Raw genomic sequence first — 57671 nt, forward strand, 5'->3', positions numbered from 1 at the left:
CTTGCTACCAAGCGATCGAAAAGACCTAGTGCCGAACGGTCGCCCGCGCCGGGCTCTCGGCACCTAAGGTGACAGACCGCTAAGAGATAAGTGCCGAGCCATGCTCGGCAGAGGCCCTGCCGGCCAAGCGTCTGTAGGAGCGGCGTAAGCCGCGAAGCCCAAGATCCGGCAGATTGCGGACCAGTTGGTGATCACAATGGTGCCGGTTTCGCGGCTTACGCCGCTCCCACATCGTTCTTGCATGTGGATGGATGGCCTGGAAAGCCTCTGCCGAGCATGGCTCGGCACTACACCGGCCTTACCGGGAAAGCTCCTGCCGAGCATGGCTCGGCACTACACAGGCATTGCCTGGAAGGCCCTTGCCGAGCATGGCTCGGCACTACCGCTTGCCCCTTTTGCCTGTGGCGAAGGGGCTTGGGCGATCAATCTTCGAAATCGGTCTCTGCTGCCGGGGCTGCATCGGCTACCGGGCGCGGGCTGCGCTTGGCGGTCTTGCTGAGCACTTCGACGTAGAACTGGGTGTTGCCAGCGGCTACCAGCGCGTCGATTGCGCGGAACAGCTCGTCATACGCCACCGGCTTGGCCGAGGCTTCGTCCACGCCCAGCTTGCTGTCGAAACCCCAGGAATCGGCGCCGGCCGGCAGTGCCTTGCCGCGCTCACGTTTGGTGTACTTGCGGATGTCGTGCTTGCTGGCTTCCAGCAGGCGGTCGGGGTGCTTGCCTTCGATGGCGAGGCTATAGGTCTTCTTCACGGGAATCTCGTTGCTGCGCCAGCCCGGTTGGGCCGGCAGGGAATGGCACCATTATCGGTGCAAACGGCTTGACCGTGGTTCAACCGCGTCGGGCGACCAGCAGCCAGTTGTTGAATGGGGTATTGCCGTACAGCGGGGTGAGCCTGACGGTCAGGCCGCATTGTTGCAGTAAAGCGCGCAAAGAGTCGGCATCGGGGTAGTGGCGGGGCCTGAACTGCATCCAGCCGATCAGGTTGGCCGCGCGGTCGCCGATGCGCGAGATTCGGCCACGGCGGGTTTCGTCGGCCAGAGCCATGCGCATCACCAGCCGGCCGTCATCCTCAAGCATTGCCGCCACATTGCGCAGCAGGGATCGCTGGGCGTCGTCGGGCAGATATTGCAATACGTCGAGAATGGCGACGCTGCCGCGATGGGCGGGCAGGGTGGTAGCCAGATCCATGACGTCGAAGGTGCTGGCGCTGAGCGCCGAGCGCTTGGCGACATTGTTTGCCCGCCGAATCTTGGCGGTGTCGTTGTCGACGCCCCGGTAGGGCATGGATTGCCCGTCGTGGCGCAGTGCATGCGCCAGCAGGCCCAGGCCGCAGCCCATGTCCAGCAGCGGTGCGCTGCTGCCGCTTAGTGCTTCGAGCACGCCGGGATAGAGCGGGTCGCTGCGCAGTTTGCCCAGCGTGTAGTAATAGTCCCAGCGGTTGCCCCAGGGCTGTATTGGAGCAAATGCGCTGGCGATGGCCTTGGCGGCATCAGCCGAAAAGGCTTGATGGCCGGCATGCTCCGTCACGTGGCAGGGGTTGCCTGCAGCAGTTCCGCAGCTACCGGCAAGGCGGTTTCCATCCAGCGCTGGTACATGGCGGCCGAAGGGTGCAGACCATCATCGGCCAGCATTTCCACCGTTTCTCCGCCGTCGCGGCTGGTCGGGGTGATGTCGACGAAGGCCACGCTGTAGTCGCCGCAGCAGGCGTGCGCGGCGGCGTTGAAATCGTCGATCTCGCGGGCGACTTGCGCCGCATCGCGGCCGTTCTGCTGCGCGTACGGGGTGAAGCCCCAGTCCGGCGTGGACAGCACCAGCACCCGTCGCGGGTCTTCGCCGGCCAGGGCAATCGCGCGCTGCAGCAGTTGCTCGAACTGCTGCCGGTACTCAGCCAACGGCCGCCCGCGGTATTGGTTGTTGACCCCGATCAACAGGCTCACCAGTGCGTATGGCCCTTGCGGGGCTTCGGCGTCGATGGCAGCAGCCAGCTCGTCGGTGGTCCAGCCGGTGGTGGCGATGACCTGCGGGTCGTCCAGCACGATGCCTTGTGCGCGTAGCGCGGCGGCGAGCTGGAACGGCCAGGTATCGGCTTGGGCCACGCCTTCACCGATGGTGTAGGAGTCGCCCAGCGCCAGGTAAGACGTGGAGGTGGCTGCGGTTTCGCTGATCAAGACCAATCAGCCCACCGCGCTGCGCGGCTTGAGCTGCACGACCTTGGTGACTGCCTCGGCGCGCCGGCTGAGCAGCTTGTCGATGCGGCCGAACACCTCGCGCATCACGCTGGCCTCGGGCAACAGGGTCACGCGGAAGTGGTTGCGGTAGGGCACGTTGAAGCTGGAGCCCGGCACCACCAGAACGCCTTCTTCTTCCATCAGCTGCAGGGCGAAGTCGTGGTCGTCGAAGCCTTGTGCGGCCGGGCCGACGACTGCCGGGAAGGCGTATAGCGCACCCGACGGCACCACCAGCGACAGATGCTCGCTGGCCTCGCAGGCCTCGATCACCGCGCGGCGGGTTTCGTACAGGCGGCCACCGGGGCTGCACAGTTCGGAAATGGTATCCGGGCCGTTGACCGCGGCTTCGATGGCGTACTGGCCGGGCACGTTGGCACACAGGCGCAGCGCACTGAGCAGGTCGAGTGCGGCGCGGAACTCGCCCAGCTGCTCGCCGGCACCGGACAGCAGCATCCAGCCCACGCGCCAACCGCAGGCACGGTGCACCTTGCTCAGGCCGCTGAAGGTCAGGCAGGGGTGATCGCCGGCCAGCGGTGCGACCGGCTGGAACTGCGTGCCGTCGTACAGGATCTGGTCGTAGATTTCGTCCACCAGCAGCAACAGGTTGTGCTTGCGGGCAATGGCGACGATTTTTTCCAGCAGCTCGCGCGGGTAGCTGGCGCCGACTGGGTTGTTCGGGTTGATCAGCACGATGGCGCGGGTACGCGAGGACACCAGTGCTTCCATCTCCACCGGATCGGGCAGGAAGCCGTTTTCCGGACGGCAGCGGTAATACACCGGGCGACCATCGTTGAGGATGGTGGCAGCCGACCACAGCGGGTAATCCGGCGAGGGCACCAGCACTTCGTCGCCCGGGTTGAGCAGGGCGCGCAGCGACAGGTCGATCAGCTCGGACACGCCATTGCCAAGGAACACGCGGTCAGCCACGGCATCGGGCGCACCACGGCGCGCGTAGGCGGCGGCGATGGCTTCACGCGCTACCGGCAGACCCTGCTGATGGGTGTAGGGATCCGTGCGGCCCATGTCATCGGCGATGGCGTGCTGCAGGTGTGCAGGCGCGCGGAATCCGAATGCACCGGGATTACCGATATTGAGCTTGATGAGCTTGCGGCCCTGGGCCTCCAACTCCCGCGCTCGTCGGGCCAGTTCACCACGGATTTCGTAGCGGACTTCAGACAGGCGTTCACGGGTGGCTAGCGGTTTGACAGGGCTTGACATTTTCTCAGGGCCATCAAGGGCATGGACTTCGCATGGTAGCTGAATTGTTGCGCTGCGGGGCGGGGGTTTGCGGGCCGGCCGCAGGGGGCCTGGATTGGGGATTGGTTGCAGGTAAAAGCAAGCGTTCAAGCAAGGGCAACGGCGCCCCTCTCCAACCCTCCCCTTGCCTTGCGGCAAAGGGAGGGAGCCAAGCCTTGCCCCCTCCCTTGCGCGCAGCGCAGGGGAGGGCTGGGGAGGGGTGTTCTTGATCTGCCTTGGCTCCAGCCCCAGCCTTCCAGTCCCAGCCCAGATCCAGGCTCAACTGAACCGCCATTCCCGGCGCCAAGCCCCACCCCGGTAGAATCACCCAATGACTGATTCCATCGACTTCGATTCGCTGCGCCATATCGGCTGGCCCTGGCCCGGTGCTCCCGAGGACCCGCAATGGCAGGAGGCCTTTGCCGCCCACCCGCAGGCCCGCCCAGGGCGGGTGATCGAGCAGCACCGTTCCGGCTATGTGGTCGCCGATGCGCCCGATAACAGCCTCAAGACCGAGTCGCCGCCGGAATGGCAGCGCCCGCGTTTCCCCAGCCATGAGCGTGCGGCGGTAGGTGACTGGGTGCTGCTGGACGGCAAGCGCATCGTTGCGCTGCTGCCGCGGCATACCTCGATCAAGCGCGGTGCCGCCGGTGAGCATTATCACCAGCAGGTGATCGCGGCCAATATCGATACGGTATTCATCGTCTGCGGCCTGGATGCCGACTTCAATCCGCGCCGCATCGAGCGCTATCTGCTGCTGGTTGGCGGCGGCGGTGCGTCACCGGTGGTGGTGCTGACCAAGGCCGACCAGACCGAATACAGCGAAGACGCGCTGGCGGTGCTGGAAGATCTGGCCGCGCAGCAGATTCCGCTGCTGGCGATCAACGGCAAGGACCCGGAAAGCGTCTCTGCCCTGCTGCCTTGGCTGGGCCCTGGCAATACGGTGGTGCTGGTGGGTTCCTCCGGTGCCGGCAAATCCACCTTGACCAACACGCTGTTGGGCGAGGACCGGATGAAGACCAACGAAGTGCGCAGCAACGATTCGCGCGGTCGTCATACCACCACCCATCGCGCGCTGATGTCGCTGCCCTACGGCGCCTGCCTGATCGATACACCCGGCATGCGTGAGCTCAAGCCGACCGGTGAGGAAACCCTGTCCGAAGGTGGCTTCGCCGATATCGAAGAGCTGACCACGCAATGCAAGTTCCGCAACTGCTCGCATCACAGTGAGCCGGGATGTGCGGTACAGGAAGCCATCGAGCGCGGTGACATCGATGAAAGCCGGCTGGAGAGTTACCTCAAGCTGCGCGAAGAAGTGGCGTTGGCTGCAGCCAAACTTGCCCAGCGTCAGGCCGAGCAGGCCACCGAACGCAAACATACCGGGCGCGGTGCGCAGTGGCGGCCGATAAACAAGGGCAAGCGGCGCTGAAGCCGCTTGCTGCTTCGGCTCCCTCCCTTTTGCGCCGCAAAGGGGAGGGTTGGGGAGGGGTAAGCTATTCGTGCATTGATGCGGTCGCGGCTTCGCGGCTTATGCCGCTGCTTCGGCTCCCTCCCTTTTGCGCAGCAAAGGGGAGGGTTGGGGAGGGGTAGGCTGTTCGCGTCGCTGATGCGGTCGTGGCTTCGCGGCTTACGCCGCTGCTTCGGCTCCCTCCCTTTTGCGCAGCAAAGGGGAGGGTTGGGGAGGGGTAGGCTGTTCGCGACGCTGATGCGGTCGTGGCTTCGCGGCTTACGCCGCTCCTACAACAAGCGCGATGGCTGCGTTTTATTACCTGATTTGAACGAGGTAGGCATGGACACGGTTGATACCCACAACGATCCAGCCATCAACCATCACGCCGCGCTGGATGCGCGGATGGTGGCGGCGGTGAAAGGCATCCGTCTGCTGAGCCTGACGAGCTGGCCGGCCAATACGCAGGCCCCGTTCCTGGAAAGCGTGGCGCGCGGCAACCCGCTGCTGCCGCAGGTGGACTATCCCAAGCTCGACTTCAGCGAAACGCGGCGCGAGTTGGCCGCAGTGATGGAAGCGGTGGACGCGAGCCATCCGCTGGGTAGCTACATCCAGGATTCGGCGCGCAGCTGGGATCTTGCTGCCAGCCTGTTGGAAGGCCTGGGCACGCGCGCGGTGGATGACTATTCCACCCAGTTGTTCGGTGTGCCCGAGCAGCCGATGCCGGGCAATGGCCCGACCACACGCGATGCGGCGCGGCATTTCATCCAGATCGCGCAGGAGCTGGACCACGAATTGCTGGCACCGGAGGAGCAGGTGCCGGTATCGGCCACTGCCTTGCAGCTGATGCTGCAGAGCGACCTGGATGAGTTCTTCGCCGGCCGCATGATCACCGTGGAGCTGGACCCGGAACTGATTGCCAAGGCTGCGGCCGGCGCAACCCGCATCCGCCTGCGCACCCGCGCCACCTTCAGCGCCTACGACCGCGCGCAGCTCTACCACCACGAAGCGTTGGTGCATTCGCTGACCGCGCTCAACGGCCGCGATCAAGTGATATTGCCCAGTCTGGCGCTGTCTTCGCCGCGTATCACCGCGACCCAGGAGGGCCTTGCTACGTTTGCCGAGCAGATCACCGGCAGCATCGACATCCAGCGGCTCAAGCGCATCAGCCTGCGTATCGAGGCGATCGCGATGGCGCGCGATGGCGCCGATTTCATCGAGGTCTTCAACTACTTCCGTGGCGCTGGGCAGACTGCCGAGGAGAGTTTTTCCTCCGCACAGCGCGTGTTCCGTGGGGTTCCCACCAGCGGCGGCGCGGCCTTCACCAAGGACACCGTGTACCTGCGCGGGCTGGTGTCGGTGCACACCTTCTTCCGGCAGATGCTGCGCGATGAACAGCTGCAGACCTGTCGTTGGCTGTTTGCCGGCAAGATGACGCTGGAAGACGCACAGACGCTGACGCCGTTGTTTGAAGCCGGGGTGCTGGCACCGCCGCGTTGGTTGCCGCAGTGGATCAACCGCGCCAATGGCCTTGCCGGCGCATTGGCGTTCTCGCTGTTCGCCAACCGCATCCGCATGGATCAGATCAGCGAAAGCTGAGTTGGCTCAGGGCGTGCCCAGCAACTGCTGTACCGCGCGTTCGCCACTACCCATCGCCAGCGTCCAGCCGAGCATGCCGTGGCCGATGTTGCAGGCCAGACCATCGCCGAGGTTCTTGATGATCGGTGAGGTCCATGGGGTAACCGGACGCAGACCGGCCCAACTGCTTTCGATGTGCTCGTAGTCGGCTGCCTCAGGCAGCGAGGCGCGTGCCTGTGCGATCAGTGTTGCCAGCCGCGCCGGCTCGGGCGCGGGATTCCAGTCGTTGAGGTCGGCCAGGCCGGCAACGCGGATACGCTTGCCCAAACGGCAGAACACCAGCTTGCGCTTGGTGTCGGTGATGCTGGCCTTGGGTGCATTTGCGCCCAACGGTGCGGTGAAGGAATAGCCCTTGATCGCCATCACCGGCATGCGTAAGCGCAGCGACTTGAGTAGCGCCGAGCTGTCGATGCCTGCGCAAACCACCACACGTTGTGCCTGCAGCTTGCGGCCGTCGCCGGCCTGCAACTGCCAGTGACCATCGGCACGGCGCAATGACTCCGTATCGAAGCCGAACAATGCCTGCACGCCGTACTGCTGCTGCAATACCTGCAGCAGGCCTTGGCTGAAGCGGTAGGGGTCGCCGGCTTCCTCCTCGGGTGAGTAAACCCCGCCGGCCAACCACGGTGCGTCGCTGAGTGCCGGTTCGATGGCGGTCGCTTCGGCCGCGTTGACCAAGCGTTGCTGCACGCCGTAGCCGCGCTTGAGCGCGATCATCGCGGCGGCTCCCTGCACGCCATCGACGGACGGGTACAGGTGCAGCTTGCCGGAGACCTCGTGGTCGAAATCGATGGGGTGTTGTTGCAGCAAGGCCTGCATGGCCTGGCGCGATTCCAGCGCCAGTTCCAGTGTGGCCAAGGTGTTGCGCTGCAGTCCGGCCGTGTTGGCCTGACGCAGGAAAGCCAGCCCCCAGCGCAGGAAATCCGGATCAGCCGACCAGCGTGTGCGGAAAGGCCCGTTGCGGCCGAACGCCATTTCCGGCAGTTGTGCCCAGGTCGCCGGGCCGGCCATCGCGTCGGTATAGGCGTAGCTGAGCTGTGCGCCATTGGCGAACGAGGTGCCTAATGCCGGGCCGGCGTTGCGGTCGAGCAACAGCACCGAGCAGCCGCGCTTTGCGGCGGCATACGCGGTGGCCAGCCCCACCACGCCAGCGCCGATGATGACGAGGTCATGACTGGAAAAAACGTGGGGTGCAGCGTTGGATGTCATCAGCGGAACGGTGCTACTGGGCAGGTGAGAGCCCATTGTCGCGCCAACCCGCGCACAAGGCACGGGTATGGCGCACGGAACCGACTGCTTAGTGCGGCCAGAAGTTGAGGAAGCCGGTGATGATCAGCGCATTGATGAAGTCGATGAAGAATGCGCCGACCAATGGTGCCACCAGGAAGGCGCGCGGCGCCGGCCCGTAACGCTGTGCCAACCGCCGCATCACGGCCATCGCGTTGGCGGTGGTGCCGAGCATGAAGCCGATGAAGCCGCCAGCCATCACTGCCGCGTCGTAGTCACGGCCCATCAACCAGTAGATCGGTGCCGCGAACAGCGCAACCACCGATACCTGGATGATCAGGTTGACCAGCAGCGGCAGACCCATGCCAGCCAATTCCCACAGCTTGAGATCCATCAGCGCGATGGCCAGGAACAAGGCCAGGCTGATGTTGCCGATCAGATCGGTGGTTGGCACCGACAGCTTGATCCAGCCGGTGTAATCGTCGACGTTGCGGATGATGGCGCCCACCAGCATCGCGCCGATATAGGTCGGCAGGGTCAGGCCCATGCCTTCGAAGCCCTTGCCCACCCACACGCCGAGCCACATCGCCATCAACAGCACGACGATGCTCTTGAGTGCATCGAACTCGCGCGCGGATTCGCTGGGGTAGCGCACGGTTACCGCTTCGTCCTCACCGAGCTGCGCGCCGGTGGCTTTCTGGCTGGGATGAGGCACCTTGAAGCGCTGCATGAGCACGGTGATCACCGGGCCGCCAACCAGACCGCCGCAGATGATGCCGGCCATTGCCGCCGTCACCGCCAGGCTTTCCGCGCCGACCAGACCGGCCTGCTCGAAATGCCCGGCAAAGGCCAGGCCAGTGGCCGGGCCGCCGGTCAGCGTTGCCGAGCCGGCCAGCACGCCGAACATCGGATTCAGGCCGAACATCTTGGCCACACTGATGCCGATCAGGTTCTGCAGCACCGCAAAGATGCTGCCGATCAGCAGGAACAACATCACCTGCTTGCCGCTGACCCGCAGCAGCCGCACGCTGGCATTGATGCCCAGCGTGGTGAAGAAGGCCACCATCAGTGGAGTCTTGAGGGTGGTGTCGAGAGTGAACAGGGTGGTCTGCTGACCATGCGCCCACCACACGGCCAATGCCACCAGCAGGCCGCCAACCACCGGTTCAGGCAGGTTGTAGCGGCGGAAAAACGGGATGGCACGGCACAATGCGTAGCCGGCGAACAGGGTCAAGCCCGCGAAGGCGACCGTCTGTACGGCGTCAAGTTGAATCATAGGGGTGGGGACCTTACACCAGCAAAGGGCGAACTTTGTCGTTCCTTACGCACAATAGCAACCGGGCCTATTGGCACTGGACCGGCATAAGGGCCAGATCGGTGCATGCAGAGGTGTAGTGCCGAGCCATACTCGGCAAGGCTTTGTCAGCACTGTAGTGCCGAGCCATGCTCGGCTGAAGCTTTACCGGTAATGCCGCAGCACTGTAGTGCCGAGCCATGCTCGGCAGAGGCTCTCCCGGTAAAGCCCCTGCCGAGCATGGCTCGGCACTACAGTTAGGGCTGCCCGGTAAAGCCCCTGCCGAGCATGGCTCGGCACTACAGTCAGGGGTGTCCGGTAAGGCTCTGCCGGGTATTCCTGCTTGGCTCAGTCGCGCTGCGGGCGCTTGTAGGCCACGCAATCCACTTCCACCTTGCAGTCCACCACCATGCGGCTTTCCACGCAGGCGCGGGCCGGCGGGTTGTCGCCGAAGTAATGCTTGAACACGCCGTTGAAGGCGTAGAAGTCGCGGGCGTCGTCCAGCCACACGCCGCAGCGCACCACATGCTCGGGGCCGTAGCCGGCCTCGGCCAGGATCTCCAACACGTTGCCGATGACCACGTGCGACTGCTCGGTCACCGTGCCGGCGACCAGTTCGCCGTTGCGCATCGGTACCTGCCCGGACACGAACAGCCAGCCGTCGGCTTCGACTGCGCGCGAGAACGGCATGTGCTGCTTGCCTTGGCCAACGCCGCCTTCGGCGCCATAGCGTTTGATGTCACTCATCGGTATTCCTTTATATGGGTACAGCGGTTGCAACTCAGGCTGCCGGGGCAGCCTCGGGGCAGACAAAACGGCCAGCGCGGGCAACGACCTGCTTGCCGTCGTAACTCAGGCAGCCGTTGACCCAGACCGCGCTGATGCCTTCGGCGGCGCGGATCGGGTCGTGGAAACTGGCGGTGTCGCGTACCCGGGCCGGATCGAACAGCACCAGGTCGGCGCACCAGCCGGCACGGATGAAGCCGCGCGCGCCCATCGCGAAGCGCGACGCAGGCAGACCCGTCATCTTGTGCACGGCGGTATGCAGCGGGAACAACTGCTCATCGCGGGCGTAATGGCCAAGCACGCGCGGGAAAGTCCCCCATAGTCGCGGATGCGGACGCGGATCGCGTGGCAAACCATCCGAGCCGATCATGGTCAACGGATGGGCGAGGATCTGGCGGACGTCGGCCTCGTCCATGCCGTGGTAGACCGCGCCGGCCGGTTGCAGGCGGATCGCAGCATCCATCAGCGACACATTCCAGTCGGCAGCGATCGCAGCCAACAGGCGCCCCCCCTGGCTGGGTTCGGGCTCGGACCAGGTGATCAGGATGTCGAAGGCATCGGTGACCTGTTTCAGGTCCAGGGTCGAGGCGCTGGCGGCGTACGGGTAGCAATCGCAGGCGACATCCTGGGTAGCCGAGGCGGCATGCAGGCTGGCCAGCACTTCGCCACTGCGGCCCCAGTTGTCGATGCCGGCGCACTTCAGGTGCGAGACGCGCACCGCGGCCTGCGGTGCACGTGCGGCGTGGAAGGCTTCTTCCATTGCATCGAGGATGCCGCCGAATTCGTCGCGCAGGTGCGTGGCATACAGACCGTTGCGCGGTAGTTCCGTGGCCAGCGCATCCACTTCCGAAGACGGGGCGCTGAAAGCCGATGCGTAGGCCAGGCCGCTGCTCAGCCCCAATGCACCTTGAGCGAGGCTGTCGCGCAGCTGTGCCCGCATCGCGCTGATTTCAGCGTCGCTGGCGGCGCGGTCAAGCCGGTCCATATGGTTCTGGCGCAGGGCAGTGTGGCCGACCAGCGCAGCCACGTTCACGGCGGGGCCGGCGAGTTCCACCGCCTTGCGGTAGCTGGTGAAATCCGCGTAGCGGAAATCCTCGGCGTCGCCCAGCAGGTTCATCGGGTCCGGTACCTGATCGCGGATCTGCACCGGGCTGGCGCTGATGCCGCAATTGCCGACTACAACGGTGGTCACGCCCTGCGACAATTTGCTGAGCATGTCCGGGTTGCGGATCACTTCAAGGTCGTCATGGGTATGCACGTCGATGAAGCCCGGCGCCAAGGCCAGGCCCTGTGCGTCAACCACATTTGCTGCCGCCGCGTCGCCAAGTTGGCCGACCGCGACGATACGCCCGGCATTGATGGCCACATCACCCTGCACGCCAGCCTGGTCGCTGCCATCGAATATCAGGGCATTGCGTATCAAGAAATCATGCATGGATCAGTCACCCAGCGGCAGGCGCGAATCACCGCCGCGATGGCGGTCCAGCGCCAGCTTGATGCGGCGCAGGTGCTCGTGGTTGGCGTTGGCATCGCTGAGTGCGGTGGTGGTGGCGAGCACGTCGATCGCCAGCATCATCGCGTAGCGCGACGCGGAGGGTTTGAACACGAAATCCGTTTCCTCGATCTGGATCGGCAGCAGCCAGTCGCTGCGCTCGGCCAGGGCGGTGCCAGCCTGGGTGATGGCACCGATGCGGGCGCCGTAGGTACGGGCGATGTCGGCGGCGGCGACGATTTCCGGGGTGATGCCGCTGACCGACAACACCAGCACCAGATCTTCCGGGCCCAGCGTGGCGCCGATGATCTTCATCATCAATGAGTCGCTGCAGGCCGAGACCGGGCGGCCGAAGCGTACCAGGCGGCTCTGCAGTTCCTGTGCGAAAACGGTGGAGCAACCGCCCAGGCCGAAGATGTGGATCATCCGCGCCTTGCACAGCGCATCGGCCAGGCCCTGCACCACGTCTTCTTTCAGGTTGGCGATGTTGTGGCGCAGGCTTTCCTGGATGTCATCGCAGATCTGCGCGTACAGGGCGGACACCGGCGGCGCATTCTGCTGCTCCAGGAAGCGCTTGCCCACCGCGCTGGCAGAGGCCAGACGTGCACGCAGTTCGCGCACGTGTTCGCAGCCCAGTGCCTTGGCGAAGCGCGAGATGGCGGCGGCGCTGACTTCGGCGCGTTCGGCCAACTCGCTGACCCCGTACTGCGCGGCGGCATCCACGTCGGCGAGGATGGCTGCGGCAATGCGCGCTTCCACCGGGCTGAACTCGTGCTGGCGCTGGCGCAGCTCATAGACGATATCGAACGTATTCTGCGACATGTTCAGAGCACCATGGAAAGGGCCATCACCAAGGACAGGGCGATGACGGAAATAAGGGTTTCGAGCACCGTCCAGGTCTTGAAGGTCTGGGCGACAGTCATGTTGAAGTATTCCTTCACCAGCCAGAAGCCACCGTCATTGACATGTGACAGCACCACCGAGCCGGCGCCGGTGGCCAACACCAGCAATTCAGGGTGGGCGTAGCCCATGGCAGCAGCAATCGGCGCGACGATGCCAGAGGCAGTGGTCATCGCCACGGTTGCCGAGCCGGTGGCGATGCGCATCAGCGCAGCCATGGTCCAGCCCATCAGCAGCGGCGACAGCTCGAAACGCTGCGACAGGCCGATGATCTCGGCGGCGACGCCGGTGTGCACGAGGATGCCGTTGAGGCCGCCGCCAGCACCGACCAGCAAGGTGATCGCTGCGGTAGGTGCCAGGCATTCCTGGGTGAACTTGAGGATCTGCTCACGGCTGAAGCCACGCAGCAGGCCCAGGGTGATGAAGCTCATCAAGGTCGCCAGCAGCAGCGCCACCACCGAGTGGCCGATGAAGCGCAGGCCATGGTTGAGCGTCGAGCCGGGTGTTGCGATCTGGTCGGCCCAGCCGCCGAGCAGCATCAGAACTACCGGCAGCAACAAGGTTGCCAGGGTGATGCCGAAGCTGGGCAGCTGCTCGTCGGGAATGCGGCTGTGGCCTTCGTCCAACAGCGCCGCTTCCATCGGATTGTGCGCGGGCAGCTTGACCCGTGGCGCAACAAACTTGGCGAATACGGGGCCGGCCAGGGCTGCCGTCGGCAAACCGACCAGCAGTGAATAGAACACGGTGCGGCCGACATCGGCGCCATAGGCATTCACCGCCAGCATCGCCGCCGGATGTGGCGGTACCAGGCCGTGCACCACCGACAGACCAGCCACCATCGGCAGGCCGACCAGCAGTAGCGGCACGCCGGTGCGACGGGCGACATTGAGTACGATCGGGATCAGCAGCACGAAGCCGACTTCGAAGAAGATCGGCAAGCCCACGCAGAAGGCGATCAGCATCATCGCCCAGTGCACATTCTTGGTGCCGAAGCGGGCGATCAAGGTGCGCGCGATGCGCTCGGCGCCACCGGACTCGGCCATCATCTTGCCGAGCATGGTGCCCAGCGCGACGATCAGCGCGATATGCCCAAGCGTCTTGCCGACGCCTTGTTCATAGGCCGGCAGGATCTCCGGCGCCGGCATGCCGGCAAACAGCGCCAAGCCCACCGATACCAGGGTGACACTGATGAAAGGGTTGAGTCGGAAGCGGGCGATCAGCACGATAAGTGCAAGGATCGACAATGCGGCGTAGATCAACAGCAGATTACCGTCGGTCATGCGTACAGGCTCGATGGAAGCGGTTAGAACTGCGTGGAAACAGCGCCGACAACGCGGTGCGCGTCATCGACCACCAGCAGGTGGCGCCATTTGTCGAAGGTCAGGCAGGGGTGGGAAATGTCGAAACAGAGCATGTCGCCCACCTGCAATGCATCGTCGGCCTGCAGTTCGAGGAAGGCGTGCTGATCCATCATCGCAGTGACCTTCCAATGCGCGGCGGCGGCGCCCGGCGCCGCATCGCCGGGCCGATAGTGCAGCGCAGGCACCGGCAAGCCGGCATCGAAGGCGGCATCGCGCTTGCCCAGCGCGATGATCGCTTTGCCGGGCTCTGGGCGTGACTGCACGTAAGCCCACAGCCGCAGCGCTGGCTGCAGGCTGCTGCCCATTTCGCGTGCGACCGGATTGCTGGCATGGATGCGCTCGGCCGCCTGTCGGTAGATGCCGACGTCGTGGCTGAGATAGCAGCCCGGGCGCAGCACGATCTGCGCGTCCGCGTCGTTGGCTAGCACGGAGAATTCTTCGGCCACCACGTCGAACCAGGCCGAACCGGCGCCGCTGAGGATGGCCGGCAACTGGCGGAAACCACCGTCGGCGCGGATCGCCTGCCACTGCGCAAGGCTGCGCTGCAGCATGGCGCGTACACCAGCCTCGTCGCCGGCGACTCCTTCATAGACTTCCACGCCGACCAGCGCGACCGCATCCGGCCAGCGCGAAATTTCGTCCAGCACAGCCTGCGCCTGTGCGTCATCGCGCACGCCGGTACGGCCGCCGGCCAGGCCAATCTCCAGCAATACCTTGATCTGCTGCCCGCGCGCGCTGAAGTAGCTGCCCAGCGCGGCCACATTGGCTGCCGAGTCGACTACACAGGCGAACCAGAAGCCGGGATCGCGTTGCTGCAGGGAGGCGATCAGCTCGAAGTTGCCCTTGCCGACCAGCTGGTTGGCCAGCAGCACGCGCTGCACGCCTTCGGCATGGGCGGCAACGGTCTGTGGCGCGGTGGCCAAGGTAATGCCCCAGGCACCGGCATCAAGCTGCATGCGGAACAGCGCCGGGCTCATGGTGGTTTTGCCGTGCGGCGCCAGCTGGCAGCCGTAGGCCTGCGCAAACCGACGCATCCACTGCAGGTTGTGCTGCAGCGCCGAGGCGCTGAGCACGGCGGCGGGCAGGCTGAGTTGCTCTTCGAGAATGGACGGCGCGGCAGTCGCAATCGATGCCGGAGTCCACGGGCCGCCGCTGGGGAGACCCTTGCCGACTAGAACTGCTTCGGAATGAAAGTAATTTTCCTGCACGAATCCTACCTCTTGCCGTGGTCACCCCGGATTATGGGTGGCTATTGGGGCGAATGGTGGAGAATACGTGAAAATTATTTTCTTGTATGCCCGGCGCCAAGTGGGTCGGGCCAAACGGGGGCCTAGAAGTGCAGCTGGGCGCGGCCGGCAAGTACGCCGGTGTGGTCCAGCGTCTGCCCGCGCAGTTCATCACGACGCTGGCTGTCGGTCCAGTCCAGCATCAGCCGGACGTTCTTGGAGGCGTACCAGTTCACGCCGACCGTCCAGGCTTCAGCGGTGACGTCGCGGTGCTGTGCCGGCCATTGGCGGCCGTTGATGCGGTCATAGCGGGCCACCAGTTCCCAGGCACCGAAGTCACCCACCGGCTCCAACTGGACAAACCGGCCACCCTTGGCGTCATACGGGCGGGTTTCGCCGGTAAGCAGCCAGCTGCCCTGCAGATAGCCGGCCTGGATTTCGCCACGTTGCTGACCATCGTTGTAGCGGGCGCCGCCGTACTCGGCCTGCCACGACCACGGGCCGGATACGCCGGCGGTTTCGAAGCTGTAGCGGTTGACCGTGACCGCGCGACCGCTGCGGAAGTCCACCAGCGGCAGGCGGCCGTTGTCACCATAGTGGCCGGTGGTACGGGCCTGCGCACGTAACGGCAGGGCACCATCAGCGCCCGGATGGCTGTGGCGCTCACGGGCGCCGGACACGCCAAAGTGCAGAACATGGCCCGGTTGGCTCCATGGCGCGTGGCCGACCCGGCCGCCGATTCCGTGGCCCTTCGCCTGCCATACGTCGATGCTTTCCAGGCTGAAAGCGCTGCCGCTCCAGAAGATTCCGTCGTGATTTCCCTGTGCGCCGACCCCTAGCCGGTAAGTCGTACCCACTGACTGCACCAGGAAGCTGCGCTCGATGGTGGGGGTGTGATTGGCGCTGCTGCGGTCGTCCAGCGTATAGAACTGCTTGAACTGGCCAATCGTCAGCAAGGCGCTGCCGATTTTGCGGGTGAGGTAGACGTCGCGGGCGACCGGGCGATGGCCGGCGAAGTCGGCTTCGAGCTTGTAGCCAACGCTGTGGACCTTGCCGGCAACGCCCAGCCACGCTGCGCGTAGATCGTCGCCGCTACGTTCGGCTGGGCCGCGCTTGTCGTTGTCGAAATGGGCGAATTCGTAATACAGGCGGCCACTGGCAGTAGCCGTAAAGTCGTCGTTGGCGAGCACAGCGGGCGCGGCAGCCAGCATCAGCAGCCCGGTAAATGAAGCGCGCAGGGTGAATACGGCCATCCGTTGCCTCGGCATAAATAAGGGAGAGCGCGGACGATAGACAGGGCCCGTGTGGCCACCAATAGCGATTTGGGACTAGGGCTAGGGCGGGTGAGCTGCGCCCGTGCCAAACTGCCGGCATGAGCCTTATCAAGGTGCTTGTCGCCGACGACCATCCGTTGTTCCGCGCCGCCGTGCTGCATGCATTGCGCGATGGCGGAGCCGTGGGCGAGATGCTGGAAGTGGCCAGTGTTTCGGCCTTGACCGAGGCCGTGGCCGAGCACGCCGATGTGGATCTGGTCCTGCTCGACCTGACCATGCCGGGCGCACATGGGTTCTCCTCGCTGGTGTGGTTGCGTGGCGAACGGCCCGAGTTGCCGGTGATCATCATTTCCTCCAATGACAATCCGCGGGTAATCCGCCGCGCACAGCAATTCGGCGCAGTCGGCTTCATTCCCAAATCTGCACCGGTGGAGTCGATAGGTGCGGCCGTGGCTGCGGCGATGGACGGCGATACCTGTTTCCCGCCATTGGCTGCGGTGCGCTCCGAGCATGACGCGCTGCTGGCCTCGCGGCTGGCACGGCTGACCCCGCAACAGATCCGCGTGTTGCTGTGCATGGCCGATGGCCTGCTCAACAAGCAGATCGCCCACGTGCTTGGATTGGCCGAGAACACGGTGAAGGTGCATGTCACCGCTGTGCTGAAAAAGCTTGAATGCAATAGCCGCACCCAAGCGGCGGTGTTGTTGAAGACGCTTGAGGCAGAGTGGGAGCCTGAGTTGCCTGGGGTCGCTGGGTAGTGCCGAGCCATGCTCGGCAGAGGCTTTACCGGCAATGCCCCAGCCGAGCATGGCTCGGCGCTACAGGTGAAGGTCTGCTGGTAATGCCCCAGCCGAGCATGGCTCGGCTCTACCGCGCAGTGGCGCACGTTGTTGACTCAGCTCCCACGCTGATACAGATGTGTCATCAACGACCGCAGTGCCGCAGTCCGTGCCTGCTTGGAAACAAACCCCCAGTTGCGGTCGCGTGCGAGCTCGTGCAGATCCGGGTCCTGCTCAGCGGTGAACAGGATCACCCCGGGCTCACTGCCCCAGCCTTCCACCAACAGGGGCAGCAGGTCGGGGCCGCTGATATCGCCCATGCGTACGTCCAACAGCAACAGATCGGGAACATTGTCGGCACGTGCTGCTGCCTGCGCGGCTTCCACGCCGCCAGCGAACTCCACCTGGCAGCCCCAGCGTTCCAGCAGCAGGCGGGTGGCCAGGCTGATGCGGGGGTCATCGTCGATGCACCAGACCCGGCAGCCGGCCAGCAGGGAGTCTGCTTGTGGTTCCTCCGCTGGCGTCACCGGTAGTGTGCAGCAGCCGACATCACCGCGTGGCAAGGTGACCGAGAACACGCTGCCGCGCCCGGGCGTGGAACGCAGGCCGATGCGGTGATCGAGCAGGTGGGCGATGCGGTCGACGATGGCCAGCCCGAGGCCGGCACCGGCCTCTTCGCTGCCGGCGTTGTCGAGCCGGCGGAACTCTTCGAAGATTTCCTGCTGGCGCGCTTCCGGAATGCCGGTGCCGGTGTCGTGTACTTCGATGCGCAGCTGTTCACCGTCGCGGCGGCAGCCAATGACGATGCGGCCGCTGCGGGTGTAGCGCACTGCATTGGATAGCAGGTTCTGCAGGATCCGCCGCAATAGTGCTTCATCGCTGCGCACCACCGCAGTGGTGGCAACGTGGCTGACCAGCAGGCCACGCGCATTGGCGAGGATGCCAAATTCGATGCTCAGTGCCTCCAGCAACGGCTCCAGTGCGAAATCACGGACCCGCTTCTCGAGCGCGCCGGATTCCAATCGCGAGATGTCGAGCAGGCTGGTCAGGATGCCGTCCTGCGCGGTCAGGGCGTTGTCGACGTTGTTGGCGATATCGCGGCTGTCGGTATCGGTCAGACGGCTGCGCAGGGCCGATAGAAACATGCGCGCGGCATTCAGCGGCTGCAGCAGGTCGTGCACGGCGGCGGCCACCAGGCGCGTCTTGGCCTGATTGGCTTCCTCGGCATCGCGCTTGGCGCCGGCCAGATCGTGGGTGCGCTCGCTGACCCGCAGCCTCAACGTGTCGGCCAGCGAGCGCAGGTCGCGGGCGGCGTTGCGGTAGGCGGTGATGTCGGTATAGCTGGTGACGAAGCCGCCGTCCGGCAGCGGGTTGCCGCGGATCTCGATGACGTTGCCATCGCCGCTCTCGCGCTCGTGCATATGCGGGGTGGCCGAGCGAAGGTGGTTGAGCCGGCGTTCGATGGCTTCTTCCACCGGGCCGGGGCCGAGCAGCCCGCGGCGTGCGTTGTATTGGAAGACATCGGCAATCGGGCGGCCCACCTGGATGAGCCCGGGCGGGAATCGGAACAACTCGATATAGCGCCTGTTCCAGGCCACCAGGTTGAGCTTGGCATCGACCACGCATACTCCTTGCGGCAGATGTTGCAGGCTGGCGCTCTCGCCATAGTCAGTTGCATGGGCAGCATGCACGACGCCGTCCTGGGCGGTGCGCAGTTCCTGTGCGTGCAGCTCCACCAGTTGTTCCAGCTCGCGTCGGCTGCGTTCGCGCAAGCGTGCCAGTCGTTGCCGCTGCCATAGCCCATAACCCAGCAGCAGCAAGGCAATCAGGCTGGCCATTACCGCGCCGGCAAAGGTACGCGCGTTGTTGCTGCTGCTGGCGGTGCTGCGTAGCAGGTGCAGGTTCCACTGCTGTTGTGGCAGCGGCTGCGAGACCCAGATCACGTCGCCGGCATCGGGTAATTTCACCCGTTGCTGATTCGGCCCCAGCCGTGTGCCTGCCGAATACTGCAGCTGCTGTTGCGGCAGATGGGTGTATTGGCGGGTGCGCAGCAGTTCCTCGCGGACGCCGTTGTCCAGTGCATGCAGGGTCAGATAGCGCCAAGGCCGATGGCTGGAGAGGAAGATCACGCCGTTGCTGTCGCTGACGAAAACCGTGTCGCTGGTGTCTGCCCAGGTCTGCTCCAGCGGCCGCAGGATGACCTTGACCACCACCACACCTACCGGATTGCCGCTCTCATCGCGGACTGCTTCGGACAGGAAATAGCCGGGCATGGCGGTGGTCACGCCCTCGGCATAGAAGGTGCCGCTGCCCTGTTGCATCGCCTGGCGGAAATATGGGCGGAACTGGTAGCTATTGCCGACGTTATTGCTGCGCGGCATGCGCCAGTTGCTGGCCGCCACCGCTACGCCGTTGCGGTCAAGCAGGGTCAGGGTCGAGGTGGCGGCCACGCCGTTGACGCGTTCGAGCTTGCGATTGAGGCGGTCCAGCTCGGCGCTGTCCATCGTGGCCCGGGCCAATGCGGTACGCACATCCGGGTCCAGGGCCAGTACCGCTGGCAGCACGCGGTGGCGTTCGATCAGGGCCTGCAGGGCCTCGCCGTGCAGATGCAGCTGGGTTGCCGCCCGCTCGGCGTCGCTGGCAAGGCTGCTGCGCTCGAAATGGCGCAGCGCCACCAAGCTCATCGCCGCGATGACAAAGGTGGCTGTGAGTGGCAGCAGCCAGCGCATGCGGCGCCGATGGGTTGGGAAGAACGGCATGCCCCGATGTTCCGGCAGGGCAGTTGCGGGGAGCCATAGGTCTTGTCCGGTTATTGGCCTGGTTAGTCCGAAATCGTTGGGCCGGTCCCGCTTGTGTGCTTGCAGTAACACCAATGCGTTATCGGCGGCGCGCGGCTTGACGCGTAAAAAACCTCCCGTAGTAGACAAACGAGGTTTCTCCGCCATGCACGTCCCTTCTGCCATCGTTGCCAGCCCGGCCGCGCGCCGGCTGCCGCTCTATCGCCAGCTTTATGTGCAGGTGCTGGTAGCGATCACGCTGGGCGTGCTGTTGGGCCACTTCGAGCCGGTGTTCGCCGAGCAGCTCAAGCCGCTGGGTGATGCCTTCATCAAACTGGTGAAGATGATCATTGCGCCGGTGATCTTCCTGACCATTGTCACCGGTATTGCCGGCATGACCCATCTGCGCAGCGTTGGCCGTGTGTTTGCCAAGGCGATGGCCTACTTCATGTTCTTTTCCACCCTGGCTCTGGTGGTCGGCATGGTGGTGGCGCATGTGGTGCAGCCCGGTGCCGGCATGAACATCAATCCAGCCGATCTTGATCAGACTGCAGTGGAGGGTTATGTGCAGCGCTCGCACGAGCTGAGCCTGGTGGGCTTCGCGCTGGATATCATTCCCAAGACCCTGGTCAGCCCCTTTGTTGGCGACAACATCCTGCAGGTGCTGTTCGTCGCGGTGCTGTTCGGTATTGCGCTGGCCTCGGTTGGCGAAAAAGGGCGGCCGGTGCTGGCTCTGCTGGAAGCGTTGACCACGCCGGTCTTCAAGCTGGTTCACCTGCTGATGCGGGCCGCGCCGATCGGTGCGTTTGGCGCCATCGCCTTCACCATTGGCAAGTACGGTATCGCCTCGCTGGTCAATCTGGCCTGGTTGGTTGGCTCCTTCTACCTGACCTCGCTGCTGTTCGTGGTGGTGATCCTGGGCGCGGTGGCGCGCCTGTGCGGGTTCTCTGTGCTCAAGCTGGCCCGCTATCTCAAGGCAGAGCTGCTGCTGGTGCTGGGCACCTCCTCATCGGAGTCGGCACTGCCGTCTTTGATGGAGAAGATGGAAAAGGCTGGCTGCGGCAAGTCGGTGGTGGGTCTGGTGGTGCCAACCGGCTATTCGTTCAACCTGGATGGCACCAACATCTACATGACGCTGGCGGCCTTGTTCATCGCTCAGGCTACCAATACCGAGTTGAGCCTGGGCCATCAGATCGCGCTGTTGCTGGTCGCCATGCTCAGTTCCAAGGGTGCGGCCGGGGTCACCGGTGCGGGCTTCATTACGTTGGCCGCCACGTTGGCGGTGGTGCCTGAGGTTCCGGTGGCCGGCATGGCCCTGATTCTGGGGGTGGACCGTTTCATGAGTGAGTGCCGCTCGCTGACCAATTTCATTGGCAACGCGGTCGCGACCGTGGTGGTTTCGCGTTGGGAGGGCGCGCTGGACCGGCAGCGCCTGACGCTGGTGCTCGATGGCGCGGAGCCGTCGGAACTGCCACCGTCGCCGCCGGCCAAGGGCTGAGGTTTACCTGTGTGTGCGTTTTTGCGCGGGGCCCGCCACCGAGCAGGCGGCCCCGCGACTTTTTTGGCGTCCCGAGCTTGTCATCCTCAGGGCTGAAACTGACGCACGCGCAGTGGCGTGGAAGGGTCTGAATTGTGCGGTTGCAGCATGACTGCGACAGCGTAGCGACAGGTCCAACTGCCTTAACGGCGTTATCATCTCCCGTCCTTCTTGCCCATTAGCGCCCACAACTCGATGTCCAACGAAGATTTCAAGCAGGCCGCCCTCGAATATCACCGGATGTCGCCGCCAGGCAAGATCAAGGTGGTGGCTACCAAGCCCATGTTGACCCAGCGCGACCTTTCGCTGGCGTATTCGCCGGGTGTGGCACATGCCTGCGAAGCGATCATGGCCGACCCGGCCATGGCCAGCGAGATGACCGCACGCGGCAACCTGGTCGGCGTGATCACCAACGGCACCGCGGTGCTGGGCCTGGGCAATATCGGCCCGCTGGCCGGCAAGCCGGTGATGGAAGGCAAGGGCGTGCTGTTCCAGAAGTTCGCCGGCATCGATGTGTTCGACATCGAGGTCAACGAAAACGACCCGGACAAGCTGGTCGAGATCATCGCCTCGCTGGAGCCGACCTTTGGCGGCATCAACCTGGAAGACATCAAGGCACCGGAGTGCTTCATCGTCGAGCGCAAGCTGCGCGAGCGGATGAACATCCCGGTGTTCCATGACGACCAGCACGGCACCGCGATCATCGTCGGCGCGGCCGTGCTCAATGCCATGTGCATCACCGGCAAGAAGATCGAAGAGGTCAAACTGGCCACTACCGGCATGGGCGCAGCGGGTATTTCCTGCGTCAATATGCTGGTTTCGCTGGGTTTGAAGCCGGAAAACATCCTGGCCTACGACCGCGACGGCGTCATCCACACCGGCCGTACCGATCTGGACCCGGAAAAGGCGCGCTACGCACGCGATACCGACAAGCGCACGCTGGCCGAGATCGTCGACGGCGCCGATATCTTCCTGGGCCTGTCGGCTGGCGGCATCCTCACCAAGGACATGGTCGCCAGCATGGCGCGTGACCCGGTGATCTTCGCCTTGGCCAACCCCTACCCGGAAATCCTGCCGGAAGACGCCAATTCGGTGCGTTCGGACCTGATCATGGGCACCGGCCGTTCGGATTACCCGAACCAGGTCAACAACGCGCTGTGCTTCCCGTACCTGTTCCGTGGTGCGCTGGACGTGGGCGCGACCACCATCAACGAAGAAATGAAGGTTGCCTGCGTGCGCGCGATTGCCGCGCTGGCACGTAAGGAAGCCTCCGACCTGGGCGCCGCTTACGGCGGTGATGTGCCCAGCTTCGGCCGCGACTACGTGATCCCGCGCCCGTTCGATCGCCGCCTGCTGGTGGAGCTGTCGGCCGCCGTGGCCCAGGCCGCAATGGATTCGGGCGTTGCTACCCGCCCGATTGCCGACATGGCCGCCTACCGCGACAAGCTGGCCCAGTTCGTCTACCGCACCAGCTTGTTCATGAAGCCGGTCTATGACCGTGCGCGTTCGGACAAGCAGCGCGTGGTCTACGCCGAGGGCGAAGAAGAAGTGGTGCTGCAGGCGGTGCAGAACGTGATCGACGAAGGCGTGGCCTTCCCGATCCTGATCGGCCGCCCGGACGTGATCGAGGCTCGCATCGAGCGGCTGGCGCTGCGCATGCGTGCCGGTGTCGATTTCGAAATCACCAACATCAACGACGATCCGCGCTTCAACGAGTACTGGCAGTACTACCACGAGATGACCGGCCGTAAGGGCGTCACCGTGGCGGCCGCCAAGAACCTGATGCGCTCGCGTCCGACCCTGATCGCCGCGGTGATGGTTGCCCGTGGTGAGGCCGACGCGATGTTGTCGGGCCTGGTTGGCCGTTTCCACAAGAAGCTGGGCTATGTACGCAGCGTGATCCCGTTGGAGGCCAAGGTCAGCTCGACCTCGGCGATGACCGGCGTGATCAACAACCAGGGCGTGTTCTTCTTCGTAGACACGCATGTGCAGGAAGATCCCAGCGTCGAGCAGATCGTTGAATCCACGCTGCAGGCGGCGTTCCGCATGAAGCTGTTCGGCATCGAGCCGAAGATCGCGCTGCTGTCGCATTCCAACTTCGGCAGCCACGATTCCAAGGACGCATTGAAGATGCGGCAGGTGCGTGAGGCGCTGCTCAAGCGCAACCCGCGTTTGAACGTGGATGGCGAAATGCAGGGCGACACCGCATGGGATGAAGCACTGCGTGACAAGCTGCTGCCCAACAGCACGCTCAAGGGCCGTGCCAACCTGTTCGTGCTGCCCAACCTGGAGGCGGCCAACATCGCCTACAACCTGGTGCGCGTATTCACCAACGGCGTGGCGATCGGTCCGATCCTGATGGGCATGACCAAGCCGGTGCATATCCTGACCAGCAGTGCCAGCTCGCGTCGGGTACTGAACATGACCGCGATTGCCGCGGTCGATGCGCAGATCCGCAAGCAGATGGAAGCCGACCGCGCTGGTTGATTGCCAACCTGCACGTGTCTGAGAAAAGCCGGCCTTGTGCCGGCTTTGCTTTTGTGTGAAATACGGGAACTGCCGGCGCTTTGTAGGAGCGGCGTCAGCCGCGAAGCAGATACCCCATCAGATCGAAAAATCGCCTGATACCTCAGCAATGTCAGCTTCGCGGCTGACGCCGCTCCTACAGACAGTGCCGCATCCATCGCGAGTGCCACACCCAACGCGTTGGAGCGGCGAAAACTGCGGACAGGCGGCGCCGATTGAATCCTCGGTCGCCGCCGAACATCAGAACTGCGGAACCTTCTGCGCCTCCACTATCTGCAGCACCAGCTTGCGGGTGGCTGCACGGCAGGAGCGGTAAGCCAACAACAATCTCCGCTCCGATGGGTCGTCCACCAGCTCCGCGTTCTCGCTGGGTATCGCAGCAGAGATTGCATCCAGTTCGCCTCGTCCCGTCGCCAGCCATTCAAATGAAACGTCGGTCACCAGGGCGATGGTGATCAAGCGCATCGTGCTGGGTGATATGCCAGTCGGGCTTTCCCAGTTTCCCACCGCGCTACGGCTTACTTTCAGTTGGCCTGCCAACTCCGCCTGCGTCATCCTCATCTTTCTCCGCGCTTTGCGGATGCGGATTCCCAGATGGTCATGCATAAATTTCTCCTCGAGCGTTGACCATGAGAGCCGACTAAAAGCCTAAGCCATTGCGAGCTCGCGCAGTCGGCAAAGACTTATTGTCAATGTTCATTACGCCCGTGGATTGTCGGAACGAAACTCGTCATCGATATTGACGAGTTTTGCCAATGTAACTTGCATCTACTGCCTGTCGTGCGTGATGTCGATAGGCTGCGCCGGTACGAAGAATATTTGATGGATATTCGTTGGTATAGCTCTGACGGCGTGATGAGTTTTTTTCTTAAGTGTTGAACCAGTGGTGCATGCGTGTCGCAAACCGAATCGAATGAAAAACTGCAGGCTGTTGATCGTCGCGGGTGGTCACGGATGGGATTCAAGCGGCCTGCAAAACTGTACCTCTGTGTATTGGGTACATTTTTGGCTGCGGCAGTCGTGCTGTTGGCGTTTGCCGTCCGCAACGGCAATGAGGCTGCAACTGTGGCCGGGCGGCTGGTCCCGGTGCAGGGTATGGCGACGGTACTGGCACCGGTGACCGGTGTTGTGCGTTGGCTGGATATAGATGATGGCAAGCGCGTCGTGGAGGGGGACTCGCTGGCATTGGTGGCGACGCCGCGTGCGATGCCGGAGATTGGCGAGATCAGTCTGGCATTGGAACATGGTCTGCAACAGAAAGAAGACAGCTTCGTTCTTGCGCGCGACGCGTTCAAAGAGCAGTTGCTGGCCCAGTCGACCGGCTTGCATGAGCAGATGCAAGCTGTACGCGCTGAGGCGCGGCAGATTGATCTGGAAATCTCGACGCGCCGCGAGCAGCTGCGTAATGCCGGCGATGTGCTGACACGACGCAGGGGATTCCATGCGGCATCGGCTGCAGGCTTGGAGGCTGCGGAGCAGCAGGAAGCCTTGGTGCTGGATTACACCGCACAGCTGCAATCACTGCGCCGGCAACAGGCCGCAACGCAGCGTTTGATAGCGCAGCTGAAGCAGGCCATACAGGAGTTGCCGGGCCGGCAGAAGGCCAACGATGCCGCCTATGCGGAGCACCTTGCACAGCTGCGATTGGATCATGTCGAGAACGAAGCCAATACCGCGCTGCTGGTGAAGGCACCAGTGGATGGCGTGGTGGTCGCGCAGATGGTCAAGCCGGGGCAGTCGGTGCAGTTGGGACAGCCGCTGCTCAGTCTCCTGCCCGGCGATGGTCGGTTGCAGGCCGAGCTGCTGGTGCCGGGGCGGGCAATCGGTGCGATGGCACCCGGCGACCGTGTGGTGTTGCGCTATCAGGCATTTCCACATCAGAAGTTCGGGGCGCAGCACGGCACCGTCGCCCGGATCAGTCGTACCGCGGTGGACAGTGAAGCTGCCCGCTTTACCTTGGAAGGGGCGGCAGTGAATGAGGCCTTCTATCGGGTCACCGTGGAGCTGGCCAATCAAGCCATTCTTGCCCACGGCCGGTTGGAGCCGCTCAAGCCCGGCATGATGTTGGATGCACAGATCAGTGGTGAGCGCGAGCCGCTGAGTGATCGCCTGTTGCAGCCGATGTACTCGTTCGGGGGCTGGCTGGGTGGGCGCTGAGCGCTGATCCCTGCAACTGGTGGCGGGGCCGATCAAAGGGATGTGCCCGGATGCTGGACTGGCCGTTCGGATGTCACAGTGTCTTCGGCATTTGCGATGATGGGTCTTGATACTCGGCGTGCCCGGTACGACAGCGGGAACGTCATGTGTATGGATGGATGTGTTGATCGCAAACTACCGAGGACTGGATTCCGATGATGAAGCTTTCATGTTGTGCTTTGGCTGTGGCGTTTGCGCTGACGTCGGCGCCAATGGTCGAGGCAAAACAGGCAGTGGCAGGGTTGCCCAAGACAGTGCAGGCAGGGCCCTGTGTCGAAGGGGTGTGCGAGTACCGTCTGCAGAACGGCCTGCGCGTATTGCTGTTTGCTGATGCCAGCAAGCCGACGGTTACCGTCAATCTGGTTTACGGTGTGGGCTCGCTGCACGAGAACTATGGCGAGACCGGCATGGCCCACCTGCTTGAGCACCTGATGTTCAAGGGCACGCCCAGGCACCCGGACATCCCTGCTGAAATGCAGCAGCGCGGGGTCAACAAGAACGCGACGACCTCGCTGGATCGCACCAATTATTTTGCCTCGTTCCCGGCCAATGACGACACCTTGGACTGGCTGCTGGGGCTGGAAGCTGACCGCATGCTCAATTCCAAGGTGGCCAAGGCCGATCTGGACAGCGAGATGACGGTTGTCCGCAACGAGATGGAGGCTGGTGACAACAACCCGGTCGGCGTGCTGATGAAGCGCATGCGCTCGGTGGCCTTTGATTGGCACAACTACGCCAATATGCCGATCGGCGCGCGCTCTGACGTGGAGAATGTGCCGATCGAGAACCTGCAGGCCTTCTACCGCACCTGGTATCAGCCGGATAATGCGTTGTTGATCATCGCTGGCCGCATCGACAGTGAGCGGGTGCTTGCGCAGGTTGCCGCCCATTTCGCACCGCTGAAGAAGCCCATGCGGGCCATGCCCACCTTCCACACGGTGGAACCGGTTCAGGATGGCGAGCGGGAGGTCACCGTGCGTCGTAGCAGTGATCTGTCCTTGATTGCCGCAAGCTACCATGTTCCCGCACTTGCGCAGGCCGATAGCGCGGCGCTGGCCGTGCTGGGCAATGTGTTGGGCGACAACCCCAACGGGCGGCTGTACAAGGCGCTGATGGAAACCAAGCTTGCGGCATTTGCCGGCGCCAGCAGCGAGACCCTGCGCGATCCGGGCTTGTTCACGCTGGTGTCGGCGTTGCCCAAGGGTGGCGATCCGGACAAGACGGAGGCCGAGCTGCTGAAGCAGGCAGAAGCCATCGCCGCAACGCCGGTCAAGGATGCGGAAGTGATCGCTGCCAAACAACGTATCGACAATGCCATCGAGAAGCGTGCCAGCGACGTCAACGCGATGGCAATGGCGTTGTCCGAATACCAGGCCGCCGGTGATTGGCGCCTGCTGTTCGTGCAGCGTGATGCGATCGAAGGCGTCACCGCCGCCGATGTGAACAGGGTGGCGGCGGCCTATCTGAAGCCGCAGAACCGTACCCTCGGCCGCTTCGTGCCGACCGCCGCGCCGGATCGCGCAGTGATTCCTGCTGCGCCGGCAATTGCGACGCTGGTGGATGGCTACAAGGGCCGTGCGGCGGTCAGCGCGGGTGAAGCGTTCGATCCCAGTGTGGAGAACATCGCGGCGCGTACCGAGAGTTTCGTCATTGGCGATGGCTTACGGGTTTCATTGCTGCCCAAGCGTAATCGTGGGCAGACGGTGACGTTCAATGCCACATTCCGCTTTGCTGACGAGCAATCCATCACCGGTCGCAGCGATGCCGGTAGCTGGGTCGGGCCGATGCTGATGATGGGCAGCAAGAGCCTGGATCGTGGCCAGATCGCGGCCCGCTTTGATGCGCTCAACACCCAGGCGCTGGTAAGTGGCGGCACGCAAAGTGCCAGCATTGGCCTCAATGGCAAGCGCGATACCTTGGCTGACGCCCTGCGGCTGGCGGCCGACGTGCTGCGTCATCCGGCATTCCCGCAGGCCGCGTTCGAGCAGTTGCGGCTGCAGGCGGTCACCGGGCTGGAGTTCCAGCGCAAGGAACCCGGAACGCTGGCTTCGATGGCGCTGAGCCAGTATTTCGATCCGTGGCCGGTCGGGCACCCGCTGCACGTGCAATCGATCGATGAGTCGCTGGCTCGATTGAAGGCGCTCAAGCTGGAAGACGTGCGTGCCTATCACCAGGCTTTCTACGGCACCACTGTGGGTGAGATCGCGGTGGTGGGTGATTTCGATCCAGTGGCAATGAAAGCCGAGTTGCAGGCCCTGTTCGCCGATTGGGCGTCGCCCAAGCCCTATGCGCCGATCAGCACCCATTACCGCGATCTCGCCGCAAAGCACGAACGCTTCGCCACTCCGGACAAGCCCAATGCGGTGCTGCTGGCGCGGCAGAACATCTCGATCAATCTGGCCGATGCGGACTTTCCTGCGCTGAACATCGCCGTGGGCATTCTCGGTGGCGATCCACTCAAGGCGCGTCTGGCCGAGCGCATCCGCCAGAACGACGGCCTGAGCTACAACGTCGGTGCCGGGCTGAGTGCTGATGAGAGCCGTGAAGGCCGCGATGACAATGGCAGCGTGAGCATCCAGGCCATCGCCGCGCCGGAAAACATGGGCAAGCTGGAGGCCGCGCTGCGTGAGGAATTGGCGCGGTTGGTCGCCGACGGCATCACCGAACAGGAGCTGCGTGATGCATTGGCCGAAAAGAAAGTGGCGCGTGAGCAGTCGCGCGCAGCCGATGGTGCCATTGCCGGGCTGTTGAGTGACCATCTTTACTATGGTCGCGACATGGCGTTTGAAGCACAGCGCGATGCTGCCTACCAGGCGCTGACGGTGGAGCAGGTCAACGCTGCCATCCGCAAGCACCTCAAGCCGGAACGGTTGAGTGTGTTCGTTGCTGGTGACTTCAAATAACGGCGGTTTCAAGTGCCAGGCCAACGGGGCGGTCGGTTGCCGCCCCGTTGCTGGCTGCAATCGCCGTGGCTCAGGGGTGGCAGCTGGCAGCAGGCGGCTGGGGATGTGGTGAGCGGCGCGAGCGCTGCTCAGTCAGCGCTGGCCGAACCCGCAAGCAGGGCAGGGCGCCAGCGCTCCGGTTCTGGCGGGGCTATAGCCGGCTTTTTGCCACCTGCATTGCGCCGAAGCGGCCGCATCGGCCCGGCGCTGCTAGAATTGCGCGGACCTGGTTTTTTTGTGAACGACGCCATGAGCCATACCGCCACCGCGCCCGCCAACGCCGAGAAGCGTTACACCGTGCACCGCGCTGACCTGCCGCTGAGCTGCCCGACGCCGGAAATGGCGCTGTGGAACTCGCACCCGCGGGTTTACCTGCCGATCGAGAACGAACCCAATGGCGAGGCTGCCTGCCCGTATTGCGGTTCGGTATTCGTACTGGCCGACTGATCGCTGACCGATGCGCCGTTTGACGGTGGTGCAGTTGCTGCCGGCGCTGCATTCCGGCGGCGTCGAGCGTTCAACGCTGGAAATTGCTGCGGCACTGGCGGCTGCCGGTCACCGGGCCATTGTCGTGTCCGCGGGCGGGCGCCTGCTGCAGCCGCTGCTGGACAGCGGTGCCGAGCACCTGACCCTGGATATCGGCCGCAAGTCGCTGCTGACCCTGCGTCACGTGGCCTCGCTGCGGCGCCTGTTCAGCGAAACCGGCGCCGACATCGTGCACGCCCGTTCGCGCTTGCCGGCCTGGTTGGGCTGGTATGCGCTGCGCGGCATGCCCGCGAGCCAGCGTCCGCACTGGATGACCACCATGCACGGGCTGAACTCGCCGGGCCGCTACAGCGGCATCATGACCAGCGGCGAGCGGGTGATCTGCGTCTCGCAGACCGTGCGCGACTATCTGCTTGAACATTATCGGCATACCGATCCGGCCAAACTGCGGGTGATACCGCGCGGTGTGGATGTGGTCCAGTTCCCGCGCGTGGAGCGTAGCGACCGCCGGCCACGTCTGGCGGTGGCCGCGCAGCATCCGCAACTGGCTGCGCAGGTGCCGTTGTTGCTGTTGCCCGGGCGCGGCACGCGCCTGAAAGGGCATGTGCACGCCTTGCATCTGCTGGCAGCGCTGCAGCGCGAAGGCCAACTGGCAATGCTATGGATGCCCGGCGCGCGCGAACCTGGCCGCGAGGCCTATGTGCGCGAACTGGAACAGTTGGCAGGAACGCTGGGGGTGGCCGATCACGTGGTGCTGAGTGAACCCACCACCCGCATTGCCGAGGCCTATGCCGCCAGCGATCTGGTACTGCAGCTGTCGGACAAGCCGGAAGCATTCGGCCGTACCGTGCTGGAGGCGCTATCGGTGGGGCATCCGGTCGTCGGCTGGAACCACGGCGGGGTGGGTGAACTGCTCAACCAGCTGCAGCCCTCCGGCGCGGTCGCGCGGGGTGACCTGCAGCAGCTGACGCAAAGCGTGCTGCAGCTGCTGCAGAACCCGCCGTCGCTTCCGCGACGGATTCCCTATACGTTGCAGACCATGCAGCGTGCGACCCTGGATGTCTATGCAGAACTCGGTAGCTGATCCGTCTCTGGCTGTGACGCCACGTCAGGCGGGCTGGTGGGCGCCGATCTGGGTGATCGCCTATGTCGCCTTGCTGCCGTTGCCGGGTATCGCCGAGTCGGTGCTGGTGCTGGGTGCGTTGTTTACCGTGCTGCGCTTGTTGCTGCTGCGGCTGAACAAGGGCAGCGGCATCCGCAGCTTGTTGGGTGTGCCGGCGTTGGCACTGACCAGTGTGCTGTTCTGTGCGTACTGGCTTCCACAGCTTGGCTCGGCGATAGGCGCAGAGGACCCGGGCAAAGTCTGGGGCAAGGTCGCCAGTGGACTGCGCTATCTGCCCTTCATGTGGCTGGTGGCAATAGCGGTGGCTACCACCCAGCGACGCCACACCACCTTTACCGGGCTGGCGGTGGTCACCGGGCTGTGGACGCTCGATGCTTTGCTGCAGGCGGGTATTGGAACCAGCCCCTTGTTCTGGAGCCTGGATCAGCTCAAATGGCTGAGCAGTGGGCACGGACTGTGCACCTTGCAGGAAGTTGCCGCGGCCGATCGCCTGCCCGGCATCTTCGGGCCGTGCAATCTGAAATTCGGCCAGGTGCTGGCCAGTCTGTCGCCGTTCCTGCTGTTTTTTGTCGGCACACGCTTTGGACGTTGGGGCTGGTTGTTGAGCGCCGCTGCAGTCGGCGTGGTGCTGGTGCTCGCCGGTTCGCGCGCCTCGCTGATCACGTATGCGCTGGTCCTGCTGATTTCCGGTTGGCGCCTGCTGGGGGCCAAGTGGCTATTGCTGGTGATGCTGGCCGGCGTTGTCGGCATTGGCGCATTGGCGGTGGGTTCGGCGCAGGTGCGTGAGCGTTTTGCGCGTACCGCGATGGCGTTCAACGGGGGCGCGAGCGGGGTCAACGAGGCACTGTCCGGGCGTAGTCAGATCTGGTCGGCTGCGCTGTGCATGGTGCGCGAGCACCCGATCAATGGCGTTGGCGCGCGTGGTTTCCGCGATGCCTATCCGGGCTGCAATCCGAGCCCGGAGCAGAATCCGGCATGGGGCGAAGGCCCGGCCTTGCACGCCCACCAGATCGTGCTGGAGATCCTCGCCGAGACGGGTGTGCTTGGCCTGTTGTTATGGATTGCCGGTGCAGCCATGGCACTGCGCGCCTGGATCTATTCCGGGCCGCAGGCGCGTGATCGCGCGCGTCCGGCGGCGCTGGCCTTGGCAGTAACGGTGTTCCCGCTCAACACCCACCTAGCGTTCTATTCCGCCTTCTGGGGTGGGCTGACAGTCCTGTTGGCGGCGTTGTACGCCGGTGCCTTGCTGGCCGAGCCAAGCGAACGCAGCAACTGAGGCGGCAGCCGCTTCAGTCGTAGAAGTGACTGCGGCCTTCGGGCTGGCGCTTGAAACGTCGGTGGATCCACAGGTATTGGGTGGGGGCTTCGCGCACCATGGTTTCGATGGCGGCGTTGACTTGGGCGGTGTCTGCAACCGCGTCATCGGTGGGGAAATCGGGTAGGGGCGGTGCGATCTTCAGCACATAGCCGCTGCCTTCGCGCCGGTGGAAGTAGGGCACCACGGCACAGCCGGTCATCCGCGCGAACTGGTGGGTGGCGGTGATGGTGGAGGCCTGCATGCCAAAGAACGGCACGAACACCGAATCCTTGCCGCGCATGTCCTGATCCGGTGCATACCAGAGAAAGCCGCCTTTCTTCAGATGGCGCACGGTGGCGCGGATGTCTTCGTTGGCAAACATCGCGCTGGCGTATTTGAGCCGGCCGCTTTTTACCGCCCATTCCATCACCGGGTTGCGGTACTTGCGGTACATGCCGGCCAGTTGCACGTGGTCGCAGAGCAGTCGGCCGCACATTTCCAGGGTCATGAAGTGACCAGATATCAGCAGCACGCCGCGGCCTTCGGCCTGCAGCGCCTTGAGATGCTCCAGTCCTTCCCATTGCACCTGCGGGCGGATCACGTCGATCTTGCCCCACCAGGCACGGGCGAATTCGAACACGCCGACGCCGAGTGCGTCGAAGCTGTCGCGCAGCAGGCGTTGCCGCCAGGCCTCGTCTTTCTCCGGGAAGCACAGCTTGAGGTTGACCTCGGCTGCATGGCGGCGGCTGCGGGCCAGGTGCAGGGCCAGCCAGCCAATGCCGCGGCCCAGAGCGCGTTGCAGCGTCCATGGCAGGCGCGCGGCGATGAAGGCGATGCCAAGCCAGGCAAAGGTGGGCCAATGACGTGGCAGCAGCAGCGACGGCCGGGTGGCGGTGGAGGGTGAATCGGACATGGGTCGATTCTAAGCCACGGGGATGACGGCTGGAGCACGGCAAGGTTTGCTGGAGTGGGTGGGGATGCGGAGGCTGGGTCGGGGCGGGGGCTTTGGAGGCGAAAGCGAATAAGCAAAAGCAAAGGCACCCCTCCTCAATCCTCCCCTGCGCTGTGCGCAAGGGAGGAGGTCAAGCAAAGGCACCCCGCCTCAATCCTTCCCTGCGCTGTGCGCAAGGGAGGAGGCCAAGCGAAGGCAGTGCGGCAGGGCTTCGTCTCACGCAGTTCCGGTGTTCTCCCGTATCCTTCGCCGATGCGTAAGGATCCAGTCGAATTTCTGCTGCGCGGCATTTATTCCGTCGTGCTCTATCTGTTACTGCCCATCACCGTGTACCACTTGGTGTGGCGCGGGTTTCGCGTGCGCGAGTACTTCCGCCGCTGGGACGAGCGTTATGCGTCCTATCCGGAAAGTGGTGGTCAGCCGCGGGTGTGGTTGCATGCGGTGTCGGTGGGCGAGGTCAATGCGGCCGCGCCGCTGGTCAATGCCTTGCGTGCGCAGCGGCCGGATATCCGTTGGATCATCACCACCATCACCCCCACCGGTTCGCAGCGGGTGCGCGCACTGTGGGGCGATGCGGTCGATCATGTGTATCTGCCGTATGACGTGCCCGGCAGCGTCAGTCGCTTTCTGGGCCACTTCCAGCCCAGTCTGGCGCTGATCCTGGAGACCGAGTTGTGGCCGAACATGTTGTTCGGCTGCCGCGATCGTGGCATTCCGGTGTACATCCTCAATGCCCGCCTGTCGGCGCGTTCGTTGAAGGGCTACCGGGCGTTGAAGGCACTGGTTGGGCGCGCGCTGCGCACCGTCACGTGTGTGGCGGCGCAGTCTCAGGCCGATGCCGACCGCTTCATCGAGCTTGGCGCCTTGCCCAAGCAGGTGCAGGCCTTGGGTAATCTGAAGTTCGATATCCATCCGCCGGATCCGACGGCGGTGTTGCAGGCATTTCATCAGCACGTGGCGACGACGCGGCCGATATGGATTGCTGCCAGCACCCATGAGGGGGAAGAGCAGGCAGTGATCGAGATTCACGCTCGCTTGTTGCAGCAGCATCCGGATGCCTTGCTGCTGTGGGCGCCGCGTCACCCCGAGCGCTTTGCCAAGGTCGAGGCTTTGGCGCGCGAGCCGGGCTGGCGTGTGGCCACGCGCAAGGCGCAGCAGTGGCCGGGCGCGGATGCGCAGGTATTTGTCATCGATACCCTGGGTGAGTTGATGGCGTTCTACGCTTGCGCGCAGGTGGCATTCGTCGGTGGCAGTCTGCAGGCAATCGGCGGCCATAATCTGCTGGAGCCGGCAGCGATGGGTACGGCGGCAGTGACCGGCCCGCACCTGCATAACTTCGCTGAGATATCGCGGCGGATGGATGAGGCCGGTGCCTTGTGCATCTGTGCTGATGCGGCCGAAGTGGGTGCGGCAGTGTCGCGGCTATTGCAGGACGATGCCCAGCGCGAGCGCATGGTGCAGGCGGGACGTGCACTGGTCGCCAATGGCCGTGGCGCGCTGGAGCACACGATTGCATTGATCACACCGCAGTTGCCGCCGCCTAGTGAGTTCGCTGCGTAGCCTGGGTAAGTGAAGCGCTGGGGCCTGTTTGTAGGAGCGGCGTAAGCCGCGAAGCTGATGGTGCTTGAGTCCTCTGCATCCGTCCGCGCTGATACGGTGCTTGCTTCGCGGCTTACGCCGCTCCTACAAAGAAGCGATGCATTGCTGCACTGATGGGTGCATCGGTTGGGTGGTGGTGCTCGCGAGCAGTATTCCGGAAACAAGAAAGGCGGGCCGAGGCCCGCCTTTCTGCGTTACGCCGCCGTGCGGTTTTACTGCGCCTTGCTCGGTTGCAGCTTGGCCGCGGCATCTGCCGTCAACAGGCGGTTGATGTCTTGGACTTCAGCGATTTCCAGATCACCCACGGCCTGGCTCAGCTGCAGACGGCTCAGCAGGAAGTTGTAACGCGACTGTGCGTAATCCAGCTGTGCCTGGAACAGCGTCTTCTGGTTCTGCACCACGTCCAGCACGGTACGGGTACCGACTTCCAAGCCTACCTGTGAGGCGTCATACGCGCTCTGTGCCGAAACCACGGCCAGGCGACGCGCTTCTACTTCGCTAATGCCTGCAACCAACGCCTGATAAGCATTGCGGGTGTTGCGATCCAGTGCGCGCTTCTGCTGCTCGAACGTATCCTGGGCGATGTCGCGACGGGCCAGTGCCTGACGCACGCCAGACTGGGTGGCTCCGCCGGCAAAGATCGGCACGCTCAAGGTCAGCCCGATGCTGTTGCTGGTTGTGTCGGGGGAGAGCGAGCTGCCGCCGATGCTGTCACCCCATTTTGCGCTCTTGCCCCAGTTGCCACCCAGCGACAGGGTTGGGTAGTGGCCACCGCGGGCAGAGGAGACGCTGGACTCAGCGGCGCTGACCTGTAGTTCCTGCGCCTTCAGTGCCGGGTTGCGTGACACTGCATCGCTGACCAACTGATCAACGCTGGCACGGTTGGCCGGCACTTCCGGACGGAAGTCGACCGGCAGGCCGCGGACGTCACGCACCGGCTGACCGGTAAGCTCGGTCAGCGCCTGATAGGCGTCCTCCAGCGAGTTGCGGGTCAGGATGGTGTTGGCACGGGCCTGATCGTACTGGGCACGGGCTTCGTGCACGTCGGTGATCGGTGCCAGGCCCACTTCCAGGCGCTTGTCGGCATAGTCGAACTGCTTCTTGGCAGCGGCTTCGTTGGTCTCGGCAGCGGTCAGCGATTCAATGCCGACCAATACATTGAAGTAGGTGGTCGCGGTACGCACCACTAGGTCATCGTTGGCCGAGTCCAGGGTGAAATCGGCGGCCTTGCTGATATCACGCTGCGCGCGCAGATTCGCAAACTGCGACCAGTTGAACAGCGTCTGGCTACCGGTGATGCCGTAGCTGCGGGTTTTGGTGGTAGCGCTGCCGCTGACGCCGTCAGCCTTGGAATGGTCGCGTTCGAGCGAGGCTTGACCGCCAATCTGCGGCAGCAACGCCGCACGTGCCTGCACCTGGCCTTCCTTGTCGAACAGGCGCGTGGATTCAGCCGCAGCCAGCTGCGTGTCACCGTTGCGGGCCATTTCGTAGACCTGCAGCAGGTCGGCGGCATGGGAAGTCAGCGGAGTGAGGGCGACTGCCAGCGCAAGGGTGAGGGATCGGCGGATCATTGCGGCTTCCTTGGACGGTTTTAGAGTTGGAATTGGGGTGCGGGCGCAGCGCCCTGCAGATAATCAAGATCGGTTTCGAACAGCGAGGCAACGCTGCCGTCGGCCTGGACCAGCACCGCTTCCATCACCGGCGAGACGCCGCGGATGGTAAACAGGCGGCCGCCGGTGCGCAGCAGCTTCAGCAGCTCCACCGGAACAGTTTCTACCGCACCGGTGATGCAGATGGCGTCGAACTGACGCTGGCTCTGCCAATTCAGGCCGTCGGCCACTTCAATGCGGACATTGCTGCCCAGCTTGGCGGCGTCCAGGTTCTGGCGGGCACGCTCGGCCAGCTCCGGCTGGATTTCCAGGCTCAGCACTTCGCGGGCCAGCTCGCCCATGCAGGCGCTCAAAAAGCCGCTGCCGGTGCCGATTTCCAGCACTTCGTCGCTGGGCTGCAGATCCAGCGCCTGCAAGGTACGGCCTTCGATGACCGGCTTCATCATCTTCTGGCCATGACCCAACGGCAGCTCGATATCGGCATAGGCCAGGGCGCGATGCGATTCGGCGACAAACGCCTCACGCGGCAGGCGGGCCAGCACGTCCAGCACGCGGACCTCCAGCACATCCCAGGGCCGGATCTGCTGTTCAACCATCATTTCGCGGACGTGGGAGTAATCGATCGTCATGGGAAGCTCATCATTCCAGCGCAGTGGGCCGGCCATTTTACCGGTTACCAGACACAAAGTACGGGCCCAACATTGCGGCGAGGGCCGCGTTGGACGCAGTGCCGGAAGTCATTCGCACCTCCGGTTCATTCAGCTTGCTGGCGCGGGGCGCAGGCCCGGAGGAAGAAATCAACGCTGGCGGCGATATGCACGTCGGCATTGAGGGGATCCGGGGCGGCGCACAGGCCACACATCATATGCGCATGCACCTCGCCCTTGATCAGGCAGAAGAACTGCCGCGAGGCCAAGGCCAGGTCGTCAATGGCCAGCTGGCCACGCGCAACGCGGGCGCCGAGAAACTCGGCCAAGGCGGTCTCGGTACGGGCCGGGCCGGCCTGCCAGAACATCTGCCGGACCCGATCGTCGGTATCCGGGGTCATCATCATGCGCTGGGTGGCAATGGCCGCATCGCTGCTGATCAGGGTGAAAAATGCATGGCCAATGCCCAGCAACTGGCCGCGCAGCGGCGCCTCGTTATCGGTGACAAACAACTCGTCCGGCATCATTTCCACGCACTTGGCCTGGATCGCCTCGCTGAACAAGGTGTCCTTGTCGCCAAAATGGCTGTAGACCGTCAATTTGGAGACGCTGGCGCGGGCGGCAATCTCGTCCATGCTGACGCCGTTGAAACCCTGCTCGATGAACAACTCCTTGGCCGCGTCCAGAATGGCCGCGCGCTTGCCCAGGTCCTTGGGGCGACCTGGACCGGAACTGCGTTGCGCCGTTGCTGCGGGCGCTGGGGAGGGTTTCTTCGGAGACATCAGGTAATACTAGACCAGCTGGTTCGATATTTATACTATACCGATGCGTTTAGTAATGGCGGTGAAATCCCGTCCCTTCTCTCCCCTTGCGTCAGCGACCTTATTTATGACCCACCTACGATGGATTGGCTGTTGCCTGCTGTTGCCCTTGCTTGCTGCCTGCGGCAAGCCTGAAACCGCGCCTGTACATGCTGTACCCGTGTTGGTGGAGCACCCGGCCGGCAATGGCGGGGTGGCGATCGGCGCCTATCCCGGCGAGGTGCGTGCGCGTGAGGAAACCGCACTGTCCTTCCGCGTCGGTGGCAAGCTGCTGCGGCGTGAGGTGGATGCCGGTCAACGGGTCAGCAAGGGACAGTTGCTGGCCGAACTCGATGTTGCCGACTACAACTTGCAGGCGCGTGCTGCGCAGGCACAGTTCGCTGCCGCTGAGGCTGATCTGGTGCGTGCCCGCGACGAGCACAAGCGCTACCAGGCGCTGGCCAGCCAGCAGTTGGTCAGCCAATCCGCGCTGGACGCGCAGACTGCGGCATTGAAGGCGGCGCAGGGTCAGGCCGATGCGGCGCGGGCCAATCTCGATGTTGCGCGCAATCAATCCGGCTACGCCCAGCTGCATGCGCCGGAAGGCGGCATGATCGCCAGCCGCGAGGCCGAGGCCGGGCAGGTGGTTGCTGCCGGCCAGACCATCTATACGATGGCCGCGGACGGCGCACGCGAAGTCGCTATTGCGCTGCCTGAAAGCGTGATCCGTGATTTCAGCGTCGGCCAGGCGGTGCAGGTTGAGTTGTGGAACCAGCCAGGCAAGCCCTTGGCGGGCAGCATCCGCGAGATCGCCGCCGCTGCCGATCCGCAGGCACGTACCTATGCCGCGCGGGTCAGCCTGGCGGCCGATGCACTGGAGACGGTCGAGCTGGGTCAGAGCGCGCGGGTATTCATCGCCCACGGCAAGCAGGGCGTGATGAGCGTGCCGCTGGCGGCGGTGCAGGCTGGCAAGCAGCCGCAGCAGGGCAGTGTATGGGTGGTGAATCCGGCTGATGGCAAGTTGCAGGCGCGCACGGTGACGCTGGGTGCCTATGGTCCGGAAAGCGTGCCGGTGCTGCAGGGTTTGAAGGCCGAGGACTGGGTGGTTGCCGCTGGTGGACATCTGCTGCGCGAAGGCCAGCAGGTGACTGCAGTGGACAGGAGTAATAGGCCGGTACTTGCGCCTGCCGTCGCATCCGCAAAGAAAGGGGAGTGAGGCGTGAAACGCTTCAATCTCTCCGAATGGGCGCTCGGCAACCGACCGCTGGTGCTGTTCATGATGATCGCGATGGCGATCATCGGTGCCTGGTCGTACAAGCACCTCGGGCAGTCCGAAGATCCGCCGTTCACCTTCAAGGCGATGGTGGTGCAGACCATGTGGCCGGGGGCCACCGCCGAGCAGGTGTCCAAGCAGGTCACCGAGCCGATTGAAAAAGCACTGATGAACACCGGGCAGTTCGAGTTCATCCAGGCCTATTCGCGCCCGGGTGAGTCACAGGTGATCTTCATGGCGCGCGACTCGATGCCGTCCAAGGATGTGCCCGAGCTGTTCTACCAGGTGCGCAAGAAGGTTGGCGACATCCATTCGCAGCTGCCAGCCGAAGTGATCGGGCCGTTCTTCAATGACGAATTCGGCGACACCTTCGGCAATATCTATGCGCTGACCGGCAAGGGCTTCGACTATGCCTTGATGCGCGACTATGCGGACCGCATCCAGCTGCAGCTGCAGCGCGTGGACGATGTGGGCAAGGTCGATCTGCTCGGCCTGCAGGACGAGAAAGTGTGGATCCAGCTGTCCAACACCAAGCTGGCCACGCTGGGCGTATCGATGCAGCAGGTACAGCAGGCGCTGGCGCAGCAGAATGCGGTGGCCCCGGCCAGTTGGTTCGAGACTCCGACCGATCGCGTGCAGCTGCGCGTCAGCGGTCAGTTCACCTCGGTCGAAGACATCCGCAACTTCCCGATCCAAGCCGGTGATCGCACCGTGCGTCTGGGCGATATCGCTGAAGTGAAGCGTGGCTTCGCCGATCCGGCCTCGGCCAAAATGCGCTTCATGGGCGAGGACGCCATCGGTATTGCCGTGGCGATGAAGAGCGGTGGCGACATCCTCAAGCTGGGCAAGACCCTGGACAGCGAGTTCGAGCAGCTGCAGAAGACGCTGCCGGCCGGCATGCAGCTGCGCAAGGTATCCGACCAGCCGCATGCGGTGAAGGAGTCGGTAGGCGAGTTCGTCAAGGTGCTGACCGAGGCAGTAGTGATCGTGCTGCTGGTGAGCTTCTTCTCGCTGGGCTGGCGCACCGGCCTGGTAGTGGCGGTGTCGATCCCGCTGGTGCTGGCGATGACCTTCTTCGTCATGCATCAATTCGATATCGGCCTGCACAAGATCTCGCTGGGCGCTTTGGTGCTGGCGCTGGGTCTACTCGTGGATGACGCGATCATCGCGGTGGAGATGATGGCCACCAAGATGGAGCAGGGCTACGACCGCCTGCGTGCGGCCAGCTTTGCCTGGACATCCACCGCCTTCCCGATGCTGACCGGCACCTTGATCACCGCCGCCGGCTTCCTGCCGATTGCCACCGCTGCATCCAGCACCGGTGAGTACACACGTTCCTTGTTCCAGGTGGTGACCATCGCGCTGGTGGTGTCGTGGATCGCCGCGGTGCTGTTCATTCCGTACCTCGGCGACAAGATGCTGCCGGACCTGCACAACCCGCAGCCGCCCAAGCCGGGCAGCATCGCCGGGCGCTGGCATGCGCTGCGGTTGCGCTGGGCTGATCGCAACCCGGCCGTGGCCAACCTGATCAAGCCGAAGGAACTGGCGCACGATCACGATCCGTACAAGAGCGCGTTCTACCAGCGCTTCCGGGTGTTCCTGGATGCCTGCCTGCGCCGCCGTTGGCTGGTGATCATGGCCACCGCTGGCCTGTTCGTGTTCTCGCTGGTGATCTTCCGCTTCGTACCGCAGCAGTTCTTCCCGGATTCGACCCGGCCCGAGCTGATGGTGGATATCGAACTGGCCGAAGGCGCGTCGCTGACCGCCACCCAGGCGCAGGCGCAGAAGTTCGAGGCGCTGATCAAGGACCACAAGGGCGTGGCCAACTTCGTCGGCTATGTCGGCAATGGTTCGCCGCGTTTCTACCTGCCGCTGGACCAGCAGCTGCCGGCCACCAACTTCGCTCAGTACGTGGTGCTGGCCGAGGACACCAAGGCGCGCGAACAGCTGCGTGATTGGTTGTTGAAAGAGGTGGTGCCCAAGTTCGGTGACGTGCAGTTGCGCGTGACCCGTCTGGAGAACGGTCCGCCGGTTGGCTACCCGGTGCAGTTCCGTATTTCCGGCGAGCATATCGAGCGGGTACAGGCGATTGCCGCGCAGGTGGCGGAGAAGGTGCGGCAGAACCCGCATACCACCAACGTCAACCTCAACTGGAGCGAGCCGAGCAAGGTGGTGCGCCTGGTCGTGGACCAGGACCGTGCCCGCGTACTGGGCGTAAGCAGTGCGCAGATCGCACAGTTCCTGACCAGTTCGCTGTCGGGCATGACGGTCAGCACCTACCGCGAAGGCAATCGCCAGATCGGCATGTTGCTGCGTGGTCCGGATGACGAGCGTGCGCGTCTGGACATGCTGGGCAGCCTGGCCATCCCGACCGCCAGCGGTAAATCGGTGTCGTTGTCGCAGGTAGCCAAGCTGGAATATGCCTTCGAAGACGGCATCATCTGGCACCGCGACCGCCTGCCGACCGTCACCGTGCGTGCCGATATCGGCGACAGCATGCTGCCGGTAGGTGTGGTCGAGCAGATCGTGCCGACCTTGAGCGACATCCGCGACGCCCTGCCCAGCGGCTATCTGCTGGAAACCGGCGGCACCGTGGAAGACGCCGCACGTGGCCAGAACTCGATCAAGGCCGGCATGCCGCTGTTCCTGGTGGTGGTGGCGACCCTGCTGATGGTGCAGCTGCGCAGCTTCTCGAGGGCGGCGATGGTATTCATCACCGCGCCGCTGGGCATCATCGGTGCGACCTGGTTCCTGCTGCTGTTCCAGGCGCCGTTCGGCTTCGTGGCGATGCTGGGCACGATTGCCCTGGCCGGCATGATCATGCGCAACTCGGTGATCCTGATCGACCAGATCCAGCAGGACATCGACGCTGGCCACGATCGCTGGCACGCCATCATCGATGCCACGGTGCGGCGCTTCCGGCCGATCGTGCTGACCGCGCTGGCGGCGGTGCTGGCGATGATCCCGCTGTCGCGCAGCGCCTTCTACGGCTCGATGGCGATCTCGATCATGGGCGGGTTGATCGTCGGTACGGTGCTGACCCTGGTGTTCCTGCCGGCGCTGTATGCGGCCTGGTTCCGGGTGCGTCCGGATGAGGCCAACCATTGAGGGCAAGCCTGCGCTGATCCGTTGTCGGTGCGCTCGGCCTTAGGGCCGGGCGTAAGAAACGACGATGGTTTTCACGGTTGAGATGGTAAATTGGCGCGTCGACGGGGGAGTCGACGTGACCTGCGGAGGCGGGTTTGTACAGACGCCAGAGGATTACTGACGCCACAGCTGCATGGTCTGCAGGCCGAAACAGGCTGGCGGCCGGGCTGTGCGCCTTGCTCGCAACAGCACTTATCTGGGCTGCGACCCTGCCGCTGGCACAGGCCTCGCGGCACACCGTGGCCGGTTGGGGCATGGAACAGGGGCTGCCGCACAATCTGGTGCAGTCGGTGGCGCAGGGCAGTGACGGTTTTATCTGGCTGGGCACCTGGGAAGGCGTGGTCCGCTTCAATGGCCGCAGCTTCACCGTATTCGATCGCCAGAACACACCGGGCGTGGAGCTGTCCGGGGTGCTGAGCATCCTGCCCGAAGCCGATGGCGCAGTGTTGTTCGGCACCATCTCCGACGGCGTCTATCGCTATCACCGCGGGCGCTGGGAGGCGCTTGGCGGTGCCGATGCACGTCATCTGTCGGTCGCTGCACTGCTGCGGGATTCGTCCGGTGACCTGTGGATCGCTGCCAAGGACAGGCTGCTGCGCTTGCTGCCGTCCGGGCAGTTGCTCGATGCCGGCGGTGCGTTGGGCCTGCCCGAGGTGCCGATCACCGCGCTGCGGCAGATGGCGGACGGGGCGGTGTTGGTGGCCACCGAAACAGGTGTCTACCGGGTGCAGCAAGATCGTCTGACGCCATGGAAAGATACCGCTGGCTGGGTGGTGCGTGATCTCGCCGATGATGGCAACGGTGGCTGGTTGGTGGCTGCTGACGACGGCGTGCATTGGCTGCATGGCAATGGTCAACGCCAGCATCTGTTGCCCGGTGAGCGGGTGGATGCAGTGCGCCCCGATGCCAGCGGCGCGTTGTGGCTAAGCCTGTCCGCAGGCCGCTTGGTGCGCCTGTCCGCAGGCAGGATCGAGCGGATAGGTGTTCCCGGACAAGTCAGTCCGGCATTGTTGATCGACCGCGAAGGTCTGGTCTGGGCGGGCAGTACCGATGGTCTGTTTCGCATTGATGAGGGCGCCGCGCGCGGCCTGACCACCGAAGATGGATTGGGTTCGGACTATGTGCGCGCGCTGATCCAGTCCGGTAACGGAGATGTCTGGATCGGGCACTCCGAAGGCCTGAATCGCATGCGTGATGATGTGATCAGCGCGGTACGCCTGTTGCCAGGTACTGGCCGCGACGCATCGGTGCTGGCACTGGCCGTGCGTGGCGACGCAGTATGGGCGGGCACATACAACAAGGGCGTATTCGGCCTGGATGTGACCGGTCGGGTCGTGCAACGGATCACCTTGCCCGGCACCGTACAGCCACTGATCCGTAGTCTGTTGAGTGACAGTGATGGCGGTCTGTGGATAGGCAGCTCGGAAGGCCTGTTCCATTACCAGCAGGGCAAGCTGCATCACTATGGGCTGGACGAAGGTCTGCCGGGATTGGCGGTGCACGCGCTGTACCGTGACGCTGCCGGCGTACTCTGGATCGGTACCAACGGCGGTATGGCGGGCCTTTATCCGGACGGCAAGCTGCAGGCCTGGTCGCCCGATGTGGGGTTTCCTGGGCGCTATGTTTTTGATTTCCTTGGCGATGACAATGGGGATCTTTGGATTGCCAGTGACCACGGCTTGCTGCGCAAACGCGGGCTGGACATCATCGGGTTCGATCATCGCAATGGGCTGCCGCGCGACAAGATATTCCGGGTGATCGATGATGGTGCAGGCCACCTGTGGCTGCCCAGCAATCAAGGCGTGTTCCGGCTCGACCGCACTGACCTGATCGCGGTGGCAGCCGGCGCACGCACGCATCTTGCCGTGCAGGTACTGGACCATACCGATGGCATGCCCAGCAGCCAGGGCAATGGTGCCTCAACACCTGCGGGTTGGTTCACGCGCAAAGGAGAACTGTTGTTTCCAACCGCCGGCGGCTTGGCGGTGATCGACCCGCAGCGGGTTGATGGCAATACGCGTTTGCGCAAGTTTCCGGTGGCCATTGAAAGCGTGGTCATCGATGGTGATCCGCAGCCGCTACGCAGCGCGTATTCCCTGCCAGCCGGGGTGGATCGCATTGCCGTGGCCTACGCCGGCCTGGGCTTCCGTGCGCCGGACAAGATGCGTTACCGCTACCGCCTGGAAGGTTTTGATGCCGATTGGGTGGATGCGGGTAGTCGCATCGAAGCGATCTATACCAATCTGCCGCCAGGAAAGTATCGGCTGCGCATCCAGGCAATGTCGTTGCCGTTGGATTGGGAAAACACCAGTCGTGGTGGCGAAGCACAGTTGAACCTGGATATCGCCGCGCCGCTATGGCAACGGCCGTGGGTGCGCTGGCTGAGTGGTATTGCCGCATTCGGCCTTATCCTGTTGTTGGCAGGTTGGCGTGCAGCCAGTTATCGACGCGGGCAGCAGCGTTTGAGCAGTGAAATTGCCGCCCGTACGCAGGAGCTGAGCGAGAAAAACCGCGCCTTGGAACAGGCCGACACCGAGCGCGCAAGTCTATTGCAACGCCTGGAGCACCAGGCGATGCACGATCCGCTCACTGGCCTGCCCAATCGGCGTGCCGGCGATGCCTATCTGCAGCAGGCACTGCAAAGCGCAGCGGCTGATGGTACGGCTTTGAACGTGGCGCTGGTGGATGTGGATCACTTCAAGCAGGTCAACGATCGCTATGGCCACGATGCCGGTGATCAGGTCTTGCGCGATATCGCCAGCTTGCTGCAATTGCGGCTAGGCAAGGAGCAGTTTGTAGCAAGGCATGGCGGTGAGGAGTTCCTGGTGGTGATGCACGGCATGCCATTGCAGGAGGCGGTGGCGGCATTGCACGAGTTGCGGATCCGCCTGGCGCGGCTGCGCTTCGAAGAAGTGGATGCCGAGGTCAATGTCACCGTCAGCATCGGGGTTGCGGCATTGGCCCCCGGCCAGGCTGACGGACGCACCTTGTTGGCAGCGGCGGACCGCCAGCTCTATCGCGCCAAGCGCGAAGGCCGTAATCGGGTGCTGGCGTAAAGGCGCGGCACCCGCAGGTGCCGCCAGTTTCTATCCGGGCCTGGGCTGGGTGCTCAGTACAGGCCCTGCGCCAACATTGCGTCGGCAACCTTGACGAAGCCGGCGATGTTGGCGCCGTCCACGTAGTTGACGCTGCCATCTGCACGAACACCGTGATGCACGCAGTTGGCATGGATCTCTTTCATGATCACGTGCAGGCGCTCATCGACATCGGCGTGGCGCCAGGACAGGCGCAACGCGTTCTGGCTCATTTCCAAGCCAGAGGTCGCCACGCCGCCGGCATTGCTGGCCTTGCCCGGGGCGTACAGGGTGCCGGCCTGCAGGAATACATCCACCGCTTCCAGCGTCGACGGCATGTTCGCGCCCTCGGCCACGCACAGCACGCCGTTGTGGACCAGGGTGCGTGCGTCGGTTTCGTCCAACTCGTTCTGGGTGGCGCAGGGCAGGGCGATGTCGGCCGGGATATGCCAGGGGCGACGGTCGGCAAGGAATTCAAAACGGGCATCGTCGCCCAGCTCGGACAGACGGCCACGGCGTTCGTTCTTCAACGCCATCACTTCCTGTATGGCGGTGTCGTCGAAACCATCGCGTGCGTACAGGGTGCCGCCGGAATCGGAGAAGGTCAGTACCTTGGCGCCGAGTTCGCTGGCCTTGATCGCTGCGTACTGGGCGACGTTGCCGGAGCCTGAAACCAGCACCTTGGCGCCGTGGGTCTGACGCTTGGCGTGATGGAGCATCTGCTCGACGAAGTAGACCGTGCCGAAGCCGGTGGCTTCCGGCCGCATCAAGCTGCCGCCAAAGGCCAGGCCCTTGCCGGTGAACACGCTGGAGGCGTCATTGCTGAGCTTCTTCATCATGCCGGCCATGAAGCCGACCTCGCGTGCGCCAACACCGATATCACCGGCTGGCACATCGGTATCGGGACCAAGGTGGCGATACAGCTCCAGCATCAGCGCCTGGCAGAAGCGCATCACTTCACCATCGCTCTTGCCCTTGGGGTCGAAGTCCGAGCCGCCCTTGCCGCCGCCCATCGGCAACGTGGTCAAGGCGTTCTTGAAGGTTTGTTCGAAGGCGAGAAACTTGAGGATGGACAGGTTCACCGACGGATGGAAACGCATGCCGCCCTTGAACGGACCAATCGCCGAGCTGTGCTGCACGCGCCAGGCGCGATTGACGTGGGTCTGGCCTTTGTCATCGGCCCAGGCGACGCGGAACTGGATGACCCGCTCCGGCTCGACCAGACGTTCCAACAACCCATATTGCGTGTACTTGGGGTTCTGCTGCAGGAACGGCCACAGGCTGTGTGCCACTTCCTTAACCGCCTGCAGGAACTCGGATTGGTTGGGGTCGCGCTTGGCCACATAGGCCAGGAAGTCGTCGGGGGTGCGGTAGTTCAAAGTCATTCCTTTGTTGGTGCGGGACCTGAAGAGCGGGTCCAATAGAAGCGGGTCCAATGAAGAATCGGTGTGGTATCCACCCAGCGGGAACGGCCCGCAAAAAAAGACGCGGCCAAGGGCCGCGTCCGGTTACATCAGTTCAACTGCGCAAGCACGGCTAGCCCGGCTTGCTGGGTGTTGAGCGCCTGCCCTTGTGCGGCGAGGTCGGCGGTGAAGTGACCGCCGTCGAGTGCGGTGCTGACCGCTTGCTCGATGGCCGCAGCTTCGGCCTCCAGTCCCAGCGAATGCCGCAGCAGCATGGCTGCGCTCAAGATGGTGGCATAAGGATTGGCGATGCCCTTGCCGGCGATATCCGGCGCCGAGCCGTGGATCGGCTCGTAGATGCCGACCTTGCCCTGTTCGCCCAACGAGGCGGAAGGCAGCAGGCCCAACGAGCCGGCCAGCATCGAGGCCTCATCGGTGAGGATGTCGCCGAACATGTTCTCGGTGACGATCACGTCGTAGACGCGCGGCTTGGCGATCAGGTGCATGGCCATGGAATCGACCAGCTGGTGTCCCAGTTCCACATCCGGGAATTCTTCGCGGCCGATACGTGCGGCGATGTCACGCCACAGACGCGAGGTTTCCAGCACATTGGCCTTGTCCACCGAGGTGAGCTTGCCGCGACGCTGCTGGGCTAGGCGGAAGGCGCTGCGCAGCACGCGCTCGATCTCGACCACGGTGTAGCGGCACAGGTCGCTGGCGCTGTCGGCGTCGCGGCTCTTGTCGCCGAAGTAGATGCCGCCGGTCAGCTCGCGCACCACCACGAAGTCCACGTCCTTGAGCAGTTCGGGCTTGATCGGCGAGGCGTTGAGTGCGGCTGGGTGGGTGCGTACCGGGCGCAGGTTGGCATACAGGCCCAGCGCCTTGCGGATCGCCAGCAGGCCTTGCTCCGGGCGCACCTTGGCATTCGGGTCGGACCACTTGGGGCCACCGACGGCGCCGAGCAGGACCGCATCGGCCTTGCTGCAGGCGTCCAGGGTGGCTGCCGGCAGCGGCTCGCCATGATTGTCGATGGCGATGCCACCGATGTCGTGTTCGCTGAAGCTGAAGCTATGGCCGAAACGGTTTGCGATGGCCTTGAGCACATCGACGGCAACGGCGGTGATTTCAGGACCGATGCCGTCACCCGGCAGTACGACGATGTTGGCTTGCATGTAAGGGTTCCGGTTGCAGTTGTTGGGAGCTCCCTCCCTTGCGCCAAAGGCGCAGGGGAGGGCTGGGGAGGGGTAGCTTCTGCCGTTGCCGTTTGAGCACTACAAGCAAAAGCCAACCCCCTCCCAACCTCCCCCTGCCGGCTGCGCCGACAAGGGGAGGGGTGTTTCGCGCGCTGCCCTGCAGAGGCGACGCAGATTTACTCCCTCCCTTGCGCCGAAGGCGCAGGGGAGGGTTGGGGAGGGGTAGCTTCTGCCGTTGCTCTTCGAGCAGAACAAGCCAAAGCCAACCCCCTCCCAACCTTCCCCTGCCGGCTACGCCGGCAAGGGGAGGGGTGTTTCGTCACACCGCGCGAGCAGCCTCATACCGCTCGATCTCATCCACCCGGCCCAGCAACCAACCCAGCTGATCCACGCCCTCCAGCAGGCAGGTCTGCGAGAAACCATCCAACGGGAAGCTATAGGTCTTGCCACTGGAAGTACGCAGCTCACGCGCTGCGACATCCACGGTCAGTTCGTCATCCGGGTTCTGCATCAGCGCCTGCACGTCGGCTTCGTCCAGCACGATCGGCAACAGGCCGTTCTTCAGCGAGTTGTTGCGGAAGATGTCGGCGATCTCGCTGCTGACGATCGCCTGCAGGCCCAGATCGGTCAGCGCCCACGGCGCATGCTCACGCGAGGAGCCACAACCAAAGTTTCGCCCCGCCAACAGGATTGCGCGGCCCTGGTTGTGCGGCTGATTGAAGGCGAACTCCGCATTCGGCGAGCCATCGGCCTGCCAGCGCCAGTCATTGAAGGCGTTCTTGCCCAGGCCAGCACGCTCGGTGGTGGACAGGAAGCGCGCCGGGATGATCTGGTCGGTGTCGATATTGGTCTGGCGCAGTACCACGCTGCGCGAAACGATGCTGGTCAGTGCGGCCATCAGTACAGCTCCAGTACGTAGCCCTTCTCCCACCGGGAGAAGGTGGCGCGCAGCGCCGGATGAGGGTGCGCTTGCGCAGGGTGTTTGCCGGAATGAGCAGCGGTCGCCCTCATCCGCCCCTTCGGGGCACCTTCTCCCGGAGGGAGAAGGGCAAAAGCTACGGCCATCACGCCACCTCCTTGGCAAACAGCTCACGGGTATCGGCAACGCGGCCATTCACTGCAGCCCACGCCGCGCTCATCGGCGAGGCCAGCAAGGTGCGTGAGCCCGGGCCTTGGCGGCCTTCAAAGTTGCGGTTGCTGGTGCTCACGGCGAGCTGACCCGGTGCGACCAGATCACCGTTCATGGCGATGCACATCGAACAGCCCGGCTCACGCCATTCGGCACCGGCGGCACGCACGATCTCATGGATGCCTTCGGCCTCGGCATCGCGCTTGACGATTTCCGAACCCGGCACCACCAGCATGCGTACGCCATCGGCGACACGGCGACCGCGCAGTACCTGCGCGACTTCGCGCATGTCGCTCAGTCGCCCATTGGTGCAGGAGCCGACGAACACCACGTCCACCGGCGTGCCGATCAAGCTGTGGCCGGCCTCGAACTTCATGTAGTCCAGGCCCTTCTGCGCGGCGGCATCGTTGGCGGCCGGGATCGGCGCATCAACTGCAATCGCAGTGCCCGGGTGCGTGCCCCAGGTCAGGGTCGGGCGGATGTCGGCGGCATCGATCTGCACTTCCACATCGAAGCGCGCGCCTTCGTCGCTGTTCAACGAGGACCAGTACGCAACGGCCTTGTCGAAGTCGGCGCCCTTGGGGCCGCGCGGGGTCTTGGCGACCCAGTCGAAGGTGATCTGGTCCGGTGCCACCATGCCGGCACGGGCGCCAGCTTCGATCGACATGTTGCACAAGGTCATGCGCTGTTCCATGTCCATCGCGCGGATAGCCGAGCCACGGAATTCCAGCACATGGCCGGTGCCGCCGTTGACGCCGATCACGCCGATGATGTGCAGCACCACGTCCTTGGCACCAACGCCAGCCGCAACCGCGCCATCGACAGTGATCGCCATGGTCTTGGCTTTGCGCTGCAGCAGGCACTGCGTGGCCAGCACGTGGCCGACTTCGCTGGTGCCGATGCCGAATGCCAGCGAGCCGAACGCGCCGTGGGTGGAGGTGTGGCTGTCACCGCAGACGATGGTCATGCCCGGCTGGGTGAAACCCTGCTCCGGGGCGATGACGTGGACAATGCCGCGGTTGGCCGAAGATAGATCGAACAGCTCGATGCCGTACTCGGCGCAGTTCTTCGCCAGCGTCTCGACCTGCGCTTCGGATGCCTTGCTGGCATACGGCAGCTTGCCATCCGGGCCGGCCGGCAAGGTTGGCGTGGAATGATCCATCGTCGCCTTGGTGCGGTCGGTGCGGCGCGGTTTGATGCCGCGCTCGCGCAGCTCGGTGAAGGCCTGCGGCGAGGTGACTTCGTGGATCAAGTGCAGGTCGACGTACAGCACGGCCGGCGCGCTGTCGGTTTCGGGAACGACAACGTGCGCGTCCCACAGTTTGTCGTACAGGGTTTTGGGTGCGGAGCTCATTGGTTCGTTCCGTTGCCTATGTTCTGCCGTCGCGCTCAGGCGCTGACGGCTTCCTCGGTGGTGCTGCTTTCACGCTGGCGCAGCAGGCGGTTGGTGACATCCAGCCACGCCAACGCGCTGGCTTCGATGATGTCACGGCTGGTGCCGGTACCTTCGAGGATCTCACCTTCGTGGCGCACGCTCAGGTTGGCTTCGCCGCGTGCATCGGCACCGATGCCGACGCTATGCACGTGGTAGCTGTCCAGGGTCAGCTGCACGCCGGTGGCTGCCGACAGTGCCGAGAACAGGGCATCGACCGGACCGTCGCCCTGCGCGGTTTCGGCCACGCGGTTGCCTTCCGGATCGGACAGCTCGACCAGTGCATTGGCGCGGCTGCCGACGTCGCTGATGGTCATCGAGGCCAGACGGTAACCGTCGCTGCTGGAGGTACCCTGCATCAGGGTCTGCAGGTCGGCGTCGGTAACCACGCGCTGCTGTTCGCACAGTGCCTTGAACTGCTCGAAAATCAGCTTCAGCTCTTCTTCTTCCAGCCAATAGCCCAGCGCACGCAGGCGTGCTTCGACCGCGGCGCGGCCGCTGTGGCGGCCCAGCACCATCTGCGAGGATTCCCAGCCCACGTCTTCCGGACGCATGATTTCGTAGGTGTTGCGGTTGCGCAGCATGCCGTGCTGATGGATGCCGGACTCATGCGCGAACGCGTTGGCGCCGACGATGGCCTTGTTGCGCTGGACCGGCATGCCGACCAGACGCTGCAGCAGCTGTGAGGTCGGCACGATGCGCTGGGTATCGAAGCCGGTATCGAAGTTGTAGAAGGCGTTGCGCACCTTCAGCACCATCGCGATTTCTTCCAGCGCGCAGTTACCGGCGCGCTCGCCGATGCCGTTGATCGAGCCTTCCACCTGCCGCGCGCCGCCTTCGATGGCGGCCAGCGAGTTGGCCACAGCCAGGCCCAGATCGTTGTGGCAGTGGGTGCTGAAGATGACCTTGTCGGCACCGGCGGCATTGCCGATCACGTGCTGGAACATCGCGCGGATTTCTTCCGGCGTGGTGAAGCCAACCGTGTCGGGCAGGTTGATGGTGCGCGCACCGGCGGCGATGGCGACCTGGGTGACTTCGGTCAGGAAGTCCAGCTCGGTGCGGGTGGCGTCTTCAGCGGAGAACTCGACATCGTCCAGATAGCCGCGCGCCATGCTCACATGCTTGTGCACCGATTCCAGCACCTGTTCCTTGCTGATGCGCAGCTTGTGCTCGCGGTGCAGCGGACTGGTGGACAGGAACAGATGCAGGCGCGGGCGCGCTGCGGCCTCCAATGACTTGAGTGAGGTTTCGATATCGCCGGCCAGGCAGCGCGACAGCACTGCCAGGACCGGCTGTCGTACCTCGCGGCCGATCAAGGCCATGGCTTCGCGGTCGGACTGCGAACTTGCGGGGAAACCGGTTTCGATCACGTCCACGCCCAGTTCCGCCAGCGCCCTTGCCATCACCAGCTTCTGTGGTGGGGTCATGCTGCAGCCGGGTGATTGCTCACCGTCGCGCAGGGTCGTGTCGAAGATGGTAATTCGCGGGGTATTGTTGGTTGGAGTATTCACCAGAGGGTCTCCTCGACTGCGGCGGTAACGGAAAATTTGGGGGATTCGGATTTGGAGCTGCGCTGTGTCGATGCAACGACACGGCTTCTAAGTCGTTCGGCGTTACGCCGTCGAGGTTTACGCGGTGGACTGGGGCGTACTTCAGACAACAAGGTCGACAATACCGTGGCATCGATGTTGCCGCCGGATACCACCGCACACTTACGCCTGCCGGACACGCGTCGGCCAGCGGCCAGCGCCAGGGCGCCGGCACCTTCGGCGATGACGTGTTCTTCCAGTGCCAGCCGCACCAGGGTTTCGCGCAGCTCGGCTTCACGCACGATGACCACATCGTCGAGCAGGCTGGCGCACAGGCGGCGGGTGAGGAAGCCCGGGATTTTCACCTTGACGCCATCGGCCAGGGTCGGCACCGGGTCGATCTCGCGCACATCGCCCTTGATCGCGCGTGCCATCGAGTCGACGCCTTCAACCTGCGCGCCGATGATGCGCACACCCTGTGATTTCAAGGCCAGGGCGACGCCGGAGGCCAGGCCACCGCCGCCGATCGGAACGATCACCACGTCCGGTGCATGCGGTGCCAACTCGATGCCCAGCGTGCCTTGCCCGGCGATCACGTCGGGGTCGTCGAAGGCGGACAGGAAGCGGTAGCCGTTCTGCTCGGCCAGCTCGCGGGCGAAGGCGAAGGCTTCGTCGTAGCTGTTGCCGTGCTGGCGCACGGTGGCGCCCCAATGCTGGACGCCGGCGATCTTGGTAGCCGGTGCGCCGTGCGGCATCACCGTGATGGCCTGCACGCCCAGTCGGTGCGAGGCCCAGGCCACGCCTTGGGCGTGGTTGCCGGCCGAGGCGCAGATCACCGGGCGTTCGTCGCCGCGCTCCAGTGCAGCCAGCATCGCGTTCAAGGCGCCACGCACCTTGTACGAACCGGTGCGCTGCAGGTTTTCGAGCTTGAGCCAGGTACCGAAACGCTCGGCGTAATGCAGTGGGGTAGGCGGCAGAAAACGGCGCAGGCGGGCCTGCGCGGCCAATACGTCGGCAACGCTGACGTTCAAGGCGTCAGCGGGTGTTGCAACTGCGACGGCGCGGCCACGGTCAGGCATGTACGTGGCCGTCACCGGATACGAGCGAACCAGCTGTCGGCTGTTCGCGTCGAAGAAGACGCCTCCGTTGTTTGCGGCGGCGTACTACCGGTACGCCACTTACGTCGCTGCTCATACGCTGGCACCTGCTACCGGTACCAGCCGCACGGATTCGCAGTCGTAGACCTTCTGCAGCTGGTGGCACAGGGTTTCCGGCGGACGCGTGCCATGGATGTCCATCTGCACGTGCCAGCGGCCGGCATCGTCGGCATTGCGGTTGCCGGCGATGTTGCTGGGGGCAAAGCCGCGCCGTTCGACCATGCCGATCACGCGCACCAGCGCGCCTTCGGCAGGCTTCAGCACCAGGTCAAGCCGGTATTGCATTGGAACTCTCCTGCGCTGCCTTGGCATGGGCTGGGTTGCTGTCCAGCATGGTGCTGTTGGCGTTGTTGGGTGGCACCAGTGGCCACACGTTGGCGCGTGCATCGATGGACACGTGCAGGAACGCCGGGCCGGGCGTATCCAGCATCGCAGCCAGTGCATCTTCAACCTGCGCACGCTGGGTGATGCGGGTGGCGGGGATGCCGAACACCTGCACCAGCGCGGCGAAATCCGGGTTGTCGGACAGGTCGATCTCGCTGTAGCGCTCGGCGAAGAACAGCTCCTGCCACTGCCGGACCATGCCCAGCGAGGAGTTGTCCAGCAGCACGATCTTCACCGGCAGGCGACAGCGGGCGATGGTGGCCAGCTCCTGCACGTTCATCATGAAGCTGCCGTCACCGGAGACCAGCACCACCGTGCGATCGGGGCAGGCGAACTGCGCACCCATCGCTGCCGGCAGGCCGAAGCCCATCGTGCCCAGCGCGCCTGAGGTCAGGTGATTGCGCGGGTGATTGAAGCGGCAATGCTGCGCCACCCACATCTGGTGCTGGCCGACATCGCAGGCGATGACGGTATCCGGCGGTGCCACTTCGCTCAGCCGCTTCAGCAGCGCTGGTGCGTAGATGTCATGGCCGGGGGCGTCATAGCGGGCGGCGAACTTTTCACGGTTGGCGGCACAACGTGCACGCCAGCTGTTGCAGCTGCTGCGGATGCTGGTCAGTGCCTGCAGGCCGGTTTTGACGTTGCCGGGAATGGCGATGTCGACCGCGCGCAGCTTTGAGATCTCGTAGGCATCGGCATCCAGATGGATGACGCGGGCGAACGGGGCGAACTCGGCCAGCTTGCCGGTGGCGCGGTCATCGAAGCGGGCACCGACCACGATCAGCAGGTCCGACTCCTGCACCGCCATGTTGGCGGCGCGGGTGCCGTGCATGCCCAGCATGCCCAGGTATTGCGGATGATTGGCCGGCAGCGCACCCAGACCGCGCAGGGTCAGCACGGTTGGGATGCCGGAGCTTTCGACGAAGTGACGGAACTCGCCAACCGCATCGGCCAGACCGATGCCGCCACCGCCGTAGATCACGGGTTTTTCGGCAGCGGCAATCATTTCCACCGCAGCAGCCAGGCGTTCGGCCGAAGGTGCCGGCACCGGGTCCACCGAGGCCGGCACGTGCTCGGGCAGATGCGAGGCATCGCCCAACTGCACGTCCTTGGGCAGGTCGATCAGCACCGGACCGGGCCGCCCTTCGCGGGCGACACGGAAGGCTTCGGCAACCACGTGCGGCAGCTCATCAACGCTGCGCACCAACCAGCTGTGCTTGACGATCGGCAAGGTCATGCCGAACACATCCAGTTCCTGGAAGGCATCGGTACCCAGCAGCGGGGTAGCGACCTGACCGGTCAGGCACACCATCGGTACCGAGTCGAGCATGGCGTCGGCAATGCCGGTGACCAGGTTGGACGCACCCGGGCCGGAAGTGGCCACGCATACGCCTACCTTGCCGCTTGCGCGGGCATAGCCATTGGCAGCGAGCGCCGCGCCCTGCTCGTGTCGTACCAGGATGTGCTTGAGGCTGGAGTCCACCAATGCGTCGTAGAACGGCATGATGGTGCCGCCCGGGTAGCCGAACAGCGTTTGCACGCCTTCGGCTTCCAGAGCCTGCGTCAGCCAGCGTGCGCCGTTACGGGGCGCACCGGGGGTGGAAGTGTTCATGCAGCGACCTTTGCCAGTTGCGGGTGGGCGACCGCGGATTACGCAGTCTGACCTTGCAGCCAAACCATCTTGGCGCGCAGTTCCTTGCCAACCTTTTCGATCGGATGTTCCTTGTCGGCCTGCTGGAACTTCTTGTAGTTCGGCAGACCGGCTTCGTACTCGGCTTCCCAGTTCTTGGTGAAGGTGCCGTTCTGGATGTCGGTCAGCACGTCCTTCATGCGTGCCTTCACCGAGGCATCGATCACGCGCGGGCCGCTGACGAAATCGCCGTACTGCGCGGTCTCGGAGATGAACTCCAGCATGCGGGTGATGCCGCCTTCGTAGAACAGGTCGACGATCAGCTTCAGTTCGTGCAGCACTTCGTAGTAGGCGATTTCCGGCTGGTAGCCAGCTTCGACCAGGGTTTCAAAGCCGGCCTGGACCAGCGAGGAAGCACCACCGCACAGCACGGCCTGCTCGCCGAACAGATCGGTTTCGGTCTCTTCCTTGAAAGTGGTCTTGATGATGTTGGCGCGGGCGCCGCCCAAGCCAGCTGCATAGGCCAGTGCGAACTGCTCGGCCTTGCCGCTCTTGTCCTGGTAGACCGCGTAGATGCACGGCACGCCGCGGCCGATTTCATACTCGCGACGCACCAGTGCGCCCGGGCCCTTGGGTGCGACCAGCACCACGTCCAGATCGGCGCGCGGCTCGATCATGCCGAAATGCACGTTCAGGCCGTGCGCGAACAGCAGGCAGGCGCCCTGCTTCATGTTCGGGGCCAGTACCTCGTTGTACAGCTTCTTCTGCACCATGTCAGGGGTCAGCACGGCGACCAGGTCGGCGTCCTTGACCGCTTCGGCCGGGCTCTTGACGGTGAAGCCATCGGCCTGCGCCTTGACTTCGGTGGGGCCGCCAGCGCGCAGGCCGACAACCACGTCGAAGCCGGATTCACGCAGGTTCATGGCATGGGCGCGGCCCTGGCTGCCGTAACCGACGACGGCGATTTTGATCTGGGGCAGTTCGTTGGTGCTCATGGTGCTTGGTTTCCTTGCAATGAAGAGAGTCAGGCAGAAATAAAAACGGCCGTTGCGTCAGGACGCAGCGGCCGGGGCGGGCGGGGCAGACACCATGCAGGTCGCAGCGCTGCGGCAGGCGGCGTTGGCGGTGTGTTTGTTGGAGGTGTCTGAGGTCGGGTACATGGTTTCAGATGAAATAGAAGCTGGAAACGAAAAACCCCGCGCCGGGGCCGGTGCGGGGTCTTTGTTCGAATCTGGCATTTTCTGCTACGCGCCAGCTCGTCCCGCCCCTGTAGGTTCGGTAATAAGTACGAGTACAAGCAGCGACGCCGCGGCGTGAGCCGGGGTCGAAGACGAGTTGGCGGTGGTGTTGTGGCGTTGCAGCATCAGTCGAGATAACCACCGCAGGTAGGTGCGTGTCAACGCTTGCAGGTGTGATTTTCTGGATTCGGTGCGTAAACCCCGTCGTGGCGGCATGGTTGCGGCTGAAACCTACATGTTCAATCAACGGCTGAGGCTGGATTGCGCGGATTCGGGCCAATCCGGGAGCTTGGATTGGCGCGGGAGAAAAATATCGCCCGGTGGTGATTGGATTACGCCGCTTTTGCCGGTTTAGCAAGTAAGAGGCTCTTTTCTGGGCCTGCCGGAGGAGGGAAGCCATGATGCAGTTAACAGGACAGGACGTAACGTGTGCAGGCGCGCACCGCTGTGACGGACCCAGTGGCGAGCCGGCGACAGGTCTGGTGCAGCTGATGGGCCAGGGGGGTGGGTTGCCTGCACCGCTGATCTATCGGAAGGGTTTGACCCTGCTCGGCTACCTGGCGATCGAGTGCAACCGCATGCATTCGCGGGCAGCGCTGGCGGCGTTGTTGTGGCCAAACCTGGGCGAGACCAGCGCCCTGACCAACCTGCGCCAAGTGCTGAGCAACCTCAATCGCTTCTGCACCCTGGCTTTGGGGCAGGGCATCCTGCGCATCGAGCGCTCTGCGGTTGGTCTGATGCGCGGCAGCGAGGCACTGTTCGATGTCGATCTGCTGCAGCAGACGTCGTGGGAGTCGGTCCAGCTGATGGGCGAGCAGCGGGTGTTCCTGGATGGAATGGAGGACATTGCCGATTCCAACTTCCAGAGCTGGCTGGCGAGCACCCGACAGTTGCTGGACGCGCAGCTGCTTGATGCGGCGGCGCGCTGCTGCGATGAAATGCTGGATGCAGCGCGTTGGGAGCCCGCTATACAGCTGGCCAATGCCTTGAGTCAGCGTGATCCCTGGAATGAGGCACATACCCGGCGGGTGATGCGCGCCCATGCCGGTACCGGCATGCGTGCTGCGGCGCTCACTGTCTACCAGCGATTCGAATCGGTACTGCGGCAGGAACTGGGCCTGGATCCAGGCCAGGAGACGCGCGGCCTGCTGGAACAGATCAGTAGCGCGCCCAGCGGCGGACACGAGGCAGCCGGCTTGCTTGGAATGGCGTCTGCGCGGATGTAGGGCCGGGTTGCCGGTGGTGCTGCTGTTTGTCTGTGGGAGCGGCGTGAGCCGCGAAGCTGAGCTTGCTCAAACCTCTTCATCTGAAGATGTCCCTGCTTCGGGGCTGACGCCGCTCCCACAAGGACAGTCCGATGCCCGCGGTCCAGCTCAGCTTGCTTGAACGCTTGGGCGACGGGGAATGCAGTAGGAGGCGCATGCGCAAGGCGTGCGTCGTTGCGGTGGCTGGGCTATCGTCCAGCCATTCCCTTGTTGGTTGCCCGCCATGCTGCGTACCGCGTTGTTGCTTGCTCTATCTACTGTGCCGGTAACGGCGTTTGCCGCAGACCGCATCACCGGTCATGAATTTGCCACCCGCTCGGAAGTCATCGCGCCGCACGCAATGGCGGCCACGTCGCAGCCACTGGCCACGCAGATCGCGCTCGACGTGATGAAGGCGGGCGGCTCGGCGATGGACGCAGCCATCGCTGCCAACG

Annotated in this window: 43 protein-coding genes (1 of these 43 running past the window's edge); 16 read left to right on the plus strand and 27 right to left on the minus strand. The window is 64.0% G+C overall.

Annotated features, from left to right (window positions below; translation table 11 throughout):
- Positions 1 to 422 precede the first annotated feature (422 nt).
- The 4 genes from ACVOMB_RS04780 to ACVOMB_RS04795 all read right to left on the minus strand — a co-directional run bounded on the left by ACVOMB_RS04780 (position 423) and on the right by ACVOMB_RS04795 (position 3449).
- Complete coding sequence (locus tag ACVOMB_RS04780) at positions 423 to 752, minus strand: DUF6172 family protein (protein ID WP_481530126.1); 330 nt, start codon at positions 750 to 752, stop codon at positions 423 to 425.
- A 79-nt stretch (positions 753 to 831) separates the two neighbouring features.
- A complete protein-coding gene (locus ACVOMB_RS04785; protein ID WP_481530127.1) occupies positions 832 to 1530 on the minus strand; it encodes a class I SAM-dependent methyltransferase in 699 nt (232 codons plus the stop codon).
- Positions 1527 to 2168 carry an SGNH/GDSL hydrolase family protein gene (locus ACVOMB_RS04790; protein ID WP_481530205.1) on the minus strand — a complete coding sequence of 214 codons (642 nt, stop codon included), beginning with the start codon at positions 2166 to 2168 and terminating at the stop codon, positions 1527 to 1529. Before ACVOMB_RS04790 ends, ACVOMB_RS04785 begins: the two co-directional genes overlap by 4 nt.
- Positions 2169 to 2177: 9 nt before the next feature.
- Positions 2178 to 3449 carry a pyridoxal phosphate-dependent aminotransferase gene (locus ACVOMB_RS04795; protein ID WP_481517827.1) on the minus strand — a complete coding sequence of 424 codons (1272 nt, stop codon included), beginning with the start codon at positions 3447 to 3449 and terminating at the stop codon, positions 2178 to 2180.
- A 349-nt stretch (positions 3450 to 3798) separates the two neighbouring features.
- On the opposite strand from ACVOMB_RS04795, the gene rsgA reads away from it, so the two are divergent.
- Positions 3799 to 4896 (plus strand): ribosome small subunit-dependent GTPase A, encoded by a 1098-nt coding sequence (gene rsgA / locus ACVOMB_RS04800; RefSeq protein ID WP_481530128.1) that lies wholly within the window; start codon positions 3799 to 3801, stop codon positions 4894 to 4896.
- Positions 4897 to 5256: 360 nt separating this feature from the next.
- Positions 5257 to 6513, plus strand: a complete 1257-nt coding sequence (locus ACVOMB_RS04805) for a flavohemoglobin expression-modulating QEGLA motif protein (RefSeq protein ID WP_481530129.1) — start codon at positions 5257 to 5259, stop codon at positions 6511 to 6513.
- A gap of 6 nt (positions 6514 to 6519) precedes the next feature.
- On the opposite strand, the gene ACVOMB_RS04810 is transcribed toward ACVOMB_RS04805, so the two are convergent.
- The 8 genes from ACVOMB_RS04810 to ACVOMB_RS04845 form a co-directional block, all read right to left on the minus strand.
- Positions 6520 to 7761 (minus strand): FAD-dependent oxidoreductase, encoded by a 1242-nt coding sequence (locus ACVOMB_RS04810; protein WP_481530130.1) that lies wholly within the window; start codon positions 7759 to 7761, stop codon positions 6520 to 6522.
- An 88-nt stretch (positions 7762 to 7849) separates the two neighbouring features.
- Positions 7850 to 9055 (minus strand): sodium/glutamate symporter, encoded by a 1206-nt coding sequence (gene gltS / locus ACVOMB_RS04815; protein WP_481530131.1) that lies wholly within the window; start codon positions 9053 to 9055, stop codon positions 7850 to 7852.
- A gap of 366 nt (positions 9056 to 9421) precedes the next feature.
- A complete protein-coding gene (locus tag ACVOMB_RS04820) occupies positions 9422 to 9820 on the minus strand; it encodes a RidA family protein (protein ID WP_481530132.1) in 399 nt (132 codons plus the stop codon).
- 34 nt (positions 9821 to 9854) lie between these two features.
- Positions 9855 to 11294, minus strand: coding sequence for an N-acyl-D-amino-acid deacylase family protein (locus ACVOMB_RS04825; protein ID WP_481530133.1), 1440 nt, complete (start codon positions 11292 to 11294; stop codon positions 9855 to 9857).
- A gap of 3 nt (positions 11295 to 11297) precedes the next feature.
- On the minus strand, positions 11298 to 12173 hold the full coding sequence (locus tag ACVOMB_RS04830) for a MurR/RpiR family transcriptional regulator (RefSeq protein ID WP_481530134.1): 876 nt from the start codon (positions 12171 to 12173) through the stop codon (positions 11298 to 11300).
- A gap of 2 nt (positions 12174 to 12175) precedes the next feature.
- Positions 12176 to 13531, minus strand: coding sequence for a GntT/GntP/DsdX family permease (locus ACVOMB_RS04835; RefSeq protein ID WP_481530135.1), 1356 nt, complete (start codon positions 13529 to 13531; stop codon positions 12176 to 12178).
- A 23-nt stretch (positions 13532 to 13554) separates the two neighbouring features.
- Complete coding sequence (locus ACVOMB_RS04840; RefSeq protein WP_481530136.1) at positions 13555 to 14820, minus strand: amino acid deaminase; 1266 nt, start codon at positions 14818 to 14820, stop codon at positions 13555 to 13557.
- Positions 14821 to 14942: 122 nt separating this feature from the next.
- Entirely contained in the window at positions 14943 to 16091 is a 1149-nt protein-coding gene (locus ACVOMB_RS04845) for an OprO/OprP family phosphate-selective porin (protein WP_481530137.1), read from the minus strand.
- A 119-nt stretch (positions 16092 to 16210) separates the two neighbouring features.
- Here ACVOMB_RS04845 and ACVOMB_RS04850 point away from each other — a divergent pair, with 119 nt between their 5' ends.
- The gene (locus ACVOMB_RS04850; protein WP_481530138.1) at positions 16211 to 16870 is read left to right on the plus strand and encodes a response regulator; all 660 of its coding nucleotides are present in this window, start codon (positions 16211 to 16213) and stop codon (positions 16868 to 16870) included.
- A gap of 137 nt (positions 16871 to 17007) precedes the next feature.
- Here the strand turns inward: ACVOMB_RS04850 and ACVOMB_RS04855 are convergent, their stop codons facing one another.
- On the minus strand, positions 17008 to 19650 hold the full coding sequence (locus ACVOMB_RS04855; RefSeq protein WP_481530139.1) for a hybrid sensor histidine kinase/response regulator: 2643 nt from the start codon (positions 19648 to 19650) through the stop codon (positions 17008 to 17010).
- 184 nt (positions 19651 to 19834) lie between these two features.
- Here ACVOMB_RS04855 and ACVOMB_RS04860 point away from each other — a divergent pair, with 184 nt between their 5' ends.
- Entirely contained in the window at positions 19835 to 21166 is a 1332-nt protein-coding gene (locus ACVOMB_RS04860) for a dicarboxylate/amino acid:cation symporter (protein ID WP_481530140.1), read from the plus strand.
- A gap of 234 nt (positions 21167 to 21400) precedes the next feature.
- A complete protein-coding gene (locus ACVOMB_RS04865; RefSeq protein ID WP_481530141.1) occupies positions 21401 to 23692 on the plus strand; it encodes an NADP-dependent malic enzyme in 2292 nt (763 codons plus the stop codon).
- Positions 23693 to 23971: 279 nt separating this feature from the next.
- On the opposite strand, the gene ACVOMB_RS04870 is transcribed toward ACVOMB_RS04865, so the two are convergent.
- Positions 23972 to 24337, minus strand: coding sequence for a helix-turn-helix transcriptional regulator (locus ACVOMB_RS04870; protein ID WP_481530142.1), 366 nt, complete (start codon positions 24335 to 24337; stop codon positions 23972 to 23974).
- Between the two features lie 399 nt (positions 24338 to 24736).
- On the opposite strand from ACVOMB_RS04870, the gene ACVOMB_RS04875 reads away from it, so the two are divergent.
- The 5 genes from ACVOMB_RS04875 to ACVOMB_RS04895 all read left to right on the plus strand — a co-directional run bounded on the left by ACVOMB_RS04875 (position 24737) and on the right by ACVOMB_RS04895 (position 31754).
- Positions 24737 to 25888 (plus strand): HlyD family secretion protein, encoded by a 1152-nt coding sequence (locus ACVOMB_RS04875; protein ID WP_481530143.1) that lies wholly within the window; start codon positions 24737 to 24739, stop codon positions 25886 to 25888.
- 197 nt (positions 25889 to 26085) lie between these two features.
- Positions 26086 to 28830 carry a M16 family metallopeptidase gene (locus ACVOMB_RS04880; protein WP_481530144.1) on the plus strand — a complete coding sequence of 915 codons (2745 nt, stop codon included), beginning with the start codon at positions 26086 to 26088 and terminating at the stop codon, positions 28828 to 28830.
- Between the two features lie 288 nt (positions 28831 to 29118).
- Positions 29119 to 29316 (plus strand): zinc-finger domain-containing protein, encoded by a 198-nt coding sequence (locus tag ACVOMB_RS04885; RefSeq protein ID WP_282267169.1) that lies wholly within the window; start codon positions 29119 to 29121, stop codon positions 29314 to 29316.
- Between the two features lie 10 nt (positions 29317 to 29326).
- Positions 29327 to 30439 carry a glycosyltransferase gene (locus ACVOMB_RS04890; RefSeq protein ID WP_481530145.1) on the plus strand — a complete coding sequence of 371 codons (1113 nt, stop codon included), beginning with the start codon at positions 29327 to 29329 and terminating at the stop codon, positions 30437 to 30439.
- Positions 30420 to 31754 (plus strand): O-antigen ligase family protein, encoded by a 1335-nt coding sequence (locus tag ACVOMB_RS04895; protein ID WP_481530206.1) that lies wholly within the window; start codon positions 30420 to 30422, stop codon positions 31752 to 31754. Before ACVOMB_RS04890 ends, ACVOMB_RS04895 begins: the two co-directional genes overlap by 20 nt.
- Positions 31755 to 31767: 13 nt before the next feature.
- Here the strand turns inward: ACVOMB_RS04895 and ACVOMB_RS04900 are convergent, their stop codons facing one another.
- Positions 31768 to 32688 carry an LpxL/LpxP family Kdo(2)-lipid IV(A) lauroyl/palmitoleoyl acyltransferase gene (locus ACVOMB_RS04900; RefSeq protein WP_481530146.1) on the minus strand — a complete coding sequence of 307 codons (921 nt, stop codon included), beginning with the start codon at positions 32686 to 32688 and terminating at the stop codon, positions 31768 to 31770.
- Positions 32689 to 32979: 291 nt separating this feature from the next.
- On the opposite strand from ACVOMB_RS04900, the gene waaA reads away from it, so the two are divergent.
- Entirely contained in the window at positions 32980 to 34287 is a 1308-nt protein-coding gene (gene waaA / locus ACVOMB_RS04905) for a lipid IV(A) 3-deoxy-D-manno-octulosonic acid transferase (protein ID WP_481530147.1), read from the plus strand.
- A 251-nt stretch (positions 34288 to 34538) separates the two neighbouring features.
- Here waaA and ACVOMB_RS04910 read toward each other — a convergent pair whose 3' ends face one another.
- From ACVOMB_RS04910 to ACVOMB_RS04920, 3 genes are all read right to left on the minus strand, one after another.
- On the minus strand, positions 34539 to 35897 hold the full coding sequence (locus ACVOMB_RS04910; protein WP_481530148.1) for a TolC family outer membrane protein: 1359 nt from the start codon (positions 35895 to 35897) through the stop codon (positions 34539 to 34541).
- Positions 35898 to 35917: 20 nt separating this feature from the next.
- The gene (locus ACVOMB_RS04915; protein ID WP_481530149.1) at positions 35918 to 36565 is read right to left on the minus strand and encodes a protein-L-isoaspartate O-methyltransferase family protein; all 648 of its coding nucleotides are present in this window, start codon (positions 36563 to 36565) and stop codon (positions 35918 to 35920) included.
- 125 nt (positions 36566 to 36690) lie between these two features.
- Complete coding sequence (locus ACVOMB_RS04920; RefSeq protein WP_481530150.1) at positions 36691 to 37365, minus strand: TetR/AcrR family transcriptional regulator; 675 nt, start codon at positions 37363 to 37365, stop codon at positions 36691 to 36693.
- Positions 37366 to 37471: 106 nt separating this feature from the next.
- Between ACVOMB_RS04920 and ACVOMB_RS04925 the strand changes: the two genes are divergently transcribed.
- From ACVOMB_RS04925 to ACVOMB_RS04935, 3 genes are all read left to right on the plus strand, one after another.
- A complete protein-coding gene (locus ACVOMB_RS04925) occupies positions 37472 to 38599 on the plus strand; it encodes an efflux RND transporter periplasmic adaptor subunit (protein WP_481530151.1) in 1128 nt (375 codons plus the stop codon).
- Positions 38600 to 38602: 3 nt separating this feature from the next.
- Entirely contained in the window at positions 38603 to 41764 is a 3162-nt protein-coding gene (locus ACVOMB_RS04930) for an efflux RND transporter permease subunit (RefSeq protein ID WP_481530152.1), read from the plus strand.
- A 215-nt stretch (positions 41765 to 41979) separates the two neighbouring features.
- Positions 41980 to 44859, plus strand: coding sequence for a ligand-binding sensor domain-containing protein (locus ACVOMB_RS04935; RefSeq protein WP_481530153.1), 2880 nt, complete (start codon positions 41980 to 41982; stop codon positions 44857 to 44859).
- A 53-nt stretch (positions 44860 to 44912) separates the two neighbouring features.
- Here the strand turns inward: ACVOMB_RS04935 and gdhA are convergent, their stop codons facing one another.
- From gdhA to ilvC, 9 genes are all read right to left on the minus strand, one after another.
- The gene (gdhA, locus tag ACVOMB_RS04940) at positions 44913 to 46262 is read right to left on the minus strand and encodes an NADP-specific glutamate dehydrogenase (RefSeq protein WP_481530154.1); all 1350 of its coding nucleotides are present in this window, start codon (positions 46260 to 46262) and stop codon (positions 44913 to 44915) included.
- Positions 46263 to 46390: 128 nt separating this feature from the next.
- Positions 46391 to 47452: a 3-isopropylmalate dehydrogenase gene (gene leuB / locus ACVOMB_RS04945; protein ID WP_481530155.1), complete on the minus strand. Its 1062-nt coding sequence runs from the start codon at positions 47450 to 47452 to the stop codon at positions 46391 to 46393.
- Between the two features lie 340 nt (positions 47453 to 47792).
- Positions 47793 to 48371, minus strand: a complete 579-nt coding sequence (gene leuD, locus ACVOMB_RS04950) for a 3-isopropylmalate dehydratase small subunit (protein WP_481530156.1) — start codon at positions 48369 to 48371, stop codon at positions 47793 to 47795.
- Positions 48372 to 48537: 166 nt separating this feature from the next.
- Positions 48538 to 49956: a 3-isopropylmalate dehydratase large subunit gene (leuC, locus tag ACVOMB_RS04955; protein ID WP_481530157.1), complete on the minus strand. Its 1419-nt coding sequence runs from the start codon at positions 49954 to 49956 to the stop codon at positions 48538 to 48540.
- Positions 49957 to 49991: 35 nt separating this feature from the next.
- Positions 49992 to 51545, minus strand: a complete 1554-nt coding sequence (locus tag ACVOMB_RS04960; protein WP_481530158.1) for a 2-isopropylmalate synthase — start codon at positions 51543 to 51545, stop codon at positions 49992 to 49994.
- Complete coding sequence (locus ACVOMB_RS04965; protein ID WP_481530159.1) at positions 51542 to 52642, minus strand: threonine dehydratase; 1101 nt, start codon at positions 52640 to 52642, stop codon at positions 51542 to 51544. The genes ACVOMB_RS04960 and ACVOMB_RS04965 overlap by 4 nt, the downstream gene beginning before the upstream one ends.
- Positions 52643 to 52753: 111 nt before the next feature.
- Positions 52754 to 53005: an ACT domain-containing protein gene (locus ACVOMB_RS04970; RefSeq protein WP_057632948.1), complete on the minus strand. Its 252-nt coding sequence runs from the start codon at positions 53003 to 53005 to the stop codon at positions 52754 to 52756.
- Complete coding sequence (gene ilvG, locus ACVOMB_RS04975) at positions 52989 to 54716, minus strand: acetolactate synthase 2 catalytic subunit (protein WP_481530160.1); 1728 nt, start codon at positions 54714 to 54716, stop codon at positions 52989 to 52991. The genes ACVOMB_RS04970 and ilvG overlap by 17 nt, the downstream gene beginning before the upstream one ends.
- A 38-nt stretch (positions 54717 to 54754) precedes the next feature.
- A complete protein-coding gene (gene ilvC, locus ACVOMB_RS04980) occupies positions 54755 to 55729 on the minus strand; it encodes a ketol-acid reductoisomerase (protein ID WP_481516359.1) in 975 nt (324 codons plus the stop codon).
- 641 nt (positions 55730 to 56370) lie between these two features.
- Between ilvC and ACVOMB_RS04985 the strand changes: the two genes are divergently transcribed.
- Both ACVOMB_RS04985 and ggt read left to right on the plus strand, forming a co-directional pair.
- On the plus strand, positions 56371 to 57198 hold the full coding sequence (locus ACVOMB_RS04985; protein WP_481530161.1) for an AfsR/SARP family transcriptional regulator: 828 nt from the start codon (positions 56371 to 56373) through the stop codon (positions 57196 to 57198).
- Positions 57199 to 57460: 262 nt separating this feature from the next.
- On the plus strand, positions 57461 to 57671 hold the 5' end (the start) of the coding sequence (gene ggt / locus ACVOMB_RS04990) for a gamma-glutamyltransferase (RefSeq protein ID WP_481530162.1). It continues 1493 nt past the right edge of the window; the window shows 211 of its 1704 coding nt (coding positions 1-211); it begins with the start codon at positions 57461 to 57463; the stop codon falls past the right edge of the window.

Source organism: Stenotrophomonas sp. STEN018 (genome assembly GCF_056760235.1).

Coding starts and splice junctions, on each gene's coding strand:
- ACVOMB_RS04795 (WP_481517827.1), bottom strand. CDS start 3,449: ATGTCAAGCCCTGTCAAACCGCTAGCCACCCGTGAACGCCTGTCTGAA.
- rsgA (WP_481530128.1), top strand. CDS start 3,799: ATGACTGATTCCATCGACTTCGATTCGCTGCGCCATATCGGCTGGCCC.
- ACVOMB_RS04805 (WP_481530129.1), top strand. CDS start 5,257: ATGGACACGGTTGATACCCACAACGATCCAGCCATCAACCATCACGCC.
- ACVOMB_RS04810 (WP_481530130.1), bottom strand. CDS start 7,761: ATGACATCCAACGCTGCACCCCACGTTTTTTCCAGTCATGACCTCGTC.
- gltS (WP_481530131.1), bottom strand. CDS start 9,055: ATGATTCAACTTGACGCCGTACAGACGGTCGCCTTCGCGGGCTTGACC.
- ACVOMB_RS04820 (WP_481530132.1), bottom strand. CDS start 9,820: ATGAGTGACATCAAACGCTATGGCGCCGAAGGCGGCGTTGGCCAAGGC.
- ACVOMB_RS04825 (WP_481530133.1), bottom strand. CDS start 11,294: ATGCATGATTTCTTGATACGCAATGCCCTGATATTCGATGGCAGCGAC.
- ACVOMB_RS04830 (WP_481530134.1), bottom strand. CDS start 12,173: ATGTCGCAGAATACGTTCGATATCGTCTATGAGCTGCGCCAGCGCCAG.
- ACVOMB_RS04835 (WP_481530135.1), bottom strand. CDS start 13,531: ATGACCGACGGTAATCTGCTGTTGATCTACGCCGCATTGTCGATCCTT.
- ACVOMB_RS04845 (WP_481530137.1), bottom strand. CDS start 16,091: ATGGCCGTATTCACCCTGCGCGCTTCATTTACCGGGCTGCTGATGCTG.
- ACVOMB_RS04850 (WP_481530138.1), top strand. CDS start 16,211: ATGAGCCTTATCAAGGTGCTTGTCGCCGACGACCATCCGTTGTTCCGC.
- ACVOMB_RS04855 (WP_481530139.1), bottom strand. CDS start 19,650: ATGCCGTTCTTCCCAACCCATCGGCGCCGCATGCGCTGGCTGCTGCCA.
- ACVOMB_RS04860 (WP_481530140.1), top strand. CDS start 19,835: ATGCACGTCCCTTCTGCCATCGTTGCCAGCCCGGCCGCGCGCCGGCTG.
- ACVOMB_RS04865 (WP_481530141.1), top strand. CDS start 21,401: ATGTCCAACGAAGATTTCAAGCAGGCCGCCCTCGAATATCACCGGATG.
- ACVOMB_RS04870 (WP_481530142.1), bottom strand. CDS start 24,337: ATGCATGACCATCTGGGAATCCGCATCCGCAAAGCGCGGAGAAAGATG.
- ACVOMB_RS04880 (WP_481530144.1), top strand. CDS start 26,086: ATGAAGCTTTCATGTTGTGCTTTGGCTGTGGCGTTTGCGCTGACGTCG.
- ACVOMB_RS04885 (WP_282267169.1), top strand. CDS start 29,119: ATGAGCCATACCGCCACCGCGCCCGCCAACGCCGAGAAGCGTTACACC.
- ACVOMB_RS04890 (WP_481530145.1), top strand. CDS start 29,327: ATGCGCCGTTTGACGGTGGTGCAGTTGCTGCCGGCGCTGCATTCCGGC.
- ACVOMB_RS04895 (WP_481530206.1), top strand. CDS start 30,420: ATGCAGAACTCGGTAGCTGATCCGTCTCTGGCTGTGACGCCACGTCAG.
- ACVOMB_RS04900 (WP_481530146.1), bottom strand. CDS start 32,688: ATGTCCGATTCACCCTCCACCGCCACCCGGCCGTCGCTGCTGCTGCCA.
- waaA (WP_481530147.1), top strand. CDS start 32,980: ATGCGTAAGGATCCAGTCGAATTTCTGCTGCGCGGCATTTATTCCGTC.
- ACVOMB_RS04910 (WP_481530148.1), bottom strand. CDS start 35,897: ATGATCCGCCGATCCCTCACCCTTGCGCTGGCAGTCGCCCTCACTCCG.
- ACVOMB_RS04915 (WP_481530149.1), bottom strand. CDS start 36,565: ATGACGATCGATTACTCCCACGTCCGCGAAATGATGGTTGAACAGCAG.
- ACVOMB_RS04920 (WP_481530150.1), bottom strand. CDS start 37,365: ATGTCTCCGAAGAAACCCTCCCCAGCGCCCGCAGCAACGGCGCAACGC.
- ACVOMB_RS04925 (WP_481530151.1), top strand. CDS start 37,472: ATGACCCACCTACGATGGATTGGCTGTTGCCTGCTGTTGCCCTTGCTT.
- gdhA (WP_481530154.1), bottom strand. CDS start 46,262: ATGACTTTGAACTACCGCACCCCCGACGACTTCCTGGCCTATGTGGCC.
- leuB (WP_481530155.1), bottom strand. CDS start 47,452: ATGCAAGCCAACATCGTCGTACTGCCGGGTGACGGCATCGGTCCTGAA.
- leuD (WP_481530156.1), bottom strand. CDS start 48,371: ATGGCCGCACTGACCAGCATCGTTTCGCGCAGCGTGGTACTGCGCCAG.
- leuC (WP_481530157.1), bottom strand. CDS start 49,956: ATGAGCTCCGCACCCAAAACCCTGTACGACAAACTGTGGGACGCGCAC.
- ACVOMB_RS04965 (WP_481530159.1), bottom strand. CDS start 52,642: ATGCCTGACCGTGGCCGCGCCGTCGCAGTTGCAACACCCGCTGACGCC.
- ACVOMB_RS04970 (WP_057632948.1), bottom strand. CDS start 53,005: ATGCAATACCGGCTTGACCTGGTGCTGAAGCCTGCCGAAGGCGCGCTG.
- ilvG (WP_481530160.1), bottom strand. CDS start 54,716: ATGAACACTTCCACCCCCGGTGCGCCCCGTAACGGCGCACGCTGGCTG.
- ilvC (WP_481516359.1), bottom strand. CDS start 55,729: ATGAGCACCAACGAACTGCCCCAGATCAAAATCGCCGTCGTCGGTTAC.
- ACVOMB_RS04985 (WP_481530161.1), top strand. CDS start 56,371: ATGATGCAGTTAACAGGACAGGACGTAACGTGTGCAGGCGCGCACCGC.